The 57,671-nt window shown below is 51.7% G+C and carries 49 protein-coding genes, 1 tRNA gene and 1 pseudogene (2 of these 51 running past the window's edge); 10 read left to right on the forward strand and 41 right to left on the reverse strand.

Features of this window, described 5'->3' with window-relative positions; all coding sequences use genetic code 11:
• The 7 genes from E5354_RS06015 to E5354_RS06045 form a co-directional block, all read right to left on the reverse strand.
• Nucleotides 1-714 carry the 5' portion of a beta-ketoacyl-ACP synthase III gene (locus E5354_RS06015; protein ID WP_123395674.1) on the reverse strand. Its footprint begins 270 nt before the window's first position, so the window shows 714 of its 984 coding nt (coding positions 1-714); it begins with the start codon at nt 712-714; its stop codon lies off the left edge, out of view.
• 126 nt (nt 715-840) lie between these two features.
• Nucleotides 841-1,026, reverse strand: coding sequence for a 50S ribosomal protein L32 (gene rpmF, locus E5354_RS06020; RefSeq protein WP_123395675.1), 186 nt, complete (start codon nt 1,024-1,026; stop codon nt 841-843).
• Nucleotides 1,027-1,045: 19 nt separating this feature from the next.
• Nucleotides 1,046-1,642, reverse strand: coding sequence for a YceD family protein (locus E5354_RS06025; protein WP_168353837.1), 597 nt, complete (start codon nt 1,640-1,642; stop codon nt 1,046-1,048).
• A 116-nt stretch (nt 1,643-1,758) separates the two neighbouring features.
• Nucleotides 1,759-2,823 (reverse strand): 3-dehydroquinate synthase, encoded by a 1,065-nt coding sequence (gene aroB / locus E5354_RS06030; RefSeq protein WP_123395806.1) that lies wholly within the window; start codon nt 2,821-2,823, stop codon nt 1,759-1,761.
• A 14-nt stretch (nt 2,824-2,837) separates the two neighbouring features.
• Nucleotides 2,838-3,581, reverse strand: a complete 744-nt coding sequence (locus E5354_RS06035; protein WP_123395677.1) for an HAD family hydrolase — start codon at nt 3,579-3,581, stop codon at nt 2,838-2,840.
• Nucleotides 3,578-7,015: a hypothetical protein gene (locus E5354_RS06040; RefSeq protein ID WP_135946790.1), complete on the reverse strand. Its 3,438-nt coding sequence runs from the start codon at nt 7,013-7,015 to the stop codon at nt 3,578-3,580. The genes E5354_RS06035 and E5354_RS06040 overlap by 4 nt, the downstream gene beginning before the upstream one ends.
• Nucleotides 6,987-7,781, reverse strand: coding sequence for a DUF5715 family protein (locus E5354_RS06045; RefSeq protein ID WP_123395679.1), 795 nt, complete (start codon nt 7,779-7,781; stop codon nt 6,987-6,989). The genes E5354_RS06040 and E5354_RS06045 overlap by 29 nt, the downstream gene beginning before the upstream one ends.
• 586 nt (nt 7,782-8,367) lie before the next feature.
• On the opposite strand from E5354_RS06045, the pseudogene E5354_RS06050 reads away from it, so the two are divergent.
• The 3 genes and pseudogenes from E5354_RS06050 to E5354_RS06060 all read left to right on the forward strand — a co-directional run.
• Nucleotides 8,368-9,027: pseudogene (locus E5354_RS06050) on the forward strand (succinate dehydrogenase cytochrome b subunit); the annotation flags it as partial.
• A 362-nt stretch (nt 9,028-9,389) separates the two neighbouring features.
• On the forward strand, nt 9,390-11,336 hold the full coding sequence (locus E5354_RS06055; RefSeq protein ID WP_135946853.1) for a fumarate reductase/succinate dehydrogenase flavoprotein subunit: 1,947 nt from the start codon (nt 9,390-9,392) through the stop codon (nt 11,334-11,336).
• A 31-nt stretch (nt 11,337-11,367) separates the two neighbouring features.
• Complete coding sequence (locus E5354_RS06060; protein ID WP_135946792.1) at nt 11,368-12,117, forward strand: succinate dehydrogenase/fumarate reductase iron-sulfur subunit; 750 nt, start codon at nt 11,368-11,370, stop codon at nt 12,115-12,117.
• 175 nt (nt 12,118-12,292) lie between these two features.
• On the opposite strand, the gene E5354_RS06065 is transcribed toward E5354_RS06060, so the two are convergent.
• The 26 genes from E5354_RS06065 to E5354_RS06190 all read right to left on the reverse strand — a co-directional run bounded on the left by E5354_RS06065 (nt 12,293) and on the right by E5354_RS06190 (nt 40,097).
• Nucleotides 12,293-14,323, reverse strand: coding sequence for a transketolase family protein (locus E5354_RS06065; protein WP_123395682.1), 2,031 nt, complete (start codon nt 14,321-14,323; stop codon nt 12,293-12,295).
• Between the two features lie 52 nt (nt 14,324-14,375).
• The gene (locus E5354_RS06070; protein ID WP_123395683.1) at nt 14,376-15,791 is read right to left on the reverse strand and encodes an MFS transporter; all 1,416 of its coding nucleotides are present in this window, start codon (nt 15,789-15,791) and stop codon (nt 14,376-14,378) included.
• 129 nt (nt 15,792-15,920) lie between these two features.
• A complete protein-coding gene (locus E5354_RS06075) occupies nt 15,921-16,592 on the reverse strand; it encodes a YggS family pyridoxal phosphate-dependent enzyme (protein WP_135946793.1) in 672 nt (223 codons plus the stop codon).
• 21 nt (nt 16,593-16,613) lie between these two features.
• Nucleotides 16,614-17,066: a DUF4494 domain-containing protein gene (locus E5354_RS06080; RefSeq protein WP_123395685.1), complete on the reverse strand. Its 453-nt coding sequence runs from the start codon at nt 17,064-17,066 to the stop codon at nt 16,614-16,616.
• A gap of 111 nt (nt 17,067-17,177) precedes the next feature.
• Entirely contained in the window at nt 17,178-18,173 is a 996-nt protein-coding gene (locus E5354_RS06085) for a type II toxin-antitoxin system HipA family toxin (protein ID WP_135946794.1), read from the reverse strand.
• Nucleotides 18,170-18,496, reverse strand: coding sequence for a HipA N-terminal domain-containing protein (locus E5354_RS06090; RefSeq protein ID WP_369698993.1), 327 nt, complete (start codon nt 18,494-18,496; stop codon nt 18,170-18,172). The genes E5354_RS06085 and E5354_RS06090 overlap by 4 nt, the downstream gene beginning before the upstream one ends.
• On the reverse strand, nt 18,493-18,699 hold the full coding sequence (locus E5354_RS06095; protein WP_123395688.1) for a helix-turn-helix domain-containing protein: 207 nt from the start codon (nt 18,697-18,699) through the stop codon (nt 18,493-18,495). Before E5354_RS06095 ends, E5354_RS06090 begins: the two co-directional genes overlap by 4 nt.
• A 166-nt stretch (nt 18,700-18,865) precedes the next feature.
• The gene (gene guaA / locus E5354_RS06100; protein ID WP_123395689.1) at nt 18,866-20,389 is read right to left on the reverse strand and encodes a glutamine-hydrolyzing GMP synthase; all 1,524 of its coding nucleotides are present in this window, start codon (nt 20,387-20,389) and stop codon (nt 18,866-18,868) included.
• A gap of 86 nt (nt 20,390-20,475) precedes the next feature.
• The gene (locus E5354_RS06105) at nt 20,476-21,351 is read right to left on the reverse strand and encodes a DMT family transporter (RefSeq protein WP_123395690.1); all 876 of its coding nucleotides are present in this window, start codon (nt 21,349-21,351) and stop codon (nt 20,476-20,478) included.
• A 4-nt stretch (nt 21,352-21,355) separates the two neighbouring features.
• Nucleotides 21,356-23,650: a cation:proton antiporter gene (locus E5354_RS06110; RefSeq protein ID WP_246863751.1), complete on the reverse strand. Its 2,295-nt coding sequence runs from the start codon at nt 23,648-23,650 to the stop codon at nt 21,356-21,358.
• Between the two features lie 35 nt (nt 23,651-23,685).
• Nucleotides 23,686-24,420: an MgtC/SapB family protein gene (locus E5354_RS06115; protein ID WP_123395691.1), complete on the reverse strand. Its 735-nt coding sequence runs from the start codon at nt 24,418-24,420 to the stop codon at nt 23,686-23,688.
• A gap of 6 nt (nt 24,421-24,426) precedes the next feature.
• The gene (locus tag E5354_RS06120) at nt 24,427-25,347 is read right to left on the reverse strand and encodes a hypothetical protein (protein WP_123395692.1); all 921 of its coding nucleotides are present in this window, start codon (nt 25,345-25,347) and stop codon (nt 24,427-24,429) included.
• Nucleotides 25,348-25,485: 138 nt separating this feature from the next.
• On the reverse strand, nt 25,486-26,478 hold the full coding sequence (tsf, locus tag E5354_RS06125; RefSeq protein WP_123395693.1) for a translation elongation factor Ts: 993 nt from the start codon (nt 26,476-26,478) through the stop codon (nt 25,486-25,488).
• Nucleotides 26,479-26,538: 60 nt separating this feature from the next.
• A complete protein-coding gene (gene rpsB / locus E5354_RS06130) occupies nt 26,539-27,378 on the reverse strand; it encodes a 30S ribosomal protein S2 (protein WP_123395694.1) in 840 nt (279 codons plus the stop codon).
• Between the two features lie 129 nt (nt 27,379-27,507).
• Nucleotides 27,508-27,894 (reverse strand): 30S ribosomal protein S9, encoded by a 387-nt coding sequence (gene rpsI, locus E5354_RS06135; RefSeq protein ID WP_123395695.1) that lies wholly within the window; start codon nt 27,892-27,894, stop codon nt 27,508-27,510.
• Between the two features lie 5 nt (nt 27,895-27,899).
• On the reverse strand, nt 27,900-28,379 hold the full coding sequence (gene rplM / locus E5354_RS06140; RefSeq protein WP_123395696.1) for a 50S ribosomal protein L13: 480 nt from the start codon (nt 28,377-28,379) through the stop codon (nt 27,900-27,902).
• Between the two features lie 234 nt (nt 28,380-28,613).
• Nucleotides 28,614-28,695: transfer RNA gene (locus E5354_RS06145), tRNA-Leu, on the reverse strand.
• A gap of 61 nt (nt 28,696-28,756) precedes the next feature.
• A complete protein-coding gene (gene glmS, locus E5354_RS06150; protein WP_135946796.1) occupies nt 28,757-30,601 on the reverse strand; it encodes a glutamine--fructose-6-phosphate transaminase (isomerizing) in 1,845 nt (614 codons plus the stop codon).
• Nucleotides 30,602-30,740: 139 nt separating this feature from the next.
• Nucleotides 30,741-31,973, reverse strand: coding sequence for a 3-deoxy-D-manno-octulosonic acid transferase (locus tag E5354_RS06155; protein WP_123395698.1), 1,233 nt, complete (start codon nt 31,971-31,973; stop codon nt 30,741-30,743).
• A 24-nt stretch (nt 31,974-31,997) separates the two neighbouring features.
• Complete coding sequence (gene gltX / locus E5354_RS06160) at nt 31,998-33,521, reverse strand: glutamate--tRNA ligase (RefSeq protein ID WP_123395699.1); 1,524 nt, start codon at nt 33,519-33,521, stop codon at nt 31,998-32,000.
• Between the two features lie 102 nt (nt 33,522-33,623).
• Nucleotides 33,624-34,388: a DUF3108 domain-containing protein gene (locus tag E5354_RS06165; protein WP_135946797.1), complete on the reverse strand. Its 765-nt coding sequence runs from the start codon at nt 34,386-34,388 to the stop codon at nt 33,624-33,626.
• The gene (locus tag E5354_RS06170; RefSeq protein ID WP_135946798.1) at nt 34,388-34,837 is read right to left on the reverse strand and encodes a YhcH/YjgK/YiaL family protein; all 450 of its coding nucleotides are present in this window, start codon (nt 34,835-34,837) and stop codon (nt 34,388-34,390) included. The genes E5354_RS06165 and E5354_RS06170 overlap by 1 nt, the downstream gene beginning before the upstream one ends.
• Before the next feature lie 28 nt (nt 34,838-34,865).
• A complete protein-coding gene (locus E5354_RS06175; protein ID WP_210433135.1) occupies nt 34,866-35,492 on the reverse strand; it encodes a thymidine kinase in 627 nt (208 codons plus the stop codon).
• A 72-nt stretch (nt 35,493-35,564) separates the two neighbouring features.
• Nucleotides 35,565-36,587, reverse strand: a complete 1,023-nt coding sequence (locus tag E5354_RS06180; RefSeq protein ID WP_135946799.1) for a S41 family peptidase — start codon at nt 36,585-36,587, stop codon at nt 35,565-35,567.
• 9 nt (nt 36,588-36,596) lie between these two features.
• Complete coding sequence (locus E5354_RS06185; RefSeq protein ID WP_135946800.1) at nt 36,597-37,442, reverse strand: DUF3316 domain-containing protein; 846 nt, start codon at nt 37,440-37,442, stop codon at nt 36,597-36,599.
• A gap of 21 nt (nt 37,443-37,463) precedes the next feature.
• Nucleotides 37,464-40,097 carry a DNA gyrase/topoisomerase IV subunit A gene (locus E5354_RS06190; RefSeq protein ID WP_246863754.1) on the reverse strand — a complete coding sequence of 878 codons (2,634 nt, stop codon included), beginning with the start codon at nt 40,095-40,097 and terminating at the stop codon, nt 37,464-37,466.
• A gap of 250 nt (nt 40,098-40,347) precedes the next feature.
• On the opposite strand from E5354_RS06190, the gene E5354_RS06195 reads away from it, so the two are divergent.
• Genes E5354_RS06195 through E5354_RS06205 form a run of 3 tightly spaced genes read left to right on the forward strand, consistent with a single transcriptional unit; the run spans nt 40,348 to nt 43,102 of the window.
• Nucleotides 40,348-41,892, forward strand: a complete 1,545-nt coding sequence (locus E5354_RS06195; protein ID WP_123395704.1) for a glycine--tRNA ligase — start codon at nt 40,348-40,350, stop codon at nt 41,890-41,892.
• A gap of 44 nt (nt 41,893-41,936) precedes the next feature.
• Nucleotides 41,937-42,521 (forward strand): LemA family protein, encoded by a 585-nt coding sequence (locus E5354_RS06200; protein WP_135946802.1) that lies wholly within the window; start codon nt 41,937-41,939, stop codon nt 42,519-42,521.
• 23 nt (nt 42,522-42,544) lie between these two features.
• Nucleotides 42,545-43,102 (forward strand): FKBP-type peptidyl-prolyl cis-trans isomerase, encoded by a 558-nt coding sequence (locus E5354_RS06205; protein ID WP_123395706.1) that lies wholly within the window; start codon nt 42,545-42,547, stop codon nt 43,100-43,102.
• A gap of 207 nt (nt 43,103-43,309) precedes the next feature.
• On the opposite strand, the gene E5354_RS06210 is transcribed toward E5354_RS06205, so the two are convergent.
• The 5 genes from E5354_RS06210 to E5354_RS06230 all read right to left on the reverse strand — a co-directional run bounded on the left by E5354_RS06210 (nt 43,310) and on the right by E5354_RS06230 (nt 51,159).
• Complete coding sequence (locus E5354_RS06210; RefSeq protein WP_135946803.1) at nt 43,310-46,582, reverse strand: S41 family peptidase; 3,273 nt, start codon at nt 46,580-46,582, stop codon at nt 43,310-43,312.
• A gap of 153 nt (nt 46,583-46,735) precedes the next feature.
• Nucleotides 46,736-48,433: a LysM peptidoglycan-binding domain-containing protein gene (locus tag E5354_RS06215; protein WP_135946804.1), complete on the reverse strand. Its 1,698-nt coding sequence runs from the start codon at nt 48,431-48,433 to the stop codon at nt 46,736-46,738.
• A gap of 22 nt (nt 48,434-48,455) precedes the next feature.
• Nucleotides 48,456-49,352, reverse strand: coding sequence for a DUF5683 domain-containing protein (locus E5354_RS06220; RefSeq protein WP_135946805.1), 897 nt, complete (start codon nt 49,350-49,352; stop codon nt 48,456-48,458).
• 73 nt (nt 49,353-49,425) lie between these two features.
• Nucleotides 49,426-50,322, reverse strand: coding sequence for a ParB/RepB/Spo0J family partition protein (locus tag E5354_RS06225; protein ID WP_135946806.1), 897 nt, complete (start codon nt 50,320-50,322; stop codon nt 49,426-49,428).
• A gap of 48 nt (nt 50,323-50,370) precedes the next feature.
• On the reverse strand, nt 50,371-51,159 hold the full coding sequence (locus E5354_RS06230; protein WP_123395711.1) for a ParA family protein: 789 nt from the start codon (nt 51,157-51,159) through the stop codon (nt 50,371-50,373).
• Between the two features lie 193 nt (nt 51,160-51,352).
• Between E5354_RS06230 and surE the strand changes: the two genes are divergently transcribed.
• Entirely contained in the window at nt 51,353-52,120 is a 768-nt protein-coding gene (surE, locus tag E5354_RS06235) for a 5'/3'-nucleotidase SurE (protein WP_135946807.1), read from the forward strand.
• On the opposite strand, the gene E5354_RS06240 is transcribed toward surE, so the two are convergent.
• Nucleotides 52,097-52,879: an EFR1 family ferrodoxin gene (locus E5354_RS06240; protein WP_135946808.1), complete on the reverse strand. Its 783-nt coding sequence runs from the start codon at nt 52,877-52,879 to the stop codon at nt 52,097-52,099. The two genes, surE and E5354_RS06240, sit on opposite strands and share 24 nt — an antisense overlap.
• Complete coding sequence (locus E5354_RS06245; RefSeq protein ID WP_123395714.1) at nt 52,876-53,913, reverse strand: DUF2027 domain-containing protein; 1,038 nt, start codon at nt 53,911-53,913, stop codon at nt 52,876-52,878. The genes E5354_RS06240 and E5354_RS06245 overlap by 4 nt, the downstream gene beginning before the upstream one ends.
• A 144-nt stretch (nt 53,914-54,057) precedes the next feature.
• Between E5354_RS06245 and E5354_RS06250 the strand changes: the two genes are divergently transcribed.
• Complete coding sequence (locus E5354_RS06250; protein WP_123395715.1) at nt 54,058-54,852, forward strand: META domain-containing protein; 795 nt, start codon at nt 54,058-54,060, stop codon at nt 54,850-54,852.
• A 75-nt stretch (nt 54,853-54,927) separates the two neighbouring features.
• Nucleotides 54,928-56,148: an S-adenosylmethionine:tRNA ribosyltransferase-isomerase gene (locus E5354_RS06255; RefSeq protein WP_135946809.1), complete on the forward strand. Its 1,221-nt coding sequence runs from the start codon at nt 54,928-54,930 to the stop codon at nt 56,146-56,148.
• 10 nt (nt 56,149-56,158) lie between these two features.
• Here E5354_RS06255 and E5354_RS06260 read toward each other — a convergent pair whose 3' ends face one another.
• Nucleotides 56,159-56,917 (reverse strand): tyrosine-protein phosphatase, encoded by a 759-nt coding sequence (locus tag E5354_RS06260; RefSeq protein ID WP_135946810.1) that lies wholly within the window; start codon nt 56,915-56,917, stop codon nt 56,159-56,161.
• A gap of 498 nt (nt 56,918-57,415) precedes the next feature.
• Here E5354_RS06260 and E5354_RS06265 point away from each other — a divergent pair, with 498 nt between their 5' ends.
• On the forward strand, nt 57,416-57,671 hold the 5' portion of the coding sequence (locus E5354_RS06265) for a hypothetical protein (protein ID WP_135946811.1). It continues 149 nt past the right edge of the window; only the first 256 of its 405 coding nucleotides appear in the window; it begins with the start codon at nt 57,416-57,418; its stop codon lies beyond the right edge, outside the window.

Below are 57,671 nucleotides of genomic sequence, written 5' to 3' on the forward strand. Positions count from 1 at the left end.
TGCGACATCGATTGACGAGGTGAGCATGTCGGTAACTGCGTGCTTGTAGACTGCACGGCCTTCCTGATAGATGAAGTGCTCGTTGTTGTCTACTGTTTCGTGAGTTGCCGGGTGAATCGAACCTCCCGCTTTCATGAGCAGGTGAGGGAGTCCGGTGCCGTCGATGTGGAACACACCGTCGATTATGCCCACCTTCTCTTCCGAAGGCTCAATGAGCATAGCGCCTGCGGCATCGCCGAAGAGAGGGCATGTGGTGCGGTCGCTATAGTTGGTCATCGATGACATTTTTTCAGCAGCCACGACGATGACTTTCTTGTATATTCCCGAGCGGATGTAGGCTGCTGCATCTTGAAGGGAAACAAGGAATCCCGCGCATGCCGCCTGAATGTCGTAGGCGTAGGCGTGGGTGAGCCCGCAGTTGTGGGCTATTATCGAGCCTGTGGAGGGGAATCGGTAATCGGGGTTGGAAGTCGCACATATCAACAGATCCACTTCCTCGGGATTTGTGCCTGTTGATTCAAGAAGCTTGTTGACAGCCTTGATGCCAAGGTAGGACGAACCTTCATTCTCCAATTTCAGGATGCGTCGTTGTTTGATGCCGACACGTGTTGTAATCCACTCATCGCTGGTGTCAACCATTTTCGACAGCATTTCGTTGTCGAGGATGTCATCGGGAGTGTATGAGGCAATGCCTGCAATTCTTGGGTAAAGCATGCTTTATCTTGTGGTTTATGGCTTCAGAATGAATAAATCATCGCCCGGGCAAAGCCTGATGCCCGGTGACGATGTTGTTTTTTTGACGGCTCAAAACTTGAGCCCAAATGCCGTGATAAAGCTACGTTATACGGCAGCACTCTTTTCGATAGCCACTTTTCCGCGATAGTATCCACATTCGGGACATACGCAGTGGTATACGTGCCATGAACCGCAGTTGGGGCAGATTGCCAAAGTAGGAGCTACAGCCTTGTCATGAGTTCTACGCTTAGCTGTACGAGTCTTTGATTGTTTTCGTTTAGGATGTGCCATTTTTGTTTATTGTATTTATTTAATTGTTGTCGTTAAGTTTCTTAAGTTCGTCCCAACGAGGATCGGTGTTGTCGTCGGATGATGCGTCGTCGATAGTGTCGTCGACCTCCTCCATGATTTCGTCCATCATCTCTTCATCCTCGTCCTCTTCGCCGGCACTGCCTTGTGCGCGATGCTTCTTGAGCAGTGTGCTCATGGCGCGGTTGCACTTTCCGAGCGGGTGCACGTGCTTGATGGGGATTGTGAGAGCAACGGTGTCATAAATCATGTAGGCGATGTTGAGATAGGCGTCGCCTTCGGGAATTTCGAGCAACTCGTCGGAGTCGTCGTTGAAGTCGGGCCCATACTTGACGAAGATGTGGTAGCTCGTATCAACGGGCCACTCAAGGTCGTCAAGGCAGCGGTCGCATACCAAGGTTATCTCGCCGGCAATGTCTATGGTCATGTCATAGATGTCGCCTTTGTTGACTACTGTTACATGCACATCAAGATTGGCTCCGTGGATGTCGGAACTCTCCATATCCACGAAGAATTGCTTGTCAAGATGGTAGTCAAATTCTTGGCTGCCAACAGGCAATGACTTTAACGGGAGCTTATAAGCTGAAAATTTTCCCACGATAGTTTTTTGAAAATCCGCCGCAAAGTTATACATTATCTTCCAATTAATCAACTTTTGCCGCATTTTTTCGTGCAAGACGGGTGTGCGGGTGGCTGTTGACGGCTGCGAGGGGCCTAAATGTGCATCAGGTCGCGGAATATGTCGAGTGCTGTCTTTATGTCGTCCTCACTGCATATCGAGTCAATGTGTACACGGCCAATTTCGCTCAGGAGGGTGAAATTGATGTCGCCCGAGGTGTTCTTTTTGTCGTGATGCATCAGCTCCAGCAATGCGGGGTAGTCGTCGCAGGTTATGGGGAATATGCCGTAGTTGTTGTAGACATAGTCGGCAAACCGCTTCAGCTCCGAGCTGGGGAGTCCCATGGCAAGATGACTCAGCACGAGTTCCACGACACAGCCCCAGGCTACTGCGTAGCCGTGAGGCACGGGGTTGCCGCGTCGCATTGCGAGGCTCTCGAAGGCGTGCCCTGCGGTGTGACCCAGGTTGAGGGCGCGGCGTATGCCCTTTTCGGTGGGATCCTCCTCCACGATTCGGCGCTTTACGCTCACCGACTCCTCAAGCAGTGCAAGCATGCGCTCGCTATCGATTGACGTGACATCGCATTCCAGCAGGCGGTGGTAGGCTTCGGCGCTGTCGATGAGTCCGTGCTTCAGCATTTCGGCATAGCCCGAGCGGATTTCCTCTACGGGCAGTGTGTCGAGGAAGCAGGTGGAGATTATTACGGCGTCGGCTTCGCGAAATGAGCCTATCTCATTTTTAAGCCCGTTGAAGTTGATTCCGGTCTTTCCGCCCACGGCTGCGTCGACGGCCGACAGCAGGGTGGTGGGGACATTGATGAAGTGGATGCCGCGCTTGAATGTGGCGGCGGCGAAGCCTCCCATGTCGGTGACCATGCCTCCGCCGAGATTGACCATCAGGGAACGACGGTTGGCTCCGGCGCGCTGCAACTCGTTCCATATATGGACGAGCGAATCGAGATTCTTGTTGACATCGCCGGGCTTTACTTTTATGACTGCAGCGTTGTCGATTGCGGGAAACTTCCCGACAATCTTTGACAACACATGATTATCGGTGTTTTCATCCACGAGGATGAATGTGCCCGAGCAGTTCATGCTTTCAATAATAGAGGAGAGTCGCTCGGCAACGGAATTGGTGAATATTATGTCTTGATGTTTCATCATCGTCATGTATTTCAGATTGATGTGTTGAAAGTGTCGAGCAGCAGGGGGAGTCGCTCGGCGAGTTGCGGCATCGAATGGTAGATGATGTCGGCTCCTGCATCGATGAGCTGTTGTTCGGGGATGGGGCCTGTGACAACTCCTATGGTGAATGCTCCCGATGCGTGTCCCGACATGACCCCGAGCGGAGCGTTGTCGATGGCTATGCAGTTTTCGGGATATGCGTTGACAAGTTCCATGGCCTTGAGGAAGGGCTCGGGATTGGGCTTGCCGTGTTTCACATCGCGCGAAGTGACCCTGCGGTCGGGCGGGAACGCTCCCGGGTAGTCGGCATCGAGGCGGTTTAGGAGCGAGTTCTGGCCCGAACCGGTGACGAGTACCGTGGTGATGTTGCGCGACATGAGCAGGTCGACCATGCGCGTTGCGCCCGGCATAGGCTCGACCGGCGGCATGGCGCTGAAATATATCGTTTTGCGATGATATAGCTCGGCGGCCTGTTCGGGAGTCGCATCATGGCCGAATGTGCGCTGAAACAGCAGGTTGATGGTCGACACTCCCGTGCGGCCTTCATAGAGGTAAAACTCGTCGTGATCGGTGGGAATGCCCTCCTCGGTCATGAGGCGATGCCATGCGTCGGCATGGTGTCCCATCGAGTCATAGAGGGTGCCGTCCATGTCGATAAGCGCCGCCACAGGGGAGAAGCTCATCAGGTCGCGTCGTGCGAGGTAGTTAAGTATTGCTTTTTGCTCGTCAATCATTTCTTGCGTGATTTTTTCTTGTTGTCCTTTTGCTCGTCAGGGATGGGCTCGGGTTTCGGCGGAGCCGGAATAAGCCCCTCCTTTATAAATATGAGCGAGTCGGCGTGGGATATTGTGTCGCCCTCGGCACTGAAATTTATGGCTTCGGGGCGACGGCTTACATTCAGTCGGCCTACACGGGCGGCGTTGGTGCCTCGGCGGAATACGCGCTCGATTTCGCGCATGAGGTTGATGCGCGTGGTGTCGACGATCGCTATGCGCTCGCCCGACTGATTGGGTTTGTATTTCGCGCCTCCGAGCCTGATTTTCATCTTGTCGGCGTTGCCCGAAATGTTGAGTCCGAACTTGAACGGCAGCGGTGACTTCAGCACCGATATGTGATACTTGTAGTTAAGGGCCAGGTCGTTGGAACCCATCACCGCAAGCCGGTAACGGTCGAAGTCGAAGACGAAGGGGAACATCTCGACCGTCGAGTTCTCGACAAGCATCTCGACATCCATCGATGCGATGCGGTTGACTTTCTTGTCCTTGAACATGAGCCACTTGGATAGAGTGCGGAAGGTTTCGGCATCGAGAAGCACGAGGTCACGCCCCGAGAGCTTTATCGCCGCTTCAAGCGACGGTAGCTCGATGTTCATCAGCGAGTCGATGTCGGCGGTGGCCGCTATGTCGGCGTCGATTATGCCCTCGAAGCTGTTGAGCAGCGGCATCAGCGAGTCGACTGCAGGCATCATGTTGAGGAACTGGTGCACGTTGACACCGTTGAGCACGAGTCCCATGCCGAATCGTATGTCGCTCTTGCGGGGTGCCGAGTAGAGCGCGGTGAGGCGAGCGCTTCCTATGTCGGACGACGCCGAGAGGTCGCGCAAGTTTATGGCTCCCCGGTTCACGATAAGTTCACCGTTGAAGTCGTGCATCGCCACGTCGGAGTATATGATGTTACGTGCCTTGACCGATATGTTGGCCCGCAGGTTGGTGGGGACAAGCAGTGCGCTCGTTTCGCCTGAGGCCGCAGCCGCCGATGCGAGGCTGTCGAGCTGACCGGTGTTGTCGACTGTCGCGGTTGTGACAACTCCTTCGCCGGCCTTCTCGGCGAAAGCCGATCCGGCGTAGGCGGCTTGCACGATTTCGTTAACGTTGAGAGAGTCGCTTGTCACGTTGAGGTCGGCCTGCAAAGTGCCGCCCGAGGAGAATGCGCGCCTGATGTTGCGCAACTTTCCCGAAATCAAGAAGTCGGAGCGGCCGACATCGTATCTCACGCTGTCGAGCGTGACGCTGTCGGTGGTAAATTCAAGGACGACATTGCTGAGCCTGTTTCTCACGGGGAAGAATGGCGTGAACATGCCTCCGCGCTTGGCTTTTATGGAGCCCTTCACATCCCATTGGCGCAGAAGCCGCTGCATGGAGGTGCCTACTGTGAGATCGAGGGTTTCGTAGTCGTGACGGCTGTTGCGTGACGACATTTGCCGCATCATGGCGATTATGGAGTCGGTCGAAAGGGTGGGATGTTGTGCGCGCAGTGAGTCGTAACGCATTTTCAGTCTGCGGTTCACGACGGGGGTCTGCCTGAGGTGAGCCGATATGTTGAACTGTCCGTCACGCAATATGAGGCGATTGTAACGGTCGGCATACTGGGCCTGTTCGGTGGCTATGTTCATGCCGAGTTGCGGTACTCGCGCCTGGCCTTCGTAACGCTTCAGCGCGGCATAGGCGCGGATGTTGTTCAGCCTCACCTTGGTGGAGTCGTCGCTTGACAGGAAGTTTATGTATTCGGCACGGAATGTTGCGCCGATGGGTGTCACGACAGTGGTGTCGGATGACGATGAGTTGTTGCTGCATCCGGCTCCGAGTTTCAGCGACCTGGCGAAAAGCGACACTCCCCGGCCGGTGAAGGCGGCGGTGTCGATGCTGACCGATGCCGTAAGCAGCGAGTCTACGCGATTGGTGTCGCGGACGAAGCTTTCGTTGGTGCCGAGCTTGAACTCCGACAGGTGAGTGTAGATGTGCGTGTCGGTGTCGGGTGAGTCGTAGTCAAACTCTTTAAGCGTGAGCGTGCCGTTGAGCAGCATGTTGTGGAAAGAGTTTTTGTTAAGGTGACTCAGCTGCATCTTTACGTGGGTGTCTATGTCGAGCTTTCCGGCGATTGTGCCTGGAATGTCCGATTTCATGGCCTTGGCAATTCGGTTGAAGTCGGCCGATGCCGTAATGTCGGCATCGACAGCGGGGTCGGTCATCAATGCCGTGGCCGTGCCGTTGAGCGACAGTTTCACGCCGTCGGCCGATGCGGTGAGCGATTTCACCGTAACCACCGACTTGTCGATGTCGTCGCCGTTGACATTTGCCTCGGCCTCAAGGGATAAGGCATCCCAATGATATTTGTCGTAGTAGCCCGAGCATCGCGGAATGTCGACGGTCACGGTCATCGAGGGCAGGCTGTCGGTGGCAGGAATATAGGGCTTGGCAAGCTTGGCCGTCATCGCTATACTCATGTCGGTGTCAAATGCAGGCAGTTGGGGCCTCCATTGTGCGGGGATTGAGGCAAGTGCCTGAGCGGGCGAGAATGGCGTTACGGTCAAGTCGAGGTCATCGACGGTGAATTCGTCCCAAAGCTTGAGCCTGGAGTCGAAACGTGTCGACAGCTCGTTGACAGCCAGGGTGAAATCCTTCAGCTCGAGCTCCTGCGGGCGGTCGTGGTGCCAGTCGAGCCGTCCGTTGATGCCCACGCGCAGCGAGTCGATGTTTATGTCGGGCGAAATCATGGCCGACAGGCGGCTGTCCATCGTTATGTCGTAGCCAGGGTCGTTGCCCTTAAGGCGGGAGTTGCTGAGCCGTAGCGCGACATCGATGCTGTCGGCTGCCGAGAAATATCGCACATCGAGAGCGTCGATTATGTCAAACCGGTTGATGGTTATGTCGGGAATCGAAGTGGCGGACTCCGGATTGTCGTCGGCACTTGGCGGAACGATGTTGTAGTTGGCCGTGACACTGTCGTAGACAACTGCGTTAAGCTGCATCGACTTAAGCTCCACATCGTAGAGGCGTATCTTGCCGATGAGGAGCGCCATCACGTTCACTCCGCCGTGGAAGCGGTCGACGGTGGCTATTGTGTCGGCATACACGGGCAGCGACTCGCGCTGAGCAGGGTCGAGTGAGTTGAATGCGTTGCCGGTGAGAGTGAGCGAATCGATGTCGATGTAGAGGTGCGGAAATGTTTTCCACACGGTGAGCTCGGCGCGTGACAGGTTGAGGCGTCCGTCGATGTAGCCGTTGGCTGTCTTTTCGATTAGCGGTGTCAGCTTTTGCGGCGTGAGAATCCACACAATGCCACCCAGCGTCAGCACCATGAGGAGCAGCACCACGCCTACAATCCAGGCTGCGGCTTTCAGCAGCTTGCGCCAAAGGGGCTTAGGACTCTTTTGCTTGTTCTTTTCCATCGGATGATGATTCTATGTTGTCGTTTTTAGGCCGTCGGGCGGTTATGTGGAAGCAACCTTGCTTGCGCTCATACTTTACATAACAGCGTTGCTCGTCGCGAAGTTGCTTCAAAACCTCGGCAAGCAGGTTTTTCAGGTCCTCCTGTGTGCGTGCCACCGTCACTGAGTCGCAGATGAACTTGGCATAGCTGATGTCGAAGGTGGTTCCGTACTGATGGGCCGAAGCCTCGACCGCGTTGACATTGCGGCGGCGCAGGCTGGTGACGCTGCTGCCTGTGCGGAGTACGCTCGTCACTTTCAAGCGGTAGCTGCCGCCACCACGGGCCATGAGCGAGTCGTTGAAGCGTTGGCCTATGTCACGCAGCAGGTCGGCCGCTTCGGGCACGAGAAACGGGAGCGAGTGGGTGAGGTCGTCGAGGTAATATTCGCGGCAGGTGCCTATGTGACGCAACGGACGCTTTATGTGCCATGCATCGGCCGGATTGGAGATGGGCTTGATGCCTATAGCCTGTGCTTCGTTCAGATGAATATAGTTGCTGTCGTTGAACACTCGCGGCAAAGAACCGCCTATGGGGTTGATTTTCAACCTGACACATCCGCCGTCGGGCATCGAATCAAGATGAGTGTAGAAGTTGTTGATTGTATCGACTGTGGACGGAAATACCTGAGAAGAGTCGGCTTTACAGCTCTTTGCGCTTATTGCGATGAGCCAAATTATGGCAGTCAATGCTATTGCCGCAGTGATGTATCGGGTTATGCTGGTCATTTTGCGATTACTGTGATTGTGATGTTGTTGACGGCAATCGGCCGTTTAAGGGTGTAAAATTACACATAAACCGTCTAATACACAAAAAACAGACGGCATTACTTATCACAAGCCCTGCCGTCCTTACATTCATGAGAAATCTATCTACTATTATTGATGGATTCTTTGAATGTTTTACTTGAATGTTGTCTGGTGGTATTTACATGATTTTTTCAGGTCGCCTTTTTTCGTGCTACAAAAATAAACAGGCGCGTTTTATCATCTGTTTTGCTTAGGTGAAAAAGAGGGTTAAAAATAACGATATAATTGTTGTTTTAGTTAATTGTTTTGGTTTGTATAATTTCACAGTGCAAGTTTAAGTATTTTTGATTGTATTTACACAATTTTTATCGGCAAAAAAACGCATTTATGTTTTATAACATATATTTTCGATGTCACGTTATCAAAAAGACACATTTAATAATGAATTTTTTCTTTAATATTTGTAGCAGCGCATAAATTATCTTAATTTTGCATAGTAATCGATAGCTTTTAAGTAACTTACAATAATCAATTAATTTTCTAATTTTCTAATTTCAAAACTACTATGTGGTTAACAAGCTCATCTATAGGAAGGAAGCTCGTCATGGCTATCACCGGAGCGTGCCTCGTCCTATTTGTAACGTTTCACTGCTTGATGAACGCAGTAGCCATTGTCTGGCCGGCATCTTACAATGTAATATGTGAGTTGCTTGGCGCCAACTGGTATGCACTTGCAGCCTCGGCCGGTCTTGCGCTTCTCTTCATCATACACATTATTTATGCAGTGTGGTTGACACTTCAAAACCGTAAGGCTCGCGGTAACGACCGCTATGCTGTAACCGCCAAGCCCAAGAGCGTAGAATGGTCGTCGCAGAACATGCTCGTGCTCGGTATCGTTGTACTTGCATTCCTCGTTGTGCATCTCATCCAGTTCTGGGCCAAGATGCAGCTTCAGGAAATTCGCGGTGTGGAAGGCACACTTCCTCCGTCGATGGGTACGCTGTTCATCCAGGAGGCTTTCTCCATGGTTTACACTCCGATCGTCTACATCATCGGCTTCATCGCATTGTGGTTCCACATGAACCATGGTTTCTGGTCGATGTTCCAGTCATGCGGTTGGGACAATGACACATGGCTTCCCCGCCTCAAGAAAATTTCGTGCTGGTGGACAACAATCGTTATTGCCCTCTTCATTGCCCAGGCTGTAGTGTTCACAGTAAACGCTCACAACGATTTCTACAAGACTGACGACGCACTCCGCAGCCAGTATGTAGGCGTTATCGGCAAGATGGTAGGTCTTCCCGTTGACCGTGTTTCAAGCGAGCAGCTCCCGATGGTTATCGAGCAGAACCTCAATGTGCTCAGCGATCCTCAGTTTGCCGCTCAGCTCAGCGATCCTCAGGTTCAGATGCAGACCGGACTTACTCCCGAAAGCCATCAGGAATTGCTGTCGAAGTATCAGCATGCCAAGGCGTTCCTCGACTACTTCATGATTGACAATGAAGCAGCTCCTGCCGCTCAACCGATTGAAGAACAACCCGAAAACTAATTAGCGATATGGAAAATACTAAAGAAAACGTTAAAGTGATGAATCCGGCTGATTCTAAAATCCCGGAAGGTCCTATCGCTGAGAAATGGACCAACTACAAGGCTCATCAAAAACTCGTGAACCCCGCCAACAAGCGTCGCCTCGACATCATCGTCGTAGGTACCGGTCTTGCCGGAGCTTCGGCTGCCTCTTCGCTTGCCGAAATGGGATTCAACGTATTGAATTTCTGCATTCAGGATTCGCCCCGTCGCGCTCACTCAATTGCAGCGCAGGGTGGTATAAACGCAGCAAAGAACTATCAGAACGACGGTGACTCGGTGTATCGTCTATTCTATGATACAGTAAAAGGTGGTGACTACCGTGCACGCGAGGCCAACGTTTATCGTCTTGCCGAGGTGTCAAACAACATCATCGACCAGTGTGTGGCTCAGGGCGTACCTTTCGCTCGTGAATACGGCGGCTTGCTTGCCAACCGTTCATTCGGCGGTGCCCAGGTATCACGTACATTCTATGCCAAGGGCCAGACAGGTCAGCAGCTCCTTCTCGGTGCCTACTCTTCGCTTAACCGCCAGATTCAACTCGGCAAGGTGAAGAGCTACAACCGTTACGAGATGCACGACGTGGTTATGATCGACGGCCGTGCCCGCGGTATTATCGCCAAGAATCTTGTGACAGGTAGGTTTGAGCGTTTTGCCGCTCACGCAGTGGTTATCGCCACCGGCGGTTACGGTAACGCTTACTTCCTTTCGACCAACGCAATGGGATGTAACTGTAGCGCGGCTATGGCATGCTACCGTAAGGGCGCATACTTCGCAAACCCCGCCTACGTTCAGATTCACCCCACCTGTATTCCCGTACACGGCGACAAGCAGTCAAAGCTGACCCTCATGTCGGAGTCGCTTCGTAACGACGGCCGTATCTGGGTGCCCAAGAAGCTTGAGGATGCTCAGAAGCTTCAGGCAGGTGAGATTCGCGGTTCGCAGATTCCCGAAGAGGATCGCGACTACTATCTCGAGCGCCGCTACCCGGCATTCGGTAACCTCGTACCCCGTGACGTTGCATCGCGTGCCGCCAAGGAACGCTGCGACAAGGGCTTCGGTGTCAACAACACCGGTCTTGCCGTGTTCCTCGACTTCAGCGACGCCATCAACCGTCTTGGCAAGGATGCAGTGGCACAGCGCTACGGCAACCTCTTCGACATGTATGAGGAGATCACCGATGTATCGCCTTACGACGAACCGATGATGATATTCCCCGCCATCCATTATACAATGGGTGGTATCTGGGTTGACTATGAGTTGCAGACTTCGTTGAAGGGCTTGTTTGCCATCGGCGAGTGTAACTTCTCGGATCACGGTGCCAACCGTCTTGGTGCTTCGGCTCTTATGCAGGGTCTTGCCGACGGTTATTTCGTGCTTCCCTACACAATCCAGAACTATCTGTCGGATCAGATCACAGTTCCCCGCTTCTCTACCGACACCAAGGAATTTGACGAAGCCGAGGCCAAGTGTATCGCCGCTCAGGAGAAGCTTCTCAAGACCAACGGAAAGCGCTCGGTCGACTCTATCCACAAGGAACTCGGACACGTTATGTGGGAGTATGTCGGAATGGCACGTAACGAAGAGGGCTTGAAGATTGCTCTTCAGCGCCTGAAAGAGATACGTAAGGAATTTGAAACCAACCTTTATGTGCCCGGCACTGCCGAAGGCATGAATGTTGAGCTCGACAAGGCATTCCGCCTGAACGACTTCATCACCATGGGTGAGCTCATCGCTTATGACGCTCTTAACCGTAACGAAAGCTGCGGCGGTCACTTCCGTGAAGAGTATCAGACTGAAGAGGGTGAGGCCAAGCGTGACGACGCCAACTACTTCTACGTTTCATGCTGGGATTACCAGGGAAGCGACGAAAAGGCGCCCGAACTCATCAAGGAGCCCCTGCACTATGAGGCTATCAAGGTTCAGACACGTAACTATAAGTCATAAAATTTCACACAACATTAGAAAGTAAACTCAAATGGCAAATATAACTGTTAATCTTAAGATTTGGCGTCAAGCCGGGCCAAAGGCTAAGGGTGAATTCAAGACTTATACAGTCGAGACCGATACCGACACCTCTTTCCTTGAAACTCTTGACATCCTCAACGAGCAGCTCGTTGAGAATCATGAAGAGCCCGTAGTCTTCGACCACGACTGCCGCGAGGGTATCTGCGGTATGTGCTCACTTTATATCAACGGACATCCCCACGGACCCGCTACCGGAGCTACAACATGCCAGCTCTATATGCGCCGCTTCCACGATGGTGAAACAATCACCGTAGAACCCTGGCGTTCGGCTGCATTCCCCGTTATAAAGGACCTCATGGTCGACCGTAATGCATTTGACAAGATTCAGCAGGCCGGAGGTTATGTATCGTTCAACTGTGGCGGCGCTCAGGATGCCAACAGCCTTCCCATCGCCAAGACTGCAGCTGACGCTGCTATGGACTCGGCTACCTGTATAGGTTGCGGTGCCTGTGTGGCTGCTTGTAAGAACGGTTCGGCAATGCTCTTCGTTTCGGCTAAGGTAAGCCAGTTTGCTCTTCTTCCCCAGGGTCAGGTTGAGCGTGCCCGTCGCGCTCGTGCAATGGTTAAGAAGATGGATGAGCTTGGATTCGGTAACTGTACCAACACCGGTGCTTGTGCTGCTGAATGTCCCAAGTGCATCTCACTGAGCAACATCGCTCGTCTTAACCGCGAGTTCATCAAGGCTAAGATCAAGGAATAATAAATTCCTTATCCAATACTTAAAAAGGATTCAATTCCCTCATTGGGGATTGAATCCTTTTCTTTTAGAGGTGTATGCGGTTCATGATCGGTTCCCGCAAGCGAGGATATAAATAGAACAGGGGATGCCTTTACGGGCATCCCCTGCTTATTTTAATCAAGATTGTCGATGCAAATTATTTTGCAAGATAGGCTTTAACCTGAGCGAGAACTGCAGGAGCGGTGAAGCCGAACTTCTCATCAAGTACCTTGTAGGGTGCCGATGCTCCGAAGTGGTCAAGACCGAATACTTCGCCGTTGCGACCTACTACGCCGCGAAGGGTAGAGGGAAGACCCGCGGTAAGACCGAATACCTTGCCGTTGGCGGGAATAACGCTGTCGCGGTAATCCTGAGGCTGTACTTCAAACAGACCGATTGATGGAACTGACACAACGCGTGCAGTTACGCCTTCAGCGCCGAGAAGCTTGGCAACCTCTACGAGAAGTGATACTTCTGAACCGTTGGCAACGAGGGTTACATCGGGGTTGGCTGCGTCTACTACCACATAACCGCCCTTTTCAGCACCGAGTGCTTCGTTGTAGCGGTCGCCGCTTGCTGCGGGCAGGTCGGGGATGTCCTGACGGCTGAGGATGAGGGCGGTAGGAGTCTTGGTGTTCTCCATCGCCATCTTCCAGCAAACCGATGTTTCAGCAGCGTCACCGGGACGGAGAACGAGCATGCTGGGTTCGCCCTTGAAGTTGCGGAGCTCTTCCATGAGGCGTATCTGAGCTTCCTGCTCAACGGGTTCGTGAGTCGGGCCGTCCTCGCCTACGCGGAATGCGTCGTGTGTCCAGATGTACTTAACGGGAAGTTCCATAAGGGCTGCCATACGCACTGCGGGCTTCATGTAGTCGGAGAATACGAAGAATGTACCGCAAGCTGCGATGCAACCTCCGTGGAGTGCTATACCGTTCATGATGGCGGCCATTGTAAGCTCGGCAACACCTGCCTGAAGGAATGCGCCGCTGAAGTCGCCGTGAGTGAGGGCGTGGGTGTTCTTGAGGAATCCGTCGGTCTTGTCAGAGTTGGCAAGGTCGGCTGAAGCTACAATCATGTTGCCAACCTTCTTTGCAAGCTCGCCGAGTACATCGGCCGATGCCTGACGGGTTGCGATGTTGGGCTTGTGGGCGATAGCCTTCCAGTCGATTTCGGGAAGCTTGCCTGCGATGTAGCTGTCAAGAAGAGCAGCCTGCTCGGGATTGGCTGCACGCCAAGCCTTCTCCTCTTCGTGACGGAGCTTCACTGTTGCGCGAAGCACTTCGGCACGGTCGGCATAGAGCTTCTTGGTGTCTTCCCAGATGTGCCAGGGATCCTTGGGATCGGCTCCGAGGTGTTCCATGGTCTTTTCGTAGGATGCACCTGACTTGCTCAAGGGGTTACCGTGGGTTGAGCACTTGCCTTCGTAAGACTCGCCTTCGGCGGTGACTGCGCCGCGACCCATAACGGTCTTGCCTATGATGATTGTAGGACGGTGCTTCTCCTCGATGGCGGTTTCGAGAGCTCCTGCCATTGCAAGGGGATCGGTACCGTCAACTTCGATTACGTTCCAGTTCCAAGCGCGATACTTGGCAGCGGTGTCTTCGGCAGTAACGGCCTTAACCTCGGTAGAGAGCTGGATGTCGTTGCTGTCGTAGAACATGATGAGGTTGTTCAGTCCGAGATATCCTGCAAGACGGCCTGCGCCCTGTGAAATCTCTTCCTGTATACCACCGTCGGAGATGAATGCGTAAGTCTTATGGGCAATCCAGTCGCCGAAACGAGCCTGGAGGAAGCGCTCGGCAATTGCGCTACCCACTGCCATTACATGACCTTGTCCGAGGGGACCTGAGGTGTTTTCAACGCCACGTTCGGGGTGAACTTCGGGGTGACCGGGAGTTACGCTTCCCCACTGGCGGAATTCCTTAAGCTCGTCAACGGTGTACTTGCCGGTAAGGGCGAGCACTGCATATAGCATTGATGACATGTGACCGGGATCGAGGAAGAAGCGGTCACGTGCAATCCAGGTGGGATTGTCAGGATCGGTTACTAAGAAAGAAGAGTAGAGCACGTTGACAAAGTCGGCACCGCCCATAGCACCTCCGGGATGGCCTGACTTGGCCTTTTCCACCATTGAAGCTGCAAGGACACGGATATTGTCGGCTGCGCGATTTAAAACGTTTTTGTCCATAAGGTTAATTAAGTTTAGGTTGTTATATTAGGATTAATAATGTTTATTTACATTACACGAGTTCCTCTTTAAGTTCGTCCTCAAGGTCGACGGGAATGTCGGTGTTGACATTCTTGCATCCTACGAGGCCGTAGATGAGAAGATAGCCGAGGCATGCCACGATGAGCCAGTAGCTTGTCATGTAACCGGCTTCCTTGGCTATGAATTGCTGAACGAGAGGTAATACGCCGCCGCCTACAACCATCATCATGAAGATGCCCGATGCCTGAGCGGTGTATTTGCCAAGGCCTTCGACTGCAAGGTTGAAGATGCCGCCCCACATTACCGATGTGCAGAGTCCGCACAATACGAGGAGATAGGCGCTTACGGGTACCGAGGCTATTTCGCCGGCAGGGCCGCTGTAGATGAATGAGGGCACGCTTACGGTGATGCTCTTGGGGAGGCATATAGCGGCGATGACGAGGCATATACCTACTGCCGACACGGTGATGAGCTGAATGCGGGTCGATATCTTGCCGCTGATGGCACCGCTGAGGCTTCGGCCTACGAGCATGAGCAGCCAGTAGATTGCTACAATGGCTCCGGCGATTGTCGATGCGTCACCTATCACGCCTGCTCCCGATGCCTTCTGGTCGGCAAGGTAGAAGTTGAGGGTGCCGGGGATGCCGATTTCGATACCTACGTAGATGAATATACCGATTACACCAAGCACGGTGTGACGGAAGTTCCAGGGGCTGTGGCTGTATTTTACTTTCTTGGCGCCCGACTTGGCAAGGTTGGGTTCGGGTATGCTTACGAATGAGATTACGATGAATGCTGCAACGAATACGCCGATTGCGATGAACAACAGGGGTGCAACGGCCTGCATTGTGGTTGACTTGGAGAGCTGGCCGATGAGTGCGCCTACGAAGAGGGGAGTAAGAGTTCCCGAGAGTGAGTTGAGCGCACCGCCTGTCTGAAGAAGCTGGTTGCCCTTGTTGCCGCCGCCACCGAGAAGGTTGAGCATGGGGTTTACGACTGTGTTGAGCATGCACACGCAGAAACCGCAGATGAATGCTCCGAGCAGATATACGAAGAAGTTCAAGCGAACTACAAATTCCTTTGTTACCATTTGTCCGCCTTCATCGATGCTTGATGTCATCGAGAAGAGGGAGGTGTCGGTACCGATCACTCCTGAAAGATATTGAACGAAAAGACCGATTACGCCCACTGCCATGGCCCACAGTGCGGTCTTTTTATAACCGATTTTTACGAGAAGGTTTCCTGCCGGGATACCCATGAAGAGGTAGGCGAGGAAGTTCATCATGTTGCCCATCATTCCGAGCACGCTGTTACCTTCAAATTCATTTCCCCATATAGTGCCGATTGGGGCCGCAAGATTTGTGACGAAAGATATCATTGCAAATATGAAGAACATTGCAATGATTGCGATTAATCGTCCGTTCGATTTAGATTGAGTTGTTTCCATTGTTTGTTATGAACAGTTGGTTATTTGATGATTAATTTAAGATATTAGTATAATCGCGTAAATTTAACTAAAAAATTTCAGCCGACATTGCAATGATGCTATAAAACATAATGCAAATCGGCTGAATTACTAATATTCTCTCTCTCCAAATATTGTTGTTCCTATTCTGACCATGTTGCTGCCGCATTCTACGGCAATTTCATAGTCGTGGCTCATGCCCATGCTTATGATGTTGAAGTCATTGTCGTCGGCGAAATATTTCACTTTTAGCGCGTCGAAAGCCGATTTTATAGCCATGAAATCCTGTCGTATTCTGTTCTCGTCGTCGACATTAGAGGCCATGCCCATGACGCCTCTTATCTTTACCATGTTGAGTCGATCGAGCAACCCGGTGCCGAGCAGCTCGTTGATTTCATCGAGTGTGAATCCGAATTTGGTTTCTTCCAAGGCCACGTGAAGCTGAAGGAGCACATCAACCTGACGGTATGTGTCGCATGCAGCATTGTTGATCTTAATGAGCAGTCGCTCCGAGTCGACACTGTGAATCATCTTCACGTAGGGCACTACGGTTGACACTTTGTTGGTCTGCAGATGGCCTATGAAGTGCCACTCTATGTCATCGGGCAGTGAACGTGCTTTTTCTACCAGTTCATTGGCACGACTTTCGCCGAATACTCGGTGACCACCTTCGTAAGCCTCCATTATGGCTTCCTTGGGGTGGAATTTTGACACCGCTACCAGCTCCACGTTTCCGGGGAGATTGGCTTTGATGTCGTGTATGCGTTGCGCTATGTCGTTCATGGCGAGCCGAGGAGTGATTTGTTATGCTTCAGCAGGTGAGGTAGATGACAGCTTGGCCTTGTAAACATCCATTATAGTGGTTTCGGCGATGGAGGCTATCTCGAAGTCGGCCATTGTGCCTTTCATGCCTTCCATGAAGTTGTCGAGTGCGCCTTTGAAGTCGGTTGCGGCTACGAGTATGTGGGATGTGGTTTTCTTTTCTACCGCGCTTTTCTCATCGATGGTGATGAAGTTTACCTTTACGTGATACCACTTGTCGGCTGAGTCGTCCCAGAATATTTCCGATATGTTGGTGCGCTTTACAGCCGATACTGAAAAGTCGCCTGAAATGAACGGGGTTACCTCCTCGATTATGCGTGCTTCGGCTTCGGTAAAGCTTAGAGCGTCAACCATGTAAGGCTCGTTGACCTTCTTTTGCATACCGTTTTCCATCAATTTATCGTAGCGCACTTTACATTCAAACCATTGTGCCATTTTTTTCTGTTCAGTTTAATTGTTAAATGAAATTATAATTGTAATACAAAGTTACGAAAAAAAGTCAATCACACTATAGCGTCAATTCTTAATGAACCATAATATTTCCGCTCAATCAATGCCCGCTTGAAGGTAACTTTTCAATCGTGTGCGATATATCAGTCGATAAGTGCGTTTTAGCTCATTCGACAGGAATGATGCATCGATTAACCGATCTATATCGGGATACTCGCGACAGAAGCGCGTTAACTCCTTTTTGACGATTTTCTCACCCAACCCCATTGTCAGCCCGAACTCATAGAACGCCGCCCCGGTAGGTATGGTTGGATTCTCTTTAGATGAGAACAGGCCTTTGTCGAGGGCAAATATCGTGTCATCGGGGATGTGTATCAGCGTGTTGATTAAGTCATATGCCGGAGATAGAGTATTGCTTCCATCGGGGCGTCTTATGATTGAAAAGTTTTTCAAATGAGCGTCACCGTTTGCAAACAAGAAGTTGAACAACATCAAGTCAAAGAACTTTACAAGTTCTATTTTTGCCGCAGGCAGATACTTTTTAATCAAAGTGGCTATGTCTTCATAACTTCGAGTGTCATATTTATAATTTTTACCGTTTGTGTCCTCCGACACTCCGGCAAGCGACGCAAAGTCCTCTTGCTGTATCTTATTGCCGTCGTTGTCAACATCATATCGTCGCGTTATATAGGCCATCTCGTCGTTTTCAAAAAGGCAGATTGCGTTGGGCGCCGTGTCGATTCCATATACTTGTTCTGCAATTTGCATGGTGAGATGCTCATTGGCAGGCCCGAATTCTGGGTGGAGGTAGTCGGTGAGTCGAGGCTTGAGTATGTATCGCCCTTGCTCACCTTCTTGTGTCAAAGTGAACTTATCATCGTGAATTGTAAAGGAGTACTTTGGCTGTGCCCCTGATAACGACATTCTTTTTCTGTTTGAATTGAATTTAGTTATTACTTCATTTGATGCGAGAGAAGTATAGGGGAGCACGTGGCTTACCGGAAGTCCTGATGTGAGCCTTTTCAACGCTGTCGGAGAATAGGTTGAATAACCCGGAATGAGAAGTGAGGGGCAGTGATCTATTTCCATCATTTAATGGGTTTTATGGTAATGGCTCCCGGAGTGTCGTATTGTGCAGTTGCCAACAATAGTCCGAAATTATCGTTTTCGTCAATTTTAAGGAATCGGGACTGAACGCGGCGATTGCTTCCTTCCGATAACATGTTGGAGAAGAACGGAAACAGGTGAGTGGAACGATACTCTTGTTGAGTAAGCGGAAGTGTCAGGCTTACCGGTGGATTTGAACGGTTTTGATAGTATGTGTTATCATACTGGAATATGTAATCATTGCGATTATTTTCAACGATTACTCCGGCTAATACATTGTTTATATATACGTTTGCCCTTCTCATTATTGATTCATAGTTTTAATGGTTATTTTTATTTCAAGGCCGAGGGTGTCAAGTACTTTTAGCAGGACTTTCAAAGTCGGGTTTCCCTCGTCACGTTCTATTTTCGTCAAGGTGTTTATGCCTACTTCTGCAATATCGGCAAGCTGCTCTTGGGTTATGTTGAGCATTTTGCGGCGTTGTTTTATTCGTTCTCCTATGGATTCCATTTTCACAATATATTGTGGTTTTTGCAAATATACGAAAAAATATTTTATAAATAGAGCAAAAATCACAACATATCGTGATTTTTGTTGTCGGCCTTTCCGCGAGATAAAAAATAAGCCCCGGCATAGCCGGGGCTTATGATAAGTTCGTTGTCTGACGGAAACAAAGCTACTCCCACTCGATTGTGGCCGGTGGCTTGGAGGAGATGTCGTAGCAAACTCGGTTTACGCCTTTCACCTTGTTGATGATGTCGTTGCTCACTTTCGCCATGAAGTCGTAAGGCAGGTGGGCCCAGTCGGCGGTCATGGCATCGGTTGAGGTGACTGCGCGAAGTGCTACTGCGCGTTCATAGGTGCGCTCGTCACCCATTACGCCTACGCTCTGCACGGGAAGCAGTATCACTCCGGCTTGCCATACTTTGTCATAAAGGTCCCAGTCACGAAGTCCCTGGATGAATATGTCGTCGGCATCTTGAAGTATGCGCACCTTTTCGGGAGTTATGTCACCGAGTATGCGCACTGCAAGGCCGGGGCCGGGGAAGGGATGACGCTTGATGAGATGCTCCGGCATTCCGAGTTCGCGTCCTACGGCGCGTACTTCGTCCTTGAACAGGAGGCGAAGCGGTTCGCAAAGCTTGAGGTTCATCTTTTCGGGTAGTCCGCCCACATTGTGGTGGCTCTTGATGGTGGTTCCTGTGATGGATAGCGACTCGATGCAGTCGGGATAGATGGTTCCCTGGGCAAGCCACTTTACATCCTTTATCTTGTGGGCCTCTTCGTCAAATACATCGATGAAGCCTTTTCCTATGATTTTGCGTTTGCGCTCGGGCTCGGTAACGCCTGCAAGTTCGCTGAAGAATTTCTTGCTTGCGTCAACTCCTATGACATTCAGTCCAAGACATTCGTAGTCGTGAAGCACATTCTTGAATTCGTTTTTGCGCAACATTCCGTGATCGACAAATATGCAGGTGAGATTTTTGCCGATGGCCTTGTTGAGCAACACAGCCGCTACCGATGAGTCGACACCGCCGCTAAGTCCCAGCACAACCTTGTCGTCGCCGAGCTGCTTTTTGAGTTCGGCCACAGTGCTTTCGATGAATGATGCCGCGCTCCAGTCCTGACGGCTGCCACATATATCGACTACGAAGTTCTTGAGCAGCTGGGTTCCGTCCTCGGTGTGATATACTTCGGGGTGGAACTGTACTCCCCATAGCTTCTCGCCTTCAGCCTGATAGGCTGCAACGGCTACTTTGTCGGTCGATGCTATGATTTTGAAATTGTCGGGGATGGCGGTAATCGTGTCGCCATGGCTCATCCACACCTGTGAGTTGGCACGTAGTCCGTGGAGCAGGGGATTCTCGTGATCAAACTTTTCAAGGTGGGCGCGGCCGTATTCACGAGTGCCGGCAGGCTCTACCTTTCCGCCGTTGGTATAGGACATGAATTGAGCGCCGTAGCAGATGCCCAAAATAGGATATTTGCCGCGGATGTTGCTCAGGTCGACCTTGAAGGCTTTTTCGTCATAAACGGAGAACGGGCTACCCGAAAGAATGACGCCTATTACCGACGGATCGTCATGCGGAAACTTGTTGTAGGGCACAATTTCGCAATAGGTGTTGAGTTCGCGCACTCGACGGCCTATTAACTGTGTCGTCTGACTGCCGAAGTCAAGAATGATGATTTTCTCTTGCATAGTCCAAATGTGATGGATTGATGAAAATTACTTTGTGCAAATTTACAAAATAAAAATGATATATGCCGACATAGGCTTGACCGAAATCAGCGGCTTCCGAGAACAAGGCATACAAGTCCCACAAGAAGTACCGACAGATCGATCAGTTTCATCTTTACATTCTTTTCGTGGAGAGCCATGACTCCGTAGAGGAATGACACGATGACGCTGCCTCGGCGTATCATTGAAATCACCGATATCATTGAGCCGTCGATCGACAGTGAGTAGAAGTAGGCGATGTCGGCTATGGTGAGGAAGAGTGATATGCACGGAATGGTCCACCGCCACTGGAACTTGGTGTGATTCTTGGTGGTGCGCAGCATTATGGCTATCGTTATGCCCATTATTATGAACTGGTAGAACGAATACCATGCCTGCACTTCCAGCGGCTCGTAATGTTTCAGCAGATATTTGTCGTAGAGTGCGCTCACCGCTCCCATGAAAGTGGCTCCGAGGCTCATCCACAACCAGCGGCTGTGCTTGAGCGAGAATCCCTCCTTGCTTCCTATGCGGCTGATGAAGTAGAGCGACCAGAAACCAAGTGCGATACCTATCCACTGCAGGAGATTGAGCCGTTCGCTGAATATTAAGAGTGCGCCCACGAGCACAATCACCGGTCGTGACGCATTGATGGGGCCTGCTATCGTGAGCGGAAGGTGCTTGATGCCGTAGTAGCCCAACAGCCACGAGGTGAGCACGATAAATGCCTTGACCAAGATGTAGAGGTGACCCGTGATGTTGCCGCCGAGCCCTATGTCACCGTCAACGAGTCCGCTTACGATGATGGGCGCCATCAGCAACGAGCTGAAGAGCGTGTTCAGGAAAAGTACGATGAGTACATTGTTTGCGTTGAGCGACAGCTTCTTGAACACATCATAGACGCCGAGGCACAACGCCGATACTATGGCAAGTACTATCCACATGGTCTTATTTCAGTGATTCTAATTGCTTGGGGTCGCCTACGAGCCACAGTATGTCGCCGGGATTGAACAGGTTGTTGCCTGTAGGGTGGTCGTAGGTACCGTCGGAGTGCTGTATTGCAACCAGCAGCGCCTTGTATTTGTCGCGAATCTGCGAAGTGGCCGATGTCTTGCCTATAAGCGGTGATGTTTCCGACAGCAGGATGTTGGTCAGCTTTATGTTGTCGGCGCGGTTTTCGTTTTCGCCGCCGGTTTCGTTACCTTGCTCGATAATCGGGAGCAGAGCCTGTATCTGTTCATCGGTACCGATTATTCCGAGGATGTCGCCGGGGAATATTCGCATTGTTCCGTTGGGCACCGCTATGAATGAGCTGCCACGCTGTATGCTGGCCACGTTCACGCCATATCGCTGTCGAAGATTTGAATCAATAAGTCGGTCGCCGACAAACGGACATCCGTAACCCACTTCGATGTAGGCGAGGTGCATGTCGCTTACAAGATTGTTGTTGCGTCCGCTGCGGCGCAGCTCACGCTCGTTGAGGTTGTTGAAGAATGTCGATTCAATGCGACGCATGTGCTTGCGCAGTCGTCCCGACAGTGCTATGAGCATCAGCATGAATATCAGGAATCCTACTATCCAACCCACTCGCATTGAGTGAATTGCGCTCAGGGTGTAGATGATGAAACCGAGCGACAGCAGCATGCGGAACAGTGACATGACGATGAGCGGGACGTCAAATCGCGCATTGGCGGCTATGAGTCGTTCACGCTCGGTCTTGCGTGATGCCGGCATGGCCAAGGCGAGCAGGAAGGGTGACATGCATGAAAGTGCTACGATGTCGGCTATAAGTCGGCTCCATGACGGAATGATGGTTTCAAGCCATGGAAGCAGATATCTGAGCGTGATCAATATTATTGCGATGATGACGCTTGAGTACAGCAGTATGCGCCATAAGTAGCGTTTCAGCACCGTTTTCCAGAGCACTCGTGTTTCACATTCCGATGTCGCGTTGGTGGTGTAGCGGTTGATGAGGAAATGCAGTTTTCGTGGCAGATGCTTCTCCACGAAGTTGTAGGCCGGGTCGGCCAAACGGATGAAGTAGGGGGTGGTGAAGGTGGTTATCACCGATACGGCCACCACGATAGGGTAGATTATCGGGTTCAGGACACCGAGTGACATACCGAGCGATGCGATGATGAATGCAAATTCACCGATTTGGGTCAGGGAGAAGCCCGACTCCATGGCTATGCGCAACGGTTGTCCGGTGATGAGCATTCCGAATGTGCCGAAAACTATCATGCCTACGATTACGACACACGACAGTATGAGTATGGGTGAGATGTACTCTTCGATTACATGCAGGTCGACCATCATTCCCACCGAGATGAAGAATACGGCACCAAACAGGTCCTTGACCGGTGTTATCACCTGCTCGATACGCTCGGCATAGCTTATTCCGGCTATTATCGAGCCCATGACAAATGCTCCGAGAGCGAGTGAAAATCCGCAATAGACCGAGAACACCGCCATGCCGAAGCACAATCCCAGCGACACCACGAGGAGCGTTTCGTTGTTGAGGTAACGGCGTATTGCGTTGAGCAAAGTAGGAAGCAGGTAGACTCCAACCAAAAACCAGATGACGAGGAAGAACACCAGTTTGCTGACGCTGAACAGCATCTCTCCACCTTCGACACTGTTGTTCACTGCAATCGACGACAGAATCACCATCATGAGGACGGCAAAGAGGTCTTCGACAATGAGGACGGCAAATACAAGTGACGCAAACTTTTTCTGCCGCAGATTCAGGTCGGTGAATGCCTTTATGATGATCGTTGTCGATGACATGGAGAGCATTCCTCCCAGAAACAGGCTGTTCATGTTGGAGAAGTTAAGCACGTGACCTATTCCGAATCCGGCCGCCATCATGCCTATCACGATTATCAACGCCGTCACTACGGCCGATCCTCCGGTGTTGAGCAGCTTCTTGAAGCTGAATTCGAGTCCGAGCGAAAAGAGCAGCACCACGATTCCAAGCTGGGCCCAGAACTCGATGTTGCTTTCGGTGGTCACCGACGGGAGATATTCAAAGTGAGGGCTGGCGAGAAATCCTGCGACGATGTAGCCGAGCACGACAGGCTGTTTCAGCCATTTGAACAGCACGGTCACTACTGCGCCCAGTATGAGGATGAATGCAAGGTCGGATATGAGCGTTTCCAGTTGTATGTCCGACATTATTTCAGGATTTTCGGCCGTTGTATCAGTTGCCGTAGATACAAGTGCCGAAATGAGGTTGAATATCATTGTCAGTGATGATGTTGTGATGGGTTGTTATGGCGTTATATGCTCATTTGGTTGGCCAACGATATGGCTATCGTAGGCTTTACCTGACGCAAATCCTTGAATAGCATCATGTAGTTGGTGCTCTCCTTCATGAGCACGACAAGATTCAGTCGGGTTATCGGCTCCATGTAGTCATACTCCACATATACGTTGCTCAGGTGTACGTGATGACGATTCAGCACTTCGCGATAGCCGTCGATGTCCTCGGCTATGACCGACAGTTTGATGCGTATGATGCGTGACTCCACGCCTGCACTTATGCGGTGTTCCCAACGCTCCACCACGACCAGCACTACGAGTATGAGTCCGGTGGCTATGATGGCTATCGTGTACATGCCCACGCCTACGGCCATGCCTATGGCTGCAATCATCCATATTCCGGCCGCCGTGGTGAGTCCGCGCACCGAGCCTTTCATCTGTATGATGGCTCCGGCACCGAGGAAACCTATACCTGTCACCACCTGAGCCGCGATTCGGCCCGGGTCGCCGTTTTTCAGCCCCATGTACTCCTGCGGAACGTAGATCGACAGGAGCATTGCCAATGTGGCGCCCATCGATATGAGTGCGAATGTGCGCACTCCCGCTATCTGGCCTTTGCGTTTGCGCTCAAAGCCCACGCAGCATCCGAGCATGAGGCTAAGACACAGCTTGAAAATCGACGACACGACATTGACCTCGATTGAGTTGACGGAGTCGTATATGGTTGTGAACAGGTTGATAAGTGTCGACATCGGGGTCTATTTGCGCAAAGTGAAGCGGCGTGATATAAGTCGGAAATTGTCAGCGAACAGTTCAACGGTGTAGTCGCCCGGGGTGAGGGTGGTGTTCACATCCCAGTAGATGCGTAATCCGCCAATCTCTTCACCGGCATATTCGATGGTCTTGCGTGCGGTGCATTGCAGCGATGCGCCTTCAAAGTTGAATGTGCCGCCTGCTCCGAGAAGAGCACCTTCGGGGTTGGTTATGCGCAGGTAGATTGTCTTTTCGCCTACGGGTGTTGAGTTGTTCTGGGGTATGGTGAATGTCACTTCAAGCTGCTTGGCCTTGGTAACGTTCTTTTCAATCTTTCCGTTCTTCTTTAGCGCATTTAGCGTGACGCCGGTTACATTCAGCTTCTCGGCGAGAGTCATGCGCTCCGACAGAATCTCGTTGCGCTTCGATTCTGTTGCCACGCGGTTGCTCAGCTGTTGGTTGCGTTGCTTTATTTCGGCGTTCTCGGCACGCAGTCCTGCATTTTCTTTTCCGAGCGAGTCGATTTGCGCTACATAGTGACGCAGGATGTTTTTAAGCGTACCTATTTCGTCCTGCAGTTTCTTTATGTGCTGTGCGCTTTTCTTCTTCTCGGAGTTTAGCTCCTGAAGCAGCTTTTCCACTTTGCTTTTGGCAGCGGCATATTTTGTCACGAGCGAGTCGTTGGCGAGCAGCTGTGACTGGTTTTCATATTGTTGGAACTCTACATTGAGAGCCTGATATTCGTTGGCGAGCTGTAGCTGTTCATTGGTCAGCTGTAGCTGCTCGTTGGCAAGCGCAGCCTCTTCAGCCTTGTCGTTGATTGATTTTGTCGTCAGGATGAAAGCGGCAATAATTATCACCAGTAGCGTGGCTAAGGCGAGTATACCCCATCGGAGGTATTTGGGATTCTTCATTTTATCATTCATGATGCGTGCAAAATTTGTGCAAATTTACGAAATATCCCTTATAGAAGAGCCTCTTCGGCGGTAAAAATTGAAAGTCCCGTCAACAACTTGGTCGACGGGACTTCCTTTATTAAAAAATTGTTATGACTATCTTGTTGATTAGTCCTGGTTGAGGTTGACGCGCTTGAAGTCAACTGCAACAAGGCCTTTTTGTACCTTGTCGAGATACTTTCCTACGGTCAACTCGCCATCCTGGATGAAATCCTGCTCCATGAGGCAAGATTCCTTGAAGAACTTGTTAAGACGGCCCTGAGCGATGTTGTTGACCATCTGCTCGGGAAGGTTGGCTGCCTTCTCTTCGGCTACCTTAGCCTTGAGTTGGCGAATCTCCTCGGCCTGAGCCTCGGTGATGTTGCCCTTCATGATGCCTTCGTTGAGGTGTTCTTCATTTTCGGCGATATAGAGGTTGAAGCCTGCTTTCTTGAGGGCTGCCTCTACGGCTTTCTTTACTTGCTCGGCCTTTGTCTTGTCGATTGCTACGCTGAGCTCGGAATCCTTTACCGACTGGGGAACGCTGTCGCGGTCAACTGCAACGGGGTTCATTGAAGCAACCTGCATTGCAACATCGCGGCCAACCTTCTCGTCAACGCCTTCAAGGTTGAAGCCTACGATGGCTGCAAGCTTGTTGTTGAAGTGGTTGTAGGCGGTGGTTGAAGGAGCTGCGATGCACTCGTAAGCGCTGATTTCGGTCTTTTCGCCGGTCTTTCCGCTTTCCTCTACTACGAGAGCCTCGATTGTCTGGCCGTCGAGCTGAAGAGCCTTTACTTCTTCAATTGTCTTGGCCTCGGCAGCTACTGCTGCATCGAGAATCTTCTGGGTGAGGGCTACGAATCCTGCGTTCTGTGCCACGAAATCGGTTTCGCAGTTAAGAGCTATGATAGCGGCAAACTTGCCGGTGCTCTTTGAAAGCACGCAACCTTCGGCTGCCTGACGGTCTTCGCGCTTTGCTGCTACCGCCTGTCCTTTCTTGCGGAGGATTTCTACGGCTGCCTGGATGTCGCCGTCGGTTTCTGCAAGGGCTTTCTTGCAGTCCATCAAGCCTGCGCTGGTGAGGGCGCGGAGCTTGGTAATATCGGCCATTGTTACTGCCATATCTGTTTTACTTTTTATCAGGGTTTATAAAATATTGTTTTTGAGGAGAGTGTGCGCTTTTTAGGCTTCTGCTTCAGTAGCTTCGGTAGCCTCGGCTGCTGTTTCTTCATCTGCGGGAGCCTCTTCAGCACGACGGTTTACGCGACGGCGACCACCCTTTGCTGCTGCGGGAGCCTCTTCGCCTTCGGCTGCGGGAGCGTCAACCTTTTCAGCCTTACGCTCTTCAAGACCTTCGGCCATTGCCGAGCATACGGTGTCGAGGATTATCTCGATTGACTTTGATGCGTCGTCGTTGGCGGGGATTACGAAGTCAACGTTGGTGGGATCGGAGTTGGTGTCAACCATTGCGAATACGGGGATTCCAAGACGGTTGGCTTCGGCAACTGCGATGCGCTCCTTAAGGACATCGACTACGAAGAGAGCTGAAGGAAGACGGCTGAGGTCGGCGATTGATCCGAGAGTCTTCTCAAGCTTTGCGCGCTGACGCGAAATCTGAAGCTTTTCACGCTTTGAGAGGTTGTCAAATGTTCCGTCCTTGGTCATCTTGTCGATTGATGCCATCTTCTTCACTGCCTTGCGGATAGTGGGGAAGTTGGTCAACATACCACCGGGCCAGCGCTCGATTACGTAGGGCATGTTGATTGATGAAGCCTTGTCGGCGATTACTTGCTTGGCCTGCTTTTTGGTGGCAACAAAGAGTACTTTCTTGCCTGATTTTGCGATGCTCTTCAAGGCAGCAGCGGCTTCTTCAACCTTGGCTGCGGTCTTGTAGAGGTCTATGATGTGGATACCGTTGCGCTCCATGAAAATGTAAGGAGCCATGGCAGGATTCCATTTTCTCTTAAGGTGACCGAAATGGCAACCTGCCTCTAAAAGTTGGTCAAATGTGGGTGTTGACATTGTTTTGGTTGTTGTTTACGTTCTTTTTTAATTTACAATCCGGGGGTAGGGAACGTGTCCATCTCCTGGATTTAGATACTAAACACGATTTTATCTGAAAACAGACTGTTGATAGTGACTGTCCAAATATTAACGCTTGGAGAACTGGAAGCGCTTGCGGGCCTTGGGCTGACCGGGCTTCTTACGCTCTACGGCACGCGGGTCGCGAGTCATGAAGCCTTCCACGCGAAGTGCATGCTTGTCCTCGGGGTTGATTTTTACAAGAGCGCGGGCAATGGCAAGACGAAGTGCCTCGGCTTGGCCCTTGTAGCCGCCACCGTCAAGGTTTACGTTGATGTCATACTTTGATGCTGCATCAAGTGTGTTGAGGGGCTGCTTTACGATATATTGAAGTATAGACGAGGGGAAATATACTTCGAGGGGACGCTTGTTGATGGTGATTGCGCCATTGCCTTCACCTACGATTACGCGGGCGATAGCGGCCTTACGACGGCCTACTGCATTTACCTTTTCCATACTTCTTATTTGATTGTGTTGATGTCAATAACTTTGGGATTCTGTGCTGCATGGGGGTGCTCCGGTCCGAGATATACATGCATGTTCTCGATGATGCGGCGACCAAGACGGTTCTTGGGAAGCATACCCTTCATTACCTTGATGAACAAGGGGTTGTAGCCGGGCTTGATGTGCTTGTTGTGGGCCTTCTTCATGAGAAGCTCGGGGGTTGTAACACGCTGTCCGCCGGGATAGCCGGTGTATGACAGATATTCACGGTCGGTCATCTTTTTGCCGGTGAGGCGTACCTTGTCGGCGTTGATGATGATCACGTTGTCGCCACACTCTACAAAGGGAGAGTAGGTGGGCTTGTTCTTGCCTCTCAGGATGAGAGCTACTTTTGCACAAAGGCGACCCAGTACCTGGTCGGTAGCGTCAATTACTACCCATTCCTTCTCGATGCTCTGTGCATTGGGGGTAAGTGTCTTGTAACTTAAAGTATCCACGTTAAATGTTTAATTAATAGATGAATAAGTTGATTCTCCATCGGCGGCGGTTCGGCCAAAAACCTCGCCGGCTTTGAATCGGGTTATTAATTTGGACATAATCGGTGTGCAAAGGTACGACTTTTCTGCCGCTTGACAAAACTATTTTAACAATAAATAACATCATCCCTCGGCGACGGCATAAAAAAGTCAGGGTTGTCAACATCGATGTTGACAACCCTGACTGTCGCGCGGTGCGCACGAAGGGACTCGAACCCCCACGTCGTCAGACACTAGATCCTAAGTCTAGCGCGGCTACCAATTACGCCACGTGCGCTGAATTCGGTTGCAAAGGTAGTCATTTAAAACCGACTTTGCAACTATTTCGGGTGCTAATTTTACTCTACGGTCACTGATTTTGCAAGGTTGCGGGGCATGTCCACGTTGCAGCCTTTCATTACAGCGATGTGATAGGCGAGGAGCTGAAGCGGAATCGAAACGATGATGGGCGACAGCGCCTCGGGTACCGGTGGAATCTCCAGTGTGTGGTCGGCTATCTCCGGAATGGTTGTGTCGCCGCGTGTCACGATTGCTATCACCGAACCTCCGCGGGCCTTCACCTGCTGGATGTTGGAGATGATTTTCTCATGCAGCTCATCCGACGGGGCGATTACAACAGTGGGCATCTCGCGGTCAATCAGGGCTATGGGGCCATGCTTCATCTCGGCTGCGGGATATCCTTCGGCATGTATGTAGCTGATTTCTTTTAGCTTCAACGCTCCTTCGAGTGCGCTCGGGTAGTTGTAGCCTCGTCCAAGGTACAGGAAGTTGCGCACATAGGTGTAGGTGCTTGAAAGCTTCTCGATGGCATCGTTCAGCTTGAGTGTTTCCTTGATGAGCGATGGAAGCTGCTCGATGGAGCGTGAGAACTCCGACAGCTTCTCCTGTGAGATGGTGCCTCGAAGCTGAGCCACGGCGAGTGCGAGCATTGCAAGCACTGTCACCTGGCCGGTGAATGCCTTGGTTGATGCAACACCGATTTCGGGGCCGACATGTATATAGGTGCCGGTGTCGGTTTCGCGTGCAATCGATGAACCCACTACGTTACATACGCCGTAGACGAATGCTCCGTTTTCGCGTGCCAGCTTGATGGCGGCAAGCGTGTCGGCTGTTTCTCCCGACTGCGATATGGCTATCACTATGTCGTCGGATGTCAGCACGGGGTTGCTGTAGCGGAATTCGCTTGCATATTCCACCGAGGTGGGTATGCGGGCGATGTCCTGAAGAAGACGTTGGCCTATCAAGGCTGCGTGCCATGAGGTGCCGCATGCCACGATTATTATGCGACGGGCGTTGATGAAGCGGTCGGAGTGGTCGATTACTCCCGAAAGCTTTATTTCGCTGGCATTGTTGACCACGCGTCCGCGTATGCAGTCGAATATCGTGTTGGGCTGCTCGTATATCTCCTTGAGCATGAAGTGGGGATAGCCTCCCTTCTCAAGCTGTGACACTGACAGGCGCAGGGTCTGGATGTCGATCTTCGAAGGCTCGTTGGCGTTGGTGATTACACGCAACGGCTCGCCGCGCTTGATAATCGCGATTTCATTGTCACGCAGATAGACTACCTGATTGGTATAATCGATAATGGGGGTTGCGTCGGAGGCGATGAATGTTTCATTTTCACCGATGCCGATTACTAGCGGAGAACTCTTGCGCGCCGCGATTATCGTGTCGGGCTGGTCTTTGTCGATTATAGCGATTGCGTAGGCGCCGATAACCTGATTGAGGGTTTCGCGCACTGCGTCGATGAGCTCGCAATTGTTGGTCGACTGGATGTATTCGATTAATTTCACTACAACTTCGGTGTCGGTTTCGCTTCGGAACGTGCATCCGTGTTCCTGAAGAGCTTGCTTGAGCACGTTGTAGTTCTCGATTGTTCCGTTATGCACGATGGCTATTTTGCCGTTGGTGCTGTAATGGGGATGAGCGTTCACATCATTGGGCTCTCCATGAGTTGCCCAGCGTGTGTGTGCTATACCGATTGTACCGGTAGTGTCTTTGGATTCACAGAAGTGCTCAAGGTCGTTTACCTTGCCATGTGTCTTGTAGACATGAAGATCTCCGGTGGCATTTATCAATGCCACGCCGGCGCTGTCATATCCGCGGTATTCCAATCTGTGTAATCCTTTTATAAGGATGGGATAGGCCTCTTGTTGGCCGATATATCCTACTATACCACACATAATATTATATTAGCTAAAAGTGTTTATAAACGTTAATATGAGGTCGGCAATTGAAAATTGGTATGCAAAGGTATGTAAAATATCCGAATATTCAATAAGATACACCCTTAAAGTTGGTTTAACCCCATGGCGACGGCCGCTATCGGCCTACTATGTCGGCGTAGATAATTCGAGTGGCACCGAGATTCTCCTTTACATAATTCCCGGCGTTTTTGCCGTATTGTTCGCGAAGTTTTTTGTCATTGACAATGGGTTCGATTATGGCATCAAACTCCTCTTTATTGCTGAACGAGAATCCGCCCTTGCACTTGATTAAGTCGCGGGCTTCCTTGAACTTGTGGTAATGCGGGCCGAAGATTACGGGGATGTCATAGACTGCCGCTTCGTTGAGGTTGTGTATGCCTACGCCGAATCCTCCGCCTATGTAGGCGATATTGCCGTAGCGGTAGGCGCTCGACAGCTTTCCGTAGCAATCCACGATTATGCAGTCGCACTTGGCGGCTTCCTCGGGAGTGGCTGTCGACAAGCGGCACGAGGGGCGGTTGAGCTGCGACTCTATCGCGGCGATGCGCTCCTCATTTACCTCGTGAGGCGCTATTATGAGCTTCATTCCGGGATGGGCGTTGAAGCACGGCAGCAGATTCGATTCATCGGGCGGCCAGGTGCTTCCTGCCACAATCGTGAGCGACGCATCGCGGGTAAGGGCTGCGGCTTGGGGTATCTCAACGCAGCTCTCCATTATGTCGGTCACGCGGTCAAAGCGGGTGTCGCCTGCCACTGTTACATTTTTGATGCCTATTCCGGCAAGGAGTTCGCGTGAACCTTCGTCCTGCACGTAGATGTGGGTGAAGTAGGTGAGCATTTTGCGGAACTCACCTCCCCAGGGCTTGAAGAAAGGCTGCGACTTGCGGAATATGGCCGATATTATATAGGTGGGAATCCCGCGCAGCTTCAGCTCGTTAAGATAGTTGCCCCAGAATTCGTATTTGACAAATATCGCCATGCGCGGCTTTACCGTGTCAAGGAATTGTCTTACATTCTTCTTCGTGTCAAAAGGCAGATACACAACTGCGTCGACAAGCGGGAAGTTGTGTCGCACTTCGTAGCCCGACGGTGAAAAGAATGTGAGCAATATCTTGGCATCGGGATGATTGCGGCGAATCATCTCGATCAACGGACGCCCCTGCTCAAACTCTCCGAGCGATGCGGCGTGAATCCAGATGTAACCTCCTTCGGGCGACAGTTCCTTCTTGAGGCGCTGCATCGTGACTGCTTGCCCGTCGATGATTTTGCGGGCTTTCTCATGTCGCAACGATGCTATTTTTACGCCTAATGAGTAGAGGTGTATTGCGAAGTCGTAGAAAGGTGTCATTGGCACGTGCTAAGACGATGTTGTTTATGCTTTGATGCGCTCGACGGCGAGATTGATGCGGCGTATAGTTTCGTCTTTGCCAAGAAGTTCCGTGATGTCAAACATGTGGGGGCCCTTGCATTCGCCTACTACCGCAAGACGGAACGCATTCATGACATTGCCGAGGTGATAGCCCTTGGAGGCGATCCAGTCGAGCACTATCGGTTCGGCCGACGCGCAGCTGAAGTCGTCGATGCCGCGCAGCGTTTCGATCAGCTCGCCCATGATGCGGGGAGTGTCCTCGCTCCAGCGTTTCTTGATGTCCTTGGGGTTGTAGCTGTCGGGCTCCTTGAAGAAGAACTTGGCCTGGTCCCAGAGATCACGCACAAAGTAGATGCGTCCTTTTACAAGACCGCAGGCGCGTGCGATGTAGTCGTCACTGAAATTATCGGGGTCGATGCCGTTGTCGCGGAGTACTGGCTTGAACAGCTGTGCGAGTCGGTCGTCGGGTATCTGCTGAAGATACTCGTGATTGAACCAGCGGCCCTTCTCGTAATCGAAGCGTGCGCCTGAACGCGAGCAGTGGGCGAGGTCGAATTTCTCGATAAGCTGGTCCATCGACATGATTTCGCTGTCGTCGCCGGGATTCCAGCCGAGCAGGGCGAGGAAGTTGACAACGGCTTCGGGAAGATAGCCCGATTCGCGATAACCCGATGACACTTCTCCGCCTTCAGGATGCCATTCGAGGGGAAATACGGGGAACCCGAGGCGGTCGCCGTCACGCTTGCTGAGCTTGCCTTTGCCGTCGGGCTTGAGCAACAGGGGAAGATGTACAAACGAGGGTGCGGTGTCGCTCCATCCGAATGCCTCATACAGCAGCACATGAAGCGGTGCCGAAGGCAGCCACTCCTCGCCGCGTATCACATGAGTTATCTCCATCAGGTGATCGTCGACTATATTGGCGAGATGATAGGTGGGCAGGTCGTCGGCGCTCTTGTAGAGAACCTTGTCATCGAGTATCGATGAGTTTATGGTCACTTTTCCGCGCAGGAGGTCGTTTACCTCTACATCTCGTCCCGGCTCTACCTTGAATCGCACGACATACTTCTCTCCGTCGGCGATAAGTCGGTCGACCTCTTCCTTGGGAAGGGTCAATGAGTTGCGCATCGACATTCTTGTTGATGCGTCATATTGGAAGTTGGGAATTTCGGCACGCTTTGCCTCAAGCTCGGCGGGGGTGTCGAATGCTATGTAGGCTTTGTCGTTGTCGAGCAGCATCTTTACGTGCTCACGATATATGTCACGACGCTCGCTCTGCTTGTAAGGGCCGTATTTGCCGCCTTCGCGCACACCTTCGTCGATTCCTATGCCCAGCCATGCCAGTGCTTCGTTGATGTAATCTTCGGCACCGGGAACGAAGCGGGTCGAATCGGTGTCCTCGATGCGGAGAATCATGTCGCCGCCATGCTGACGGGCAAAAAGATAGTTATATAACGCTGTGCGTACACCTCCTATGTGAAGGGGTCCGGTAGGTGACGGTGCAAATCTTACTCTTACTTTACGGTCCATTTCTACTATGATTTTTAGACAATGTTTAAAAGTGGTTGCAAAGTTAAGAATAAAATCCCAAACTGCATCCACATGTTAGGTTATTGAGGCGTTTTTGACCTACTATTCCGCGTTTTGTGCTCCGGTAAAGTAGGCGTGTACCTTTCCGAGGGCGAGTATGCCTTCAAGTTTTATTGGAATTCGGTTGTCATCGGCCGATATCCATGTTGACATTGAGTCCGATGATTGTTCGCCGTTATGAGTGAATGCAAAGCTGAGGTGGTAGGCCTGCCATGCTTTTTTCTCGATTTTTATCGTTTCGATTCCGTCATATCTAACTCGAAGTTTCTCTACTTTCTTGCCCGAGAACACGTTGAGGTGTATCTCCGAGCCCACGGCCATGTCGGCGAAATCGATTGTGCGCAGGTAGTAAAACACCGACAGCATGTCGACCGTCATTCCTATGGCGTGCAACACGGTGTCGGACTCGGATACCTGTCCGTTTTTCTTGCGTCGGTAGCGTGACGCATATCCCGACACTTCGTCGCCGTTGCGGGAGTAACGCACTATGTCACGATTGTAAGTGCCGCCCTCGTGGGTGTTCTTCTTGTAAATCTGCGGCAGGCATCCTTGTCGCAGCATGGTCGATTCGAGAGTGTCACGCACGCGGAACACTCTGTCGGCCCAAGGCACGGTCTTGGCTGCCAGCTTGGCGTGATAGTGTTGGCCGTCGCTGCGCAATGACAACACGGCGGTTGCAGCCTGCTTGTTTATAAGCCCCCATTTGTAGAGGATGCTGTAGTGGAGGTCTTCATCGGGCAGGTCGTAAGCGAGCATTTGTCCCGCTACGGCTGCAATCATGAGGAGGGTTAGATAAATGTGTCGCATTACAGTGCTATTTTTACGCAAAATTTGTGGTGTGTTCCGTCACCTATGTTTGGCGCATGGGCGTCCTCGGGAAACAATATTATATATTGTCCCGGAGTTACGGTGACATAACATTGCGGCTTGTCGCTGAAGAAAGCCACGTCATGTTCCTTGTCGTAGGGTTGCTCGACAAGGCTGAGGCCGGAGGTGACCGACCATCCTATCGTTTCGGGACCGCTCAGCGGCACATGGATGTCAAGATAACGGCGATGTGCCTCAAGCAAAGCATCGTCGGCGTTACGCAGATTGACCTCCTCGCGGTTGACGCGGATGTCGCCGTTGTCATCAAGCAATATCGAGCCGGTCATGAACGGGTCGTGACGATGCTCATTGATCCATTTCAGCGCACGTGCTATTTCGGGTGACAGGCGGTCGCTGTAGGTTGTGTCTTTTAAATCGGCAAGTATCATAGGGTAAATCGGTTATTATCGGGTCGTGTCAAATGAAAGGAAGTGCGTGACGGGTGGCCTGCTCGATGCGCTTGTTGCGCCAGCACTTGCGGCAAACGGCTATGTAACGGTCGTTACCGCCTATCTCAAGCTGGTCGCCTTCGACAACGAAGTCGCCGTTGGAGTCGATGCGTGCGTTGACGATTGTCTTGCGTCCGCAGCTGCAGGTGCTTTTTATTTCGTCGATTGAGTCGGCTATCTCGAAAAGTCGGCGTGATCCCTCGAAGAGGTGGGTCTGGAAGTCGGTGCGCAATCCGTAGCATATTACGTTGCTTCCGTAGTCGTCGACTATTCGGGCGAGCTGGTCAACCTGGTCGGCACTGAGAAACTGCGCTTCGTCGATTAGGAACCAGTCGATTACCGTCATCGTTTCCTCAAACATCTCCTGGGCGAGAAGGTAGAGGTCGGTGTCGGGGTAGATCCATCGGCATTTGCGCTCGATGCCTATGCGCGAGCGTATTACGTTATCCTTCTCCCTCGTGTCGATTATCGGCTTCAGGCAGGAATAGGTCATGTTGCGCTCCTCGAAGTTGTAGGCTTGGGTGAGCAGCAGGGCGGTCTTTGCCGACCCCATGGTTCCGTATCGGAAGTATAGTTTGCCTTTTCGATTCATCATTGTCCAATTGATATACAAACGTAAAATTATGAAAAATAGTTGATTCGCTTTGCAAATTAGCGTCACGGTGCGTCATTTCCCGCCGCCCGAGGTGAGATACTCTATCGCAAAGTCGAGTATGGTGTCGTGGCCGTTGATGGCCGCCGCAGGATCGAGGTTTATAACGCATCCGGCAGTGGGCTCGATGCCGTTTTCAGTGGTGTTGCCCTCGGCGTCAAGCACCGAGCAGGCCGAGAACCTTACACCCCAGCCGCACGGCAGTTCCGAGTTGAACGGCATTCCGCTTCCTCCGCCTGTGGTCGAACCTATCATGGTGACGCGGGGGAGCAGCTTCATTATCGAGGCGAAGTTGTTGGCTGCGCTGAAGGTGCCTCGACTGGTGAGTACGGCTATGGGCTTGCCCCACATTATGCGTCCCGACTCGGCCGGGTCGAAATAGTAGGCGTAGGGCTTGGAGAAATCCTTGTGACCCGGGCCGGTCTTGTGTGAGATGTAGCCCACAAGGGTGCGCTCGGTTATGAATCGGCGCACAAGAGTTTCGACATTTGTCATGTTGCCGCCGCCGTTGTCACGTATGTCTATTATAAGAGCGTCACATGAGTTAAGGTAGAAGAGTATCTGGTCGAGATTGCCTTCGCCTATCGTGTAGCCGAAGCTGCCGTAACGCATGTAGCCTATGTTTTCGGGAAGAATGGCATAGTCGATGCCCGAAGTCGACAGGTAGTTGAAGTTGAGGTAGTGCTCCTCGACAAGTCGTGCGCTGTAGTTTTCGGGATAGTCGCTCCACCATTTGCGGTAATACGATGTGTTGAATGTGGCGGTGAGATTGGTGTGACCGTCACGTAGTTCGTTGAGCATATCGGCACACACGTCAAATAGTTCCTTGGAGGTCATCTGGTTGCTCACCTTGGGGCTGTAACGTGCATAGACTTCATTCCAGTCAACGCCCTTTTCCTCAAAGAAGCAGTAGTGCTCGTCCATTATTTTCCACAGTGCCTCGAAGTTGCCCCGAGGATTGTCGTCCCACTCTTCAAGGCTGTGACATGATGTGAGCGTGAGGAGTGCCAATATCAGATATGCATATATACGGTTCATGATTCAGTGTCAATATAGTGCTGAGATAATGCGTGCGTTGTTGTCGGCTTTGCGCGACGGATTGAGGCTGATCCACTCGGTTGTCACGCCTATCACGGCCGAGTAGGTGATTGTGCGTGTCGTGATGTCGTTTATCGATGTCGACAGGATGTTGTTGCGGAATCCGACACGTAACGATGTCGCGCCGAGATGCATGTCGGCCGTCACGAGATTTTCCATCCTGAAGTAGTTGCCCCACCATGCGCAGTGGGCCAGTCCCGAGTGGTTGCCGAGGTAGATTTCATAGAACAGCTCACCGTAGTCGGGCGAGAAGAATACTCCCGTCAAAGGTATTGTGGGCTGGTAGCGCAATGTCACGGGCAGGCGTCCTATCTTGACATTCCACGATGCGTAACCGGTGAGGTTGACTGTCCAGGCGGCTTCTACGGCTACGGGATTGTTGCCGTTGCGTGCGTTATACACGCATCCCAGGTCAAGGCTTGTGCTGCCGCCTCCGGCCAGCGTTATGTTGTGGGGGAGCTTGAATCTGTAGGTCATTCCCCATGAGAAGTCGGCTACAAGCCTCCACATTGTCGCGTTTTTGGCGGGGTTGTCGGTGCGGTTGAGGTCGATTCCCGCAGTGAGCCTCATCACCCACTTTTCAGGATTGAACTTCATCGCCTGCATGCGCTCGTAGTTCAATGCCATGTCCCATCCTTTGTATTTGAGCGGAGTGAGATAGGTGTTGGCGAGTGTGGCTCCTCCTATTTCGTAGGTGTAGGACGATGTCACGGGGCGCAATGTGGTCGGCTCATCCTGGGCGAATGCCATAGCCGACAACATCACGCACAATATTGATAAAAGTAAACGTGTCATGATTCTATTGGTCTTGTCGCATTAAAATATGCGTTGTTGTCCGTTGATTTCGTCACGCACTTCATCGTCGGAGCGTTCGGGCTCTACGGGTGCGTCATTGTCATCGTCGGGGGCCGGCGGTTCGTCGTCGTGCAGGTCGACTTCGCGCGGCTCGAGCTCGGTTATCGATGCCACTTCGTAGGTGGTGAGTCGCTTGCCTTTGGCCTTGTAGCTCTTCACCGCTATGAAGTCGACTGCATCCACCTCCATTGAGCCTCGGAATTCATCGCCGCCGCCAAATGTCACGCACAGTCGGCAACCTTCAGCGTCGCTAAGCAGGAGCAAACGTGACTTTTCGTTGTCGCCGATGAACCGTGTGCGCTTGTTGGTGGGCTCGAATGTGAAGCGCTTCAGATAGGGGTAGCCTTGGTCGGCATCGTAAAGCACGGCCGTCCACACATGCCCGGGGCGATACTTCTCTATGCGCAGTATGTTGTCCTCGTAATGGTTGGTGGCGTCGAATGTCGACATGTAGTATTCGCCGGTTTTCAGCACTACGAGTATCTGGTCGTTGCCTGCAAACTCGCCGAGGAATGCGCCTCGTTTCTCGTAGTTGAGTCGCAATATGTCGGGGTCAAACCACACTTCGCGGCCTCCAAGCGTTGATGCGCCTTTCTCTTTCAGCGAGAAGCGGTGTACTTCGTTCTTCGTGACGATGTTGCCTTGCGACTGCTTTCCCTTTATGGTGAGTTCGCTGAAGTCGACATCAAACTGCAGTGTCTTCAGGCGCTGCTTGGGCTTCAGGATTACCTTCACCACTTCGGCCTCGCCGTTGGGATTGGCGGTGAACCACATTACCTTTGAGCCGGGCAGTCCCTGCGTCAGGTCATATTCCTTGTCGCGCGTAATGCCCGTTACGGCAAATCGCTTCATATAATAGATGCCGCCCTTTCCGTTCTGATATATCACATTGTATATCGTACGCTGGTCGTTGCGCTTGAACACGTTTACATAGAGCACGTTCTTGCCAATGAACATCTTCTCCTGCACCTTGACGATCTTGTACTTTCCGTCCTTATAGAATATGATTATGTCGTCGATGTCGGAGCAGTTGCACACATATTCGTCCTTTTTAAGCGATGTGCCTATGAATCCCTCCTCGCGGTTGATGTAGAGTCGCTCGTTGGCTTCGGCCACCTTTGCGGCCTCGATGTTGTCAAATCCGCGTATCACGGTGCGTCGCGGGTAAGCGTCGCCGTATTTCTCCTTAAGCGAGGTGTACCATGCTATGGTGTAGTCGACAAGATGGGCGAGATGATCGTTGATGGCGGCTATGCGTTCCTTGTAGGATGCAATCAGCCGGTCGGCCTCCTCGCTGTTGAACTTCAGGATGCGCTTCATCTTGATTTCCATGAGCTTGAGCAGGTCGTCGCGGGTAATGTCACGAATCAACGACTTGACGAAGGGCTCGAGTCGCTTTTCGATGTGCAGCAACACATCGTCCATCGATTCACCCTCCTCAAATTCCTTGTCCTTGTAGATGCGCTCCTCGATGAATATGCGTTCGAGCGATGCAAAGTGAAGGTTCTCCTCGATTTCACTGCGCTGTATCTCAAGCTCGCGCTTGAGCAGATTCTTTGTTGTGTCGACGCTGTGACGCAGCACATCGCTCACGCCGAGGAAGTGAGGCTTTTTCTCCGAGATGACGCAGCAGTTGGGCGATATGCTTAGCTCGCAGTCGGTGAAGGCGTATAGTGCGTCGATGGCTTTGTCCGATGATGTGCCGGGAAGCAGATGAACAAGGATTAGCGCATTTTCCGAGGTCATGTCCTCGACCTTGCGCACTTTGATTTTGCCCTTCTCGGCCGCACGTATTATCGAGTCGCTTATGGTGCCGGTGGTCTTGCCGAAGGGTATTTCTGTAATGGCGAGCGTGCGGTTGTCGATTTTCTCGATTTTGGCTCTTATCTTCACCGAGCCGCCTCTCTCTCCGTCGTTGTACTTGGTGACATCGAGGAATCCGCCCGTCACGAAGTCGGGATAGAGCGTAAACGGCTCTTCTCGCAGATAGGCGATTGCCGCGTCGATTATCTCGTTGAAGTTGTGGGGCAGGATTTTCGACGACAGACCCACAGCGATTCCCTCGACTCCCTGCACGAGCAGCAGCGGGAACTTTGCCGGCAATGTCACGGGCTCGGGCTTGCGTCCGTCGTAGGACACTGTCCAGTCGGTAGTCTTGGCATTGTACAGCACCTCAAGAGCGAAAGGCGAGAGTCGCGCCTCGATGTAACGCCCTGCTGCAGCCGAAGCTCCGGTGAGCACGTTACCCCAGTTTCCCTGAGTTTCCACGAGCAGCTCCTTCTGTCCGAGCTGAACGAGCGCATCGTTAATCGACTGGTCGCCGTGAGGGTGATACTGCATGGTGTTGCCCACGATGTTGGCCACCTTGTTGAAGCGTCCGTCGTCGAGTGTCTTCATCGAGTGCAGGATGCGTCGCTGTACGGGCTTCAGACCGTCGGTTATGTGGGGTACGGCACGTTCAAGTATAACGTAGGAAGCATAGTCGAGAAACCAGCTTTGGTACATTCCACGCAGCTGATGGCGCACGATGTCGTTGGATGTGTCGACCGTGATGCGTTGCTTGCCGTGGGATGAGGTGACGCCTTCGTCAGGCATCGTTTCTTCGGCGTCGTCGGGAGTATATGTTTCGTCGCTCATTTGGTGATAATGATTTCGAGGGTAAAACTTTATGCATGTCATGCATTCCTACAAAAATACTAAAAAAATCGCAAATGAGCCGTTGTAAAGGGATAATTCTTTAATTTCGGCGATGGAATGATGCTGTGTGGCGATTGAAATTTTGTCGATTCAAGCATTTTTGTGTATCTTTGCCAGCTGAAAATCATTGATTAATAACATAAATAAGATGGCACAACAAGAAGACTCATTCAAGAAGATTGTATCACATGCCAAAGAATACGGCTTTGTGTTCCCTTCCAGCGAAATATACGATGGCCTTTCGGCTGTTTACGACTACGGTCAAAACGGCGTGGAGCTGAAGAATAACATCAAGCGTTATTGGTGGGATGCCATGACATTGCTTCACGAAAACATCGTGGGCATCGACTCGGCTATCTTCATGCACCCTACGATATGGAAAGCGTCGGGACACGTTGACGCATTCAACGACCCGTTGATCGACAATCGCGACTCCAAGAAGCGTTATCGCGCCGATGTGCTGATCGAGGAGGAGATTGCCAAGATGGACGACAAGATTGAGAAGGAAGTCGCAAAGGCTCGCAAGCGTTTCGGCGAGAATTTCGATGAAGCTCTTTTCCGCGAAACCAACCCCCGCGTACAGGAACACGTGGCAAAGCGTAACGCACTGCATGAGCGTTTCGCCAAGGCGATGAACGACAACGACCTTGATGAGCTGCGCCAGATAATAATCGACCAGGAGATTGTCGATCCCATTTCGGGGACCAAGAACTGGACCGAGGTGCGTCAGTTCAACCTGATGTTCCGCACCGAAATGGGCTCTACCGCCGAAGGTGCAATGACAGTCTATCTGCGCCCTGAAACCGCTCAGGGTATATTCGTAAACTACCTTAACGTGCAGAAGACCGGCCGCATGCGCATCCCGTTTGGTATCGCTCAGATAGGTAAGGCTTTCCGTAACGAGATTGTAGCCCGTCAGTTCATATTCCGCATGCGTGAGTTTGAGCAGATGGAGATGCAGTTCTTTGTGCGTCCCGGTCAGGAGCTCGAATGGTTCTCAAAGTGGAAGGAAACACGCTTGAAGTGGCACAAGGCTCTCGGTCTTGGCGATCACAAGTACCGTTACCACGATCACGAGAAGCTTGCCCACTATGCCAACGCCGCTACCGACATCGAGTTTGAGATGCCTTTCGGTTTCAAGGAGGTTGAGGGAATTCACTCGCGCACCAACTTCGACTTGTCGCAGCACGAGAAGTTCTCGGGCAAAAAAATACAATACTTCGACCCCGAATTAAACGAAAGTTACACTCCTTACGTTATAGAAACATCTATTGGCGTCGACCGCATGTTCCTTTCGGTGCTCTGTTCAAGCTACGAGGAGCAGCAGCTTGAAGGCGGCGACACCCGCGTGGTGCTGCATCTGCCCGCCGCTCTGGCTCCGGTAAAGTGTGCCGTTATGCCCCTTGTCCGCAAGGACGGTCTTCCCGAAAAGGCGCGTGAGATTGTCAATGACCTCAAGTTTGACTTCCCGACCCACTATGAGGAGAAGGATTCAATCGGAAAGCGTTATCGCCGTCAGGATGCCATCGGTACTCCCTACTGCGTGACAGTGGACCATCAGACACTTGAGGACAACACCGTGACACTGCGTGAGCGTGACTCCATGGAGCAGAAGCGCGTCAACATCGACGACCTGCATCGACTGATTCACGACAATGTGAGCATGAATGCTCTCCTCCGCAAGCTCGGTTAAAGAGTGCATGAACATAAACTTACATTTACTAAAATCCCCTCCTTATGAATCTTAACAGACTTAAATTCATGGTAGTCGGAGCCGCTTGCGTGCTCGGCCTCTCGTCGTGCAACTACAACTCGCTCGTTGACAAGCAGCAGAGTGTCGATCAGAGTTGGGCTGAAGTGGAAAACCAGTATCAGCGTCGTGCCGACCTCATACCTAACCTCGTGGCCACCGTAAAGGGCTATGCCGCACATGAGCAGGAAACCTTCACCAAGGTGACCGAGGCGCGTGCCAAGGCTACATCGGTCAACATCGATGTCAATGACCTGAACGAGGAAACTCTTGCGCGTTTCCAGGAGGCTCAGAACGAGCTTACCGGTGCGCTGAAGTCGTTGCTCGCCGTTACTGAAGCCTATCCCGACCTGAAGGCAAATGAGAATTTCCGTGACCTCCAAGTGCAACTTGAGGGAACCGAAAACCGCATTACCACAGCTCGCGGACGCTACACTGAATCGGTCAAGGACTATAACACATCGATAAAGAAGTTCCCTACAAATATTTATGCCGGATGGTTCGGATTTGATCCCAAGCCCCAGTTCAAGGCGGCTGCCGGTGCCGAGCAGGCTCCCACCGTCCAGTTCTAAAGCGATAACACCAATTATTTTCAATGAAAAAATTACCTCTGATATTTTTATTTATCGGACTCGTAGTGGGATTCATTTCTTGCAGTGAGGAAGATGAAAACTGGAATGAGTACAAGGAGTGGCGCAACACCAACAATGCCTGGCTTACCGAGCAGGGAAAGCGCCTCAATCCTGACGGTACTCGATATTATGATACTATTCGCCCCGATTACGACAAAGGCCAGTATGTGCTTGCACATTGGTTTAACGACCGCAAGCTCACACAGGGCAATCTGAAGCCTTACTACACTTCTACGGTCGATGTCAAGTATATCGGACGACTATATAACGATGAGCCGTTTGACTCAAGTTATACGCTTATGGCCGATTACGGCGATTCGATTTTCCGCACAAAGGTAGGTCGTGTGATTGCCGGATGGACCATTCTCCTTCAGGAGATGCATGTAGGCGACTCGGTGGAGGTGCTGATTCCTTATCAGTCGGCTTACGGAGCATCGGGTTCAGGCTCGATTCCTCCCTACAGCAACCTGAAGTTTGGCGTCAAGCTTGTAAACGTTCCTTTCTGGGAAATTGAAGAATAGTACATTATTTTTACTGACTCGATAAACGGAGAGTCAGTGTCATGATAAACTGCACCCCAAAGTCCGATACAAGGCCTTTGGGGTGCAGTTCTTTTTATGCTCTGACCTATACATGACACGACAACCGCAGGAGCAGGTATAAAATATTATCGCCTCCGAATGTCAGTCGACACATCGGAGGCGATGTAAAGATAATAAAGTTTGTCGTTATTTTGCGTCGATTTCCTTCAGGAGCTCTTCGACTGCTTTGCGAAGCTGCTGGTCCTCTCCTGTCACGATGACTCCGGGCTCGTTGACAACCTTGAAGTCGGGCTCAAGCTGGCTGTTTTCAAGATAGTTGCCTTCGGCTGTGCGGTAGCCTATGACGGGGATTCCGAATACGAGCGAGGGATCCTGCATGGTCACCCAGTTGACGCTGGTCATTGTGCCGGGTACGGGCATTCCCACGAGTTTGCCGAGGTTGAGGTGCTTGTAGACCCAGGGAGTTCCGTGTGCGTTACTGTAGTTGGCCTCACATTGTACCATGATGCTGGGCTTGTTCCAGCGACGGCTCGGCATGTCACATATATCCTCTCCGCGTATAACCTGAGTGAGATATTTCTTGCCGCTGAACAGCACTTCGATATCCTCGTGGAGTCGTCCGCCACCGTTCCAGCGTGTGTCGATTACGATTCCGTCCTTGTCGACATACTTTCCGAGCAGGTCGGCATAGATTGTGCGGTAGCTTGCGTCGTCCATCGACTCAAGGTGTACGTATCCAAGACGGCCGCCCGACCATTTGTCGACATCGGCTGCGCGTTGCTTAACCCAGCGGTTGTAAAGCAAGGTGTTCATTGTGCCCGAGCTGATGGGGAGTATAACCTCGTCCCAAGTCTTGTTGTCGGCCGGATTGTGGATTGTCACGAGCGTCTTCTTGCCGGCAATGTCGTTGAATATCGCGGTGTAGTCGGTGTTGTTGTCGATAGTTTCGCCGTTGATTTTTTCGATTATGCATCCTACGGTTATGTCGCTGTTCTTGCGGTCAAACGGCCCTTTTTCGATAATTTCGTCCACTTTAAGACCCTTTCCGGTATAGGTCCAGTCGTAGAGCAGGCCGAGGCTTGCCGTGCGGTCGCCCGACGATGAGGGGCGATAGCGTCCGCCGGTGTGCGACACATTAAGCTCGCCGAGCAATTCGCTGAGCAGTTCGGCAAAGTCGTAGTTGTTGTTGATGTGGGGCAGGAACTTGCGGTAGGCCTTGGTCATTGCTTCCCAGTCGATGCCGTGCATGTTCTTGTTGTAGAAACGCTCCTTCTCCTCCTGCTTAACGTAGTCAAACATATACTCGCGCTCGGCTGCGGGGTCGAGTTTCAGTGTGGCCGAGAATGTTATCGGGGTCATTGACTCGGAGTTGGCATTCATTTTTTTGAGCGACGAGCTTCCGAGCAGGAATATATTGTCGCCCTTCTTGTCCATCTCGAAATTTAGAGGCGATGTGTTGAGCTTGTTGATAAGCCTTACATCACGCTTGCGCAGATTGATTTTCCACAGGTCGTAGGCTTTTTCAAATGCAGCGAGGTAGTAGAGGTTTTCACCGTCCTTGCTGAAGATGTATCCGCCAAGGTCGCTTGACGCGGGAGTTACGCGAACGATTCGGTCCTCGATTCCGTCAAGCTCTACAACAATGTCCTCGGTGTCGTCATCACTGTCGGCCGACTTCTCTTTCTTGTCGTCGTTCTTCTTGTCCTTCTTGTCGCTCTTCTCTTTTTCGGCTTTCTCCTTGTCCTTCTTCTGCTGCTTTTCGAGCTCCTTGCGCAACTCGTAGTCCTCCTTGCTAAGACGGTACTTGTCGTAGGCGTCCTGGTTGAGGAATGCAAGCATGATGTCGTTCTGCGAACCCCACGATGCGTGACTTCTCAAGCCGTAACGGTCGGAAACAAAGGCAATGGCGTTACCGTCCATTACCCATTGGGGTTCCATGTCGAAATAGGATGAGCGGGTGATATTGGTGACTTTCGGAGTGCCGGTGGCGTTTACGATTGCGATGTCGCTGTAGGGTTCGTGTCCGTTGCCGGTCAATTCGATGACAAACCACTTTCCGTCGGGCGACCACTTGTAGTCAAATCCGCCGTTACGCTCGGGATAGGTCGAGCCGTCGGTAATCTGACGCACTTTCTTGGTGTCGAGATTCATCACCATGAGCTTGCGGCGATCCTGGATGAAGGCTATCTCCTTGCCGTCGGGCGAATACTTGGGATAGGTGCGCTCTACACCGTCATTGGCTTTTACGAGCGGAGTTTCATCGATGAGTGTCGCATTGGGGAAGTTGGCGTCATCTTTGCGGTTGATTTTTGCCACATATATATTAGGGTGTCCCTCGCGCTCGCTTGTGTAGGCGATTGTGCGGTTGTCGGGAGCCCATGCCGGTTGACGCTCGGCGGCCGGAGTCGATGTAATCTGCTTGGTGGTGGGGTATTCAACCGATGTCACAAACAGTTCGCCTCGGTTGACGAAGGCCACCTGCTTGCCGTCGGGCGATACTGTGGTTTCGTTGGATGAGCTTACGCTGTATTTCTTTATGGGATTCTCCTCGTCGAGCATCAGGTCGATGTTGACTTTGCGCGGTGCGGCATCGCCCTTCTTGGTGTATATCTCGCCGTCGTAGGTGAATGCGAGTGTTCCGTCGGCTCCTTGTGAAAGGAATCGCACGGGATGGGTCTTGAAGTTGGTGAGCTGTTTTGCCGCCGACGGATTGTCGATGGGGAACGAGTAGACATTGAACGTGTTGCCGTTACGCTCGCTCAGCAGGTAGACGGTTTTGCCGTCGACCGACATGACGGGGTTGCGGTCCTCGCCGGCGCGGTTGGTGAGATTGGTGTGCTTTCCGGTCTTTGTGTCGTAACGCCACACATCGCGGGTCACCGATGAGGTGTGATGCTTGCGCCATTCGTCCTCAAATCCCTTCTGGTCGTTGTAGAGGAAGAAGTCGCCGTCGGGCGAGTAGCTTATCTGCAATGCGGGAGTGCTGAGAAGCTGTGTTATGCGGCCTCCCGTCACGGGTACGCTGTAGACCTCGGTGAGTCGTGACGAGGGGAACTGTGCGCTTGATGCTACATCCTGTATTGCGGCCGAGAAGAGCACATTCTTGCCGTCGGGAGTGAATGACTCGGGAATTTCGTTGGTGGAGTTGGTCGTAAGTCGGGTGGCTTTACCTCCGTTGGCCGACATCAGGTAGACATCCATGTTGCCGTTACGGTCGCTGGCAAACGCGATGCTCTTGCCGTCGGGCGACCACACGGGATTGGATTCGTAGGACGGTTGGGTGGTGAGGCGTTGTGCCGTGCCTCCGTTAGCCGCCACTTTGTAGATGTCACCTTTATATGTGAACGCAATAGAGCTGCCGTCGGGCGATATTTTTACATCGCGCAACCATAGTGGAGTGACAGCCCATGAGGTCGCTGCAATCGATGCAAGGGCCCAGGGTAAAAGTAATTTTTTCATTCTATGTATTGATTGGTTTTTGTAATGCAATGAGTTACAAAGTTATTGAAATATTTGTGGACGGTAAAGTTATTTGGCGTAAAAATGAGCAAGGTGCATCATTTGTAAACGATGCACCTTGCTTATGGGAATATGTTGTTTTTTTGAGCGGGATTACTTGCGGGGTATCTTCAGTTTCTGTCCTGCCTGAATTGCCGAGCCACTGATGCCGTTGGCTTTCTGTATATCGGCTATTGTCACGCCTCGGTATTTGCGGGCGATTTTTGAGAGCGTTTCGCCTCTCTTTACGGTGTGATAGGTGTAGGAGGGTTTTGCGGCGGCCTTTTCCTTGGCTGCGTTTTTCTTGGGCGCGGGCTTTTCGACGGTTTTCTCCTTTTCAACAGGCTTCTCTACTTTTGGGGCTGCGCTTTCCTGCGAGGCTGTTTCGGTCGAGTCGGTCACTAAGGTTTCGGCCGGCTGCACTGTGCCCGAGTTAGGCTCGTCATCCTGCGATTGCGTGCTTTCGGCGGCTGCAAGGCTGCTGTCGTCGGTGGTTTCCGTTTCGGGTTCGGGTTCCGGCTCCTTTACACGCGCAACACGCTCGTAGGTGTTTATCTTCAGCGTCGAACCGGCGCGAAGCGAGTTCTTGCGCAGTCCGTTCCACTTCTTTATGTCGGACGACTTGACTCCGTAGCGTTTTGCTATCTTCGATAATGTTTCACCCTTTTTCACTACATGCCTTTTGACAACAAGCTTCTTCACATAGTCGCTGTCGGGGTCGTCGTCGATTGTTGTCACGGGCTCGACCACCTTGCGTCGGGCGTAACGGTTGTAGTCGTGCGACAGGATGCTGTCCTCGCTCATGATGTAGCTGTAGACCTGCATCGACGGCAGCACGAGGGAGTAGGGGCGCACATCGCCGGGAATCACATCGCGGCGATATTGCGGATTCAGCACACGTATCTCTTCGATGGGGAGGTTGAGTATGTCGGCGATCTGTTGCAGATGCACGCGCTTGTTCACGTGTACCGAGTCGGTTATTATCGGACGCTTGGCGAGTGCCGGGCTTATGTTGTGCTGGTTATAGTAGTTCATCACATAGTTGGCCGCGATGAAGGCGGGCACATAGCCTCGAGTTTCGGCCGGCAGCAGGTAGTAGATGCTCCAGAAGTCCTTGTTTTCTCCTCCGGCACGACGCAATGCCTTGTTGACGTTGCCGGGGCCGCAGTTGTAGGCGGCGATGGCGAGCGACCAGTCGTTGTACATGTCGTAGAGCTGCTTAAGGTAGGTGGCGGCGGCTTCCGACGACGCGTAGGGGTCGCGACGCTCGTCGACGAGCGTGTTGATTTCCAGTCCAAGTCCTCTTGCGGTGGGGAGCATGAATTGCCATAGTCCCGTGGCTCCGGCACGGGACACCGCATCGGGGTTTAACGCCGATTCAATCACCGGAAGGTAACGCAGTTCGAGGGGAAGGCCTTTCCGCTCGAGCGCCTGCTCGAATATCGGCATATAGTAGAGGCTCATTCCGAGCATGCTCTCCACGAGGTCGCGACGACGCTGCACATACATGTTGATGTAGGAGCGCACAACCTGGTTGTAGGGCATCTCGATTTCGGTGGGCATCGATGAAAGACGCTTGATGTACTCCTCGTCGGTTGCATTCACCACAGGTGTTTTGGCATAACTGTCGTTAAGAACCGCATAGTTCTTAAGGTACCAGTTCTGCATCATCTTGTGGGTGTCGGTTTCAAAACTTTCGGGATATATGATTGAATTGTCGGTAATCGAATTTTTTAAAGTCAGAATCGACGAGGCGGCGCTTACTGCCAGTGACGATGCTATAAGCAATAACGATGTGACAAATTTATTCATTGCGGTGGTCAGGTGGTAGAGATTAAAAATTAAGAGCCCATTGAAGCCCGATGCCTACTCTTGAGTTGCGGGTGTCGGGAATCAGGGTGGGATACACATCCATTGTCAAGTCGGGAGAGATGTCGAAGTGCGACAGTGACGCATCGACATAGGCGTCGACCATAGCGATGAGATAGACACCTACCATGCATATTATGCAAAGGTCGCGGTTGCGGCGATAGAAGTCCTTGCGGGCTTTGAAGGTGCGCTCCATCCATGAGCGGTTGAGGTCCTCTTCCTTTGCATTGGGCGGGAAGAAGTCCATATAGCTTTTGGTCGACGGGTCGTTGTCCATCAGGTCACGATAGGCCTGGGTGTAATCGTTGAGCATGCGGTTGTTCCACGATGTGGCGTAGCCGAGGCCCATGAATCCGCCTATTACGATGGGGAGTTTCCAGTAACGGCGGTTGTAGAGCTGTCCCAGACCGGGAAACAGCGCCGACATCCACACGGCCCTCGTGGGGTCGGGGTTGAAGTCCCTCACCACATAGTCGGGGTCAAACTCGTCGTCGGGATTTGTGGCGGCTGCCGTGGTGTCGGTTTCGACAGGCACTACGGCTATCTGCGTCACTTTAAGGCTGTCGCCGGTAAACTCGACCGAGTCGCCGACGACCTCCACGCGCTGGTGACGCGGAACGGTGAGCCACATCGAGTCGGGAAATTCGCTCAAGTCAGGTTCTGCCTGAACGGGATCCTTGGGAGTAGTATTGTCGGGCTCCTCGATTTTTATCGGTTTCCGTGGAAGTTGAGGCCGTTGTGGTGAATCAGTTGCTGAAAAAATGTTAAAAGGGAATACCAACGTGAATATTAATCCTAAAATCACTATTCTCGTCGATAGGTCCAATTTATCGTATTTATTGCGGTCTTGACCTTTGCTCATTGTTTATGTTGTTGATGAACAGTCGATTGAGTGGCTATAGCATAATGAGCGAAATCAATCGATTTCCGGCATGTCAGTTGTCGGAATGTTTTATTGTGTCAAAGATAGCAATTAATTGCGCAAGTTCATCCTCATTCTTGAACGGAAATGTGATTTTTCCGCGTCCCTGGGGGTTGCAGGTGAATTGAACGGGGGTGCGGAACGATGCGCTTAAATGTTTTTTAAGAATGTCGAAGTCCTTGTTGCTCATTGTCGGCTTGGATTGACGGGATGGCATCTCTCCGTTCTCTTCGGCGGCCTGATAGGCTTTGGCCAGCTCTTCGACTTTTCGCACTGAAAGTCCCTGTTTTATGATTTCGTTATATAGCTTCAGCTGCAGCGATGGCTTGTCGATGGTGAGCAGCGCGCGTGCGTGACCCATGTCGACGCGCTTGTCGCGAAGTCCGAGCTGCACTTCGGCGGGCAGCTTGAGCAGGCGCAGGAAGTTGGCCACGGTGGCGCGTTTCTTGCCGATGCGTTCGCTGAGGCGTTCCTGCGTGAGGTTGTACTGGTCGATGAGTTTGCGGAATGTAAGGGCTATCTCAATGGCGTTCAGGTCCTCGCGCTGTATGTTCTCGATCAGGGCCATCTCGGTGAGCTCGCTGTCGTTGGCCGTGCGTATATAGGCCGGCACCGATGTCAGTCCGGCTTTTATGGCGGCGCGGTAGCGTCGTTCGCCGGCGATTATCTGATAGGAGTTGGGCCCGGTTTTACGTAACGAGAGGGGCTGTATTATTCCCAACTCTCGAATCGATGTGGCGAGTTCGTCAAGAGCCTCTTCGTCAAATGTGGTTCGTGGTTGGTCGGGATTGGGTGATATTAGTTCGACATCGATGTCGTTTATTGCCGATGATCCGCGTGCGGGAACATCGTCCATCGATATTAGCGAGTCAAGTCCTCGCCCGAGTGCGTTACGTTTAGGTGATGCCATGTCTTGTCGTTGTGTAGAGAGGATTAGGAGAGTGAAACAAAATGTAAATTATGCAGGTTGCTCGACGGCGGCCTTTCGCGACTTTGCGATGAGCTCTTTGGCCAGCATGGTGTGGCTTGTGGCTCCTCGGCTTTCCGGGTCGTAGATGAGGGCGGGGAGTCCGTGTGACGGAGCTTCGCTGAGCCTGATGTTGCGGGGAATGACGGTGTTGAACACCATGTCGCCGAAGTGGCCTTTCAGCTCTTCGTATATCTGGTTGGCGAGGCGCAGGCGTGCGTCATACATCGTGAGCAGGAATCCTTCGATTTCGAGCGATGGGTTGAGCTTCGACTTGATTATGCGTATGGTGTTGAGCAGCTTGCTGATGCCTTCCAGGGCGAAGTATTCGGCTTGTACAGGTATTATCACGGAATTGGCTGCTGTGAGGGCGTTGACGGTTATCAGTCCGAGCGACGGCGAGCAGTCGATGAGTATGTAGTCGTATTTGTCGCTTATCGAGGCGAGTACGTTGCGCAGGATTTTTTCGCGATTGGGCTTGCTCACGAGCTCAAGCTCGGCTCCCGCAAGGTCGATGCGCGAGCCAACGAGGTCAAGCCCCTCGACACAGGTGGCAACCTGCGAGCCGTCGATGGGGTAGTCGTCGACAAGGCACTCATATATCGACGATGACATGCTTTTAGGATCTATGCCATAGCCTGATGTGGCGTTGGCCTGCGGGTCGGCATCGATTATGAGCACTTTCTTGCCTTGGTTGGCAAGTGAGGCGGCAAGATTGATTGTAGTTGTGGTTTTTCCCACGCCGCCCTTTTGATTGGCGATTGCAATGATTTTACCCATAGTGTGTAGTTACAATTAGCATTGCAAAGATAAAAAAAATATAATCAACGAGGCCTCTACTATTGTGCTCAAAATGAGTTAAATGTTGATAAATGCCACTTTTTGTTGATAACTATGCCTCCGATGCCCGATTGCGGATATAGGAAATTATCCGTATTTTTGTAAATCACTAATTTTTCAGCGCTATAAATCTATGTCAACCAACCGCCCTCTCATATTGATTACCAACGACGACAGCGTTTTTGCACCCGGTCTTCATCTGCTCATTGATTATGTAAAGTCGATGGGCGATGTTATAGCCATTGCTCCCGATGCTCCGCATTCGGGGCAGTCGTCGGCTATTTCGGTCAACAAGGTGCTTCAGATAAATCGCCACGAAGATTACAACGGTGCTGCGATATACTCGGTCAACGGCACCCCGGTCGACTGTGTGAAGCTCGGAATGCACGCCGTGCTTGACCGCCGTCCCGATTTCATCCTGTCGGGAATCAACCACGGTTCCAATTCGGGTAACTCGATCATATATTCGGGAACGATGGGCGCGGTGCTTGAGGGATGTATGCTCGGCATTCCGTCGATAGGCTATTCGTTCCACAGCCACAACCAGGCTTATAGCCTTGAGGCTTGCCGCGAGGTGGTGGAGAAGATAACGAGTCGCGTAATGGAGCAGGGATTGCCCTCCGATATATGCCTTAACGTAAACATTCCGAAGTGCAGCAAGGTCGAGGGCATAAAGGTGACGCGTGCCGCACGCGGATTCTGGACTGAGGAGTATGCCGAATATGTCGACCCACACGGAAAGCCTTTCTACTGGCTCACAGGAAAGTTCCACAATGTGGAGCCCGACAATCCCGAAACCGACCTCTACTGGACCGACCGCGGATATGCCTCGGTTGTGCCGTGCCGTCCCGACCAGTCGGCCGTCAACGAAATCGGGCTAATCAGTGATTTGCTCGGGTAGTCGGTATTGTCCTTTCTTATCCGTCAGCCTGCCGTAGGCCACGGCGTGTTTCGGGCATGCGTGGTAGCATGCAAGGCACATGGCGCAATTGTCGCCCCATTGCGGGCGATGATTTTCATTGAGTGTCACGTTGTCCATGGGGCATGCCTTTGCGCATAGCCCGCAGCCTATGCATTGATTGTCGAGGCAGTGAAACGGCCGGGGTGACATCATGCGTCTTATGAATAGCGGATAGATCATCCGTGACTTAATCCACTTCATGCCGCCGGTGACTACATCGTCGCCGGGCGTTCCTGATTTTATGCACGACACGATGTGGTCGACGCGCTTGTCGCATCGCGACAGCTTGTCGGCCTCCACCTCTTCGGTGTCGATGTCAAATCCGGGAAACGTAACGTAGGTGTTGGGCATCTGCACCGAGTAGGCCGTTACCGCGTTCCACCCCCGGCTACGCATTATGTCACGCCACTGCTTGTGGGCGAGGCCAATGTCGTCGCCGCAGGTGCACACCATGTAGTGCTTGTTACGGGCGAGATCGCCGTTGATTGTCGACATATATTTCACAACCACCGGAGGCACTCCCCATGAGTATATGGGGAACACCCATATCAGCGGTTCGTCGCTGTCGGGCGACAGGTGGGTCGTCGATGCCGTGTCGATTGACTTGGCGTCGATTTTCACCATTTCGCCCTTCATCCTTTGTTGCAGCAGCGATGCCACGTGACGGGAGTTGCCTGTCCCGCTGAAATATATTATCATCTTATCGTGACTTGCGTTGCTCCGAATCCGTACTCGCGGAATGATGCGTCCTGAGTGTCGCAGTGGGGATATTTGTGTTTCAGCTCCTTAAGCAGTGCGTTACGCAGCACTCCTTCGCCTTTGCCGTGGATGAACACGATTTTCTGTCCCTTGTTTTTGATGTTCTCGGTCATGACGCGGTTAAACTCCTTCAGCTGTACCTGGAGCATGTCGGTGTTGCTCAGTCCGGCCGTGGTGTCGAGCAGCTGGTTGATGTGCAGGTCGACTTCGATAATTTCGGGACGGCGGTTTTTCTTCTCAACCGGGCGGCGTTGCGACTTGTCGGCGATTCGTTTTGCCTTCATCGACTCTTCAAGCCGGCTGCTGTCGATGACCATCGAGCGTTGCGGGATGTCGTTCTTTACGATGTCCAGCGCTATGACGGGTGTGTCGAAATATACATTGTCGCGGAAGCAGTGTAGCTTGAAGAACTTTGTAGTGTCGAGTGCGTATTCAACGGCTACAGGAGCTTTGAGCTTGAACTCCTTGTCACGCTTGAATGCTACGTATTGTATGGCCACGCGGTCCATGTCGGGCAGTTGCTCGCGCGTCACGTGCTCGAGATGTACCTGTATGTTTGGCTCTACGATGCCAGCATAGCGTGTGGCCCAGTCGTGACCGTCGGCGCGTGTCAGGTAGGTGAAATAGAGGAAGTAGTTGGAGTCGTTGACAAGATATGCGTCATACTCCGTTGTGTTGAGGTGCTTTATCTCCTCGGGCTCATAGGCGAGCACGATGTTGAGCTTGTCGCCTGTTTCGGTTTCTTCGATCTCCTCGGGCTTCGGTTTGGCGGGCTGTTCGGGAACTATCGTGGGTGCCACATACTTGCTCTCCTTGGCCTTGGGAGTGGCAGGTGTCACCACCACACACTCTCGCAGCATGACGGGAGTTTCAAATCCGTCTTCGTCCACATAGGCAATATTGCCTTCGATTTTTACTATGCGGCCTCCCCCTACCGAGTTGAGGTAACGCACTATATCTCCTATTTGTGCCATGTCGTGAATAAAATTTTTGTAAAGTTAATTATGGTGGGTACATAAATCGCACATGTTAACCAAATTTAATAAATTGCATGGTCAGGAAATATTTTGGCATGAAATGTGTTATATATAATGTAACCTAATTATAAATTCATTTTAATGATGAGAAAAATCTTTATTGCATGTGTGGCCGCATCGATGGCCGCATTGTTTGCATGTCAGTCGTCTAAGACTGTAAAGGCAACATTGGCCGACCTCAAGGGAGAGTGGAATATTGTAAGTGTTGATGGCGAAGATGTTACCGTGCCTGAAGATCAGGATGCTCCGTTTATAGGATTTGATACCACTGAGGGTCAGCTATATGGTAATGCAAGCTGTAACTATCTTATGGGCTCGTTTGACATTAACGCAGCTCCCGGTGTGATCGATTTCTCGGGAATGGCAAGCACTCGCCGCATGTGTCCCGACATGGCTCTTGAGCAGAAGATACTTGAGGCTTTCGGCCAGGTTAAATCATATTCATTGACCGCCGACGGTGACATTCAGCTGTCAAATGCCGACGGAAAGGCTGTAATGCTTCTTGAGAAGCGTGACCCGCAGGTGTCGGCTCGCGAGCTCAACGGAGTGTGGAACGTAAAGACTTTGGCCGATACCCCGGTTGAATCGCCCGAAGGTAAGCCCTATCAGTTTACTTTCAACTTGAACGACATGACATTCTTCGTGACTACCGACTGCAACAACCTGAGCGGTCAGTTCAAGTCGGAGGCCAATGAGCTGGAATTCTTCTCGGTAACAGCCACTATGATGGCTTGCGAAAACATGGCATTCGAGGATAACATTAAAACTGTTATCAACGATGTGTCGACCTTCAAGATCACTTCCGACACACTGCTTACCTTGTTCAATAAGGAGAACATTCCTGTTGTGACAATGGTTAAGGAGTCGTCGCTCTAAAGTGATAAATTGTGGCTGATAGTTGATAATGCGCCGTAAGGTGAGTAACTTTGCACCGAATTAAAGTTATTTGATATGTCACAACTGTCAGTCCAAGACATAAAGATAGAGGATTACAACTATCCTTTGCCCGATGAGCGCATTGCCCGTCACCCTCTTGCCGAGCGTGACAAGTGCAAGTTGCTCGTCCGCGATTCACACGGCAATATCAGCGAGCATCTGTTCGCCGATATTGCCGCTTTGCTTCCCTCCGACTCCATCCTCGTGTACAACAACACGCGTGTGATAAACGCACGTATGCGTTTCCGCAAGGGCGATGGGGGAGCGTTGATTGAGATTTTCTGCCTTGAACCGGTGTCGCCGGTTGACTATGCGGTCAACTTCGCATCGACCCGCGAGTGCTCATGGCTATGTTTCGTGGGCAACTCAAAGCGTTGGAAGCAGGGCGTGCTGACGCAGAAGGTCACCGTGGGCGAAATCGAGATAACGCTGACCGCCGAGCGCACGGGCCGTGAAGGCAATGCATCGGTGGTGCGCTTCAGTTGGGATGACGACAATGTCACATTCTCCGATGTCATAGGGGCGGTCGGGGAGATTCCCATTCCGCCTTATCTCAACCGTTCGACCGAGGAGAGCGACTCGACCGACTACCAGACGGTCTACAGTCATATTGACGGTTCGGTGGCCGCGCCTACGGCAGGACTTCACTTCACGCCCGAAGTGCTCGACCGGGTGTCGCAACGAGGCATCCCGAGGCGTGAGCTCACACTTCATGTGGGAGCCGGAACGTTCCAGCCTGTCAAAAGCGACTCGATAGGCGAGCATGAGATGCACAGCGAGTTCATTGCCGTCGACCGCGACTTGATTGCCGAGCTTGCCGATACCGATAGAAAAGTGGTGGCGGTGGGAACCACATCGGTGCGCACTCTGGAGAGCCTTTACCACATAGGTTGCCTCATGAGTCAGGGTCGATGGAACGGGGAGGTGCCTCAATGGTATCCCTATAGCGACGAGCATCCGCATCTGTCGACTAAGGAGGCTCTGCGCTGTATTGTTGAGGAGCTTGACCGCGACGGACTGCACTCGCTTGTGGGTGCCACGCGCATAATCATCGCTCCCGGCTACCGCTTCAGAATCGTGGAGGGCATAATCACCAATTTCCATCAGCCGCAATCGACGCTGTTGCTGCTCGTGTCGGCATTCGTCGGCGGCAACTGGCGTGAAATGTATGATTTCGCGCTTGAGCGTGATTTCCGTTTCCTCAGCTACGGCGACGCATCGCTGTTGCTCCCGTGACCTGGGTTTATCAAGATATGTTGAAGGCCGTGTCGTTAAGGCATGGCCTTTTTTGCACGGCTTTCAGCAGACGGTCGTAGTCACGCGACGACAGATAAGCCTCTATTGCGTCGCAATGCTCGTGACGGTGAACGTCGGTGCCGAAAAACTCGACCATTCCCGCATCAATCATTCGCTCGGCCGTGCGCTTTGGCGCCGAACCGTAGCGGCCTGCCAGCGAGAGGAGATTGACCTGGAATCTAAGCCCACGGTCATGCAGCTCACGGTAACGCCTGAGATTGTCGGAATGGTAGTAAACAAATCGTTCGGGATGGGCTAATATTGGGGTGTATCCACGGTTTATTAGCAGTATGACGGTGTTGTCGATGTCACGCGCTTCCTGCATGAATGAGTTTTCGATGAGGACATGCTTGCCGGGATGACTTATTAGGGTGTCGGCGATGATGTTGCGGCTGAACAGGTCGTCAAGACGATGCTCGGCAGCCGATTGGACGGTAGTCGGGATGCCCTTTGCGTGCATGCTTTCTTGCAGTCGGGTCAGGGCTGCCGAGATTGATTCGGGCGTGTTCTCATAGACTTCGCCTACGACATGGGGTGTCGCGATGATGCGTGACAATCCCCAGGCCGACATTCTCATGACAAGTTCCGCGCCGTAATCGGCGTCGGGAGCTCCGTCGTCGATGCCCGGCAATATGTGGCAATGAATGTCGGTGGCGAAAAAGAGCGGTTGCCGTTGCCGCTTGAAAAGGCTATTGAATATGCTTGTCATTATGACTTCCGGTTTTATGTGGTTACTGTCGTAATCCGTCACAAATATAGAAGTGGTTTCATAAGGAAGAACCTATTTACGCTGTACTTGACAAAGTTACAATAAAACCTGAAATATTACCCTATCTTTCACCGGCAAAACGCGGATATGATTAATATGTCATTGAGTGGAAATGCCATCTATCAGAAAACGGTTATAAAAAAGTGTTTGGAAAACATCCAAGCTCACCGAAAGACCGGGATGCGGTAATTCTTCACTATAAGCTAATTAAATTGCAAATTACGTAAAAAACTCAACAAATATTGATGTATTTCGCAAACTAAATACTATCTTTGCGAAAATGCATTTTAATTGTCATGAAAAAGTTAAATTTGCTAATTCTTGCAATCCTACCACCTTGCAATCAGCACCTCTGCTGGAGGCGACTACGAGGGTCGGCTGACTTGGACTAAGAAAATCCAATAACCAAAATTGATTAACCTTAATCATTGAATAATTATGAAGAAATTATTTCTCCTCTTGTTTACATTCTCTTGCCTTTATGCCGTGGGGCAAGTCAGTGAGCGTGCCACAGCCGGATTTGAATTTCCATTCAAAATCGGCGACGCACAGTGGAAATCCTACTCGTCAGCGAAAGAAAGAGTGGCGGCACTACAGATTCCGGAGGACAAACTGAAAAGCCTTACGACTGCGGATTTGCTTACTGTATGTCTTGACTTTCCCTACGCTATGGACATGTTGGCGTATGATTATC

Origin of the sequence: Muribaculum sp. NM65_B17 (assembly GCF_004793735.1) — a bacterium.
GTDB lineage: Bacteria > Bacteroidota > Bacteroidia > Bacteroidales > Muribaculaceae > Muribaculum > Muribaculum gordoncarteri.

Excerpts from the sequence above, each read along its gene's own strand:
- rpmF (WP_123395675.1), bottom strand. The coding sequence starts at position 1,026 with ATGGCACATCCTAAACGAAAACAATCAAAGACTCGTACAGCTAAGCGT.
- aroB (WP_123395806.1), bottom strand. The coding sequence starts at position 2,823 with ATGAAACATCAAGACATAATATTCACCAATTCCGTTGCCGAGCGACTC.
- E5354_RS06035 (WP_123395677.1), bottom strand. The coding sequence starts at position 3,581 with ATGATTGACGAGCAAAAAGCAATACTTAACTACCTCGCACGACGCGAC.
- E5354_RS06040 (WP_135946790.1), bottom strand. The coding sequence starts at position 7,015 with ATGGAAAAGAACAAGCAAAAGAGTCCTAAGCCCCTTTGGCGCAAGCTG.
- E5354_RS06045 (WP_123395679.1), bottom strand. The coding sequence starts at position 7,781 with ATGACCAGCATAACCCGATACATCACTGCGGCAATAGCATTGACTGCC.
- E5354_RS06055 (WP_135946853.1), top strand. The coding sequence starts at position 9,390 with ATGAATCCGGCTGATTCTAAAATCCCGGAAGGTCCTATCGCTGAGAAA.
- E5354_RS06060 (WP_135946792.1), top strand. The coding sequence starts at position 11,368 with ATGGCAAATATAACTGTTAATCTTAAGATTTGGCGTCAAGCCGGGCCA.
- E5354_RS06065 (WP_123395682.1), bottom strand. The coding sequence starts at position 14,323 with ATGGACAAAAACGTTTTAAATCGCGCAGCCGACAATATCCGTGTCCTT.
- E5354_RS06070 (WP_123395683.1), bottom strand. The coding sequence starts at position 15,791 with ATGGAAACAACTCAATCTAAATCGAACGGACGATTAATCGCAATCATT.
- E5354_RS06075 (WP_135946793.1), bottom strand. The coding sequence starts at position 16,592 with ATGAACGACATAGCGCAACGCATACACGACATCAAAGCCAATCTCCCC.
- E5354_RS06080 (WP_123395685.1), bottom strand. The coding sequence starts at position 17,066 with ATGGCACAATGGTTTGAATGTAAAGTGCGCTACGATAAATTGATGGAA.
- E5354_RS06085 (WP_135946794.1), bottom strand. The coding sequence starts at position 18,173 with ATGATGGAAATAGATCACTGCCCCTCACTTCTCATTCCGGGTTATTCA.
- E5354_RS06095 (WP_123395688.1), bottom strand. The coding sequence starts at position 18,699 with ATGGAATCCATAGGAGAACGAATAAAACAACGCCGCAAAATGCTCAAC.
- guaA (WP_123395689.1), bottom strand. The coding sequence starts at position 20,389 with ATGCAAGAGAAAATCATCATTCTTGACTTCGGCAGTCAGACGACACAG.
- E5354_RS06105 (WP_123395690.1), bottom strand. The coding sequence starts at position 21,351 with ATGTGGATAGTACTTGCCATAGTATCGGCGTTGTGCCTCGGCGTCTAT.
- E5354_RS06110 (WP_246863751.1), bottom strand. The coding sequence starts at position 23,650 with ATGATATTCAACCTCATTTCGGCACTTGTATCTACGGCAACTGATACA.
- E5354_RS06115 (WP_123395691.1), bottom strand. The coding sequence starts at position 24,420 with ATGTCGACACTTATCAACCTGTTCACAACCATATACGACTCCGTCAAC.
- E5354_RS06120 (WP_123395692.1), bottom strand. The coding sequence starts at position 25,347 with ATGAATGATAAAATGAAGAATCCCAAATACCTCCGATGGGGTATACTC.
- tsf (WP_123395693.1), bottom strand. The coding sequence starts at position 26,478 with ATGGCAGTAACAATGGCCGATATTACCAAGCTCCGCGCCCTCACCAGC.
- rpsB (WP_123395694.1), bottom strand. The coding sequence starts at position 27,378 with ATGTCAACACCCACATTTGACCAACTTTTAGAGGCAGGTTGCCATTTC.
- rpsI (WP_123395695.1), bottom strand. The coding sequence starts at position 27,894 with ATGGAAAAGGTAAATGCAGTAGGCCGTCGTAAGGCCGCTATCGCCCGC.
- glmS (WP_135946796.1), bottom strand. The coding sequence starts at position 30,601 with ATGTGTGGTATAGTAGGATATATCGGCCAACAAGAGGCCTATCCCATC.
- E5354_RS06155 (WP_123395698.1), bottom strand. The coding sequence starts at position 31,973 with ATGACACCTTTCTACGACTTCGCAATACACCTCTACTCATTAGGCGTA.
- gltX (WP_123395699.1), bottom strand. The coding sequence starts at position 33,521 with ATGGACCGTAAAGTAAGAGTAAGATTTGCACCGTCACCTACCGGACCC.
- E5354_RS06165 (WP_135946797.1), bottom strand. The coding sequence starts at position 34,388 with ATGCGACACATTTATCTAACCCTCCTCATGATTGCAGCCGTAGCGGGA.
- E5354_RS06170 (WP_135946798.1), bottom strand. The coding sequence starts at position 34,837 with ATGATACTTGCCGATTTAAAAGACACAACCTACAGCGACCGCCTGTCA.
- E5354_RS06175 (WP_210433135.1), bottom strand. The coding sequence starts at position 35,492 with ATGATGAATCGAAAAGGCAAACTATACTTCCGATACGGAACCATGGGG.
- E5354_RS06180 (WP_135946799.1), bottom strand. The coding sequence starts at position 36,587 with ATGAACCGTATATATGCATATCTGATATTGGCACTCCTCACGCTCACA.
- E5354_RS06185 (WP_135946800.1), bottom strand. The coding sequence starts at position 37,442 with ATGACACGTTTACTTTTATCAATATTGTGCGTGATGTTGTCGGCTATG.
- E5354_RS06190 (WP_246863754.1), bottom strand. The coding sequence starts at position 40,097 with ATGCCTGACGAAGGCGTCACCTCATCCCACGGCAAGCAACGCATCACG.
- E5354_RS06195 (WP_123395704.1), top strand. The coding sequence starts at position 40,348 with ATGGCACAACAAGAAGACTCATTCAAGAAGATTGTATCACATGCCAAA.
- E5354_RS06200 (WP_135946802.1), top strand. The coding sequence starts at position 41,937 with ATGAATCTTAACAGACTTAAATTCATGGTAGTCGGAGCCGCTTGCGTG.
- E5354_RS06205 (WP_123395706.1), top strand. The coding sequence starts at position 42,545 with ATGAAAAAATTACCTCTGATATTTTTATTTATCGGACTCGTAGTGGGA.
- E5354_RS06210 (WP_135946803.1), bottom strand. The coding sequence starts at position 46,582 with ATGAAAAAATTACTTTTACCCTGGGCCCTTGCATCGATTGCAGCGACC.
- E5354_RS06215 (WP_135946804.1), bottom strand. The coding sequence starts at position 48,433 with ATGAATAAATTTGTCACATCGTTATTGCTTATAGCATCGTCACTGGCA.
- E5354_RS06220 (WP_135946805.1), bottom strand. The coding sequence starts at position 49,352 with ATGAGCAAAGGTCAAGACCGCAATAAATACGATAAATTGGACCTATCG.
- E5354_RS06225 (WP_135946806.1), bottom strand. The coding sequence starts at position 50,322 with ATGGCATCACCTAAACGTAACGCACTCGGGCGAGGACTTGACTCGCTA.
- E5354_RS06230 (WP_123395711.1), bottom strand. The coding sequence starts at position 51,159 with ATGGGTAAAATCATTGCAATCGCCAATCAAAAGGGCGGCGTGGGAAAA.
- surE (WP_135946807.1), top strand. The coding sequence starts at position 51,353 with ATGTCAACCAACCGCCCTCTCATATTGATTACCAACGACGACAGCGTT.
- E5354_RS06240 (WP_135946808.1), bottom strand. The coding sequence starts at position 52,879 with ATGATAATATATTTCAGCGGGACAGGCAACTCCCGTCACGTGGCATCG.
- E5354_RS06245 (WP_123395714.1), bottom strand. The coding sequence starts at position 53,913 with ATGGCACAAATAGGAGATATAGTGCGTTACCTCAACTCGGTAGGGGGA.
- E5354_RS06250 (WP_123395715.1), top strand. The coding sequence starts at position 54,058 with ATGATGAGAAAAATCTTTATTGCATGTGTGGCCGCATCGATGGCCGCA.
- E5354_RS06255 (WP_135946809.1), top strand. The coding sequence starts at position 54,928 with ATGTCACAACTGTCAGTCCAAGACATAAAGATAGAGGATTACAACTAT.
- E5354_RS06260 (WP_135946810.1), bottom strand. The coding sequence starts at position 56,917 with ATGACAAGCATATTCAATAGCCTTTTCAAGCGGCAACGGCAACCGCTC.